The following is a 56,629-nucleotide window of genomic DNA, read 5'->3' on the forward strand; positions in this document are numbered from 1 at the left end:
TCCAGAAGTTGTTGAAGTGTTGCAAAGTCACCGTGCTTCAAAGCCACTCTTTCATCGCCCAATAGCTCAAGAAGAGAATTCGCGTTTGTGTCAGCCATCCAGCCGCACCTTCATCGCCTCGAACAGCGCTTCGGCCAATCCAATACCGCCCGCTTTCGCCATCTCCTCCGCCTGCGCTTCACGGAGGAAAGATGCGAACTGATCTTCACCGACTCCGCCGCCGAACGCATTGCGCGCCTCACCAAGGCCAGCCGATTTCAGCATCTCGGCCAGAAAGGTCGCCTCGAGCTTTTGGGCGGCGTCGCGAAGTTTTAGGTCGTTTTCTGCATAATCAGGCAGGCCGACCAATGGTCTTGGCGCTGGCAGGGCGGGGAGTGTATTCATCGGTTTCTCCGTCGATATGATTTTCACGTTTGGCATATCAGCCGTAAAGATTGAGTAATTTTTTGGTGGCATTGAAAGACGAATAGATTCTTTTGAGGCCACCGATGACACTGCCCATATTGCCCGATCAGATCATCTTACCGGCCGTTGCAGCTTTGGAGATTGCGGTTGCGGAACCGCAGAGCGACTTTCAGACGGCATTCACGCTGGACGCTGCCGAAACCACAGCAGACCCTTTGTTACCTGAACTGGCTATCCCAACCGACGTGGCCGAGCCCTCGGAAGTCACGGTTGATGAAGAAAGTACACTTGGCTCTGATGCGTCGATCGCCAAAGTCGATACTGTTGATGCTGAGGCAGCGATCGGAAAGATCCTGAACCAAGAGCCCACGCTGCCGACTGTCACCGTCGTGAAACCAAGCACATCGGTCGATCCTGATACAATCGTAGTGGCCCCGGTGACGATGCCACATATCAATGAGACATTTCCAAAGCGGATAAAAGTTGAACAGGATGACCGATCCGCGAACGACGCTTTGCCGCGACATCATCAACGCACTGATGCGCCCAGTCTAATGGCAAAGCCAAATCCGCAAACAGAGATGATCGTTGGCACACCGGCCCCGCGCGGAAAAGCCGAGCTTGAGGTTGAGCATACTGAAAGGCGATTTGAGCCCGGCCCAACGGGCGCTTTCGCGCTGCCCAAAACCGCTCATGTTGCCAACGCGGTCGGCGAACCGTTGAAACCGACGAAAAGCGGATTGATAATTCGCGCGGTTTCAGCGCTCGAGTGGTCCTCATTGACCAAAGGCGAGGCTACATCTAGCGCTGATTCCGCACCGATCACCGGCGGCGTTGAGCGTTTTGCGACCACCGTATCGACAGCGGGCGCGTCCGGCACGACCACCGAGGCCGCGCGACCGGTAATGCAGCAGATTTCTGCCGCGGTAATCTCTGCCAGAGGCAACACCATAGAGGTTGCGTTGAACCCGGAAGAACTGGGTCGGGTCCGACTTCAGATATCGGGTGTAGATGGCGGATTGAGTCTGCAGCTTATGTCTGAACGCCCAGAAACGATGGAGCTTTTAAAGCGCCACATCGACCTGCTGGCGCAGGATCTGGAAAAGTTGGGTTATGAGACGCTGTCCTTTTCATTCGAACAGGAAGGCCAGACCGAGCGCGAGCACCATGACGGCCTGACAGATTTTCATGCTTTGACCGACGAGGACGTAACCGATCAAGCCAGCCGCACGGTCAGTCAACTTCAGGCGGTCGGACTCGATCTAAGACTTTAAGGAAAACCCATGGAGCCAATTACAGCACAAACAACCAGCACGCAGGTATCGATCCCCAATGCACAAACCGATGCCGACAGCAGCCCGATTGCTTCTGATTTCGAAACATTTCTGCGCATGCTCACGGTCCAGATGCAGAACCAGGACCCGTTGAACCCGGTCGATTCTTCCGATTATGCCGTCCAACTCGCGACGTTTTCGGGGGTCGAACAAGCCGTGTTGACCAATGACCTGCTCAAATCGCTGACGACCCAGATGAACACGAGCGGTCTGACGGAATTGTCGGCATGGGTCGGCAGAGATGTTCGGGCGGCGGCACCGACCTATTTCGACGGGAACCCGATCAGCCTACCGCTGAAACCAGCGTCGACCGCAGACCGCGCGGACCTGATCGTGCGTGATGAAAACGGTGTCGAAGTCCAACGAATGCAAGTTCCGCTCGCGCAGGAAGAATTGGAATGGGCGGGTGTCGATTTGGGGGGATACCCCCTTCCGGACGGACTGTATTCATTCGAATTGCATAGTCAGCTTGACGGCGAGGTTATCGCGCAAAGCCCTGTCGAAACATATGGCCGCGTCGTCGAAGTACGTCGGGACGGCAACGACTATGTTCTTTTCCTGAAGGGCGGCGCGACGGTAGGGAGAGATGTCGTGACGGGCGTCAGAGATGCGGCAACCTGACCCGTTGGCACCCTCGGGGCAGCCCGCTGATCCCAAGGTCAAATAATCTGGACGAGCCAAATCGCAAGAACCGTCACGACGCCCCCCAATGCCATCCACGCCAATCGTGCGATCCGCCGTTGCGGCTTGGGCGGCGGCGGCGGGTTGTTGAAGCGGATGAGTGTTTCTTCGACATAACGCGGAAGCTGCGGACCGAACCGCGACAGAATACGTGCCGTAACGGCAAGGTCGCGCAAGAGCGCTTTCGGTCCAATACTTTCCTTGATGTAGTCTTCGACGACCGGTTTCGCGACTTTCCAGATATTCATATGCGGATCAAGCGACCGCGCAACACCTTCCACAACGACCATGGTCCGCTGCAACAGGATCAGCTCCGTCCGGGTCTCCATCCCAAAGCGTTCGGTTACCTCGAAAAGATAATTCAGCAGGCGTGCCATGGAAATACGGCTGGCGTCCATGCCAAAAATCGGTTCACCCACGGCGCGCAAAGCACGGGCGAATTCGTCGACATCCCGATCGGCAGGCACATATCCAGCCTCGAAATGCACCTCTGCGACGCGCCTGTAGTCTTTGCGGATAAAACCGAACAGGATTTCGGCATAAACGCGGCGCGTATATTCGTCGATTCGGCCCATGATCCCGAAATCGTAGGCGATTATGTCACCATTTGCGGCGACTTTCAGATTACCCTGATGCATGTCGCCATGAAAATAACCATCGCGCAGCGCATGGTTAAGGAACAACTCCATCACCCGCGCCGCCAAGGCGCGCCGATCATGCCCCGCCTGGTCAAGTGCATCGTTGACCCCGATATTCGTGCCCTCGGCCCAATCAAGCGTCATTACCCGGCGGCTGGACAGGTGCCAGCGGACCAAAGGCACCTGAAATCCTTCGTCGCTTTCGGTATTGGCGGCGAACTCTGCCGCACCTGCGCTTTCCAGCCGCAAGTCCAGTTCGCCCATGACCACACCTTCGAAATGGGTGATCACATCCATGGGCCGCAAACGACGTGAAGCAGGGGAAAGCAATTCGATGGCGCGGGCAGCGAAATAAAAGGCATCGATGTCCTTACGAAAGGCCCGTTCGATGCCGGGGCGCAGAATTTTGACGGCAACTGCGTCACCGCCTTCGGCAAGATGCGCCTTGTGAACCTGCGCAAGCGAAGCAGCGGCCACCGGTTCGGAAAATGTCGAAAACAGTTGATCGAATGGGGCGCCGAGCTCGCGCTGAATTTCGGCCTTGGCTTCTTTCATCGAAAAGGGTGGAAGTTTGTCCTGCAGGACACGCAGTTGCACCGCCAATTCGTCGCCGACCACATCCGGCCGGGTCGAAAGCACCTGACCGAATTTGATATAGGCCGGGCCCAGCGCCGTCAGTGCGCGGGGCGCGGGCGGCATCGATAAATCACCCTGATACCCAAGCCATTTGAACGGCCAGACCAGCGTGCGAAAGGTAATGCGCAACAACGGCCCGGCATCGAAAGCATCCAGCACCACCTTCATCGCGCCGGTGCGTTCCAGCGTCGCACCGGTCCGGATCAGCCGGATGATGTTGTGCGGCCCACGCAACCTACAGCTTCCACCCCGAATGAAGTGCGGCGACACCCATGGTCAGGTTGCGATATTTGGCATTCTCGAATCCGGTGTCATGGATCATCGACAGGAAATTCTCTTGATCGGGGAATTTCCGAATAGATTCGACCAGGTATTGATAGCTGTCACGATCGCCCGCGATCATCTGACCCATCCGCGGAATGACGTTGAATGAATACGCATCATAGACCGATTGCATCATCGGGTTTGGCAGTTGTGAAAACTCCAGCACCATCAAACGCCCTCCGGGTTTGAGAACCCGATATGCCTCGGCCAATGCGTCTTGTGGTCGGGTCACATTCCGGATGCCGAAGCTGATCGTATAGACGTCAAAGCTGTGATCATCGAAGGGCAGGGCCATCGCATCGCCCACCACCCAATCCAGACTGTCGGAAAGACGGTCGGCCTCGGCGCGTTTCCGACCCTCGATCAGCATCGGCTCGGTGAGATCCAGAACGGTCGCATGACCACGCCCCGCGCGTTTCAGGAACCGAAACGCAATATCGCCCGTTCCTCCCGCCACGTCGAGCAGCCTCTGCCCGGGCCGCGGAGCCAGCCAGTCCATCATCGCATCTTTCCAAATGCGATGAACCCCACCTGACATCACGTCGTTCATGATGTCATACTTTGTTGCGACAGAGTTGAAGACGCCCCGGACTCGGCCCGCCTTTTCACCTTCGGGGACGGTTTCAAAACCAAAGTGGGTCGTTGTTTCCGACTTATCTGTCATAACCTGCTTTCTCAACATCCTCGCGAACGGTTATACGCTGTTGATCTGAGAGACAAACTGTCATTGTGCCACATTGGATCAGTGGGCCAAACGAGAGAGATCAACCCACATGCCGGAACTTCCCGAGGTCGAAACCGTAAGGGCCGGCCTGGCCCCATACATGGAGGGTCAGGTTCTGGCGCGTGTCGACGTCAACCGCCCTGACTTGCGCTGGCCATTTCCCGAACGGATGGCCAAGAGGCTGACGGGACGGCGGATCGTCCGGTTGAGGCGTCGATCAAAGTACATTCTGGCAGATCTTGATGATGACAACACGCTTCTGATCCATCTTGGCATGTCCGGACGGATGATCATTTCCGGTGATGTTCCAGGCGTTTTCCACCGACCAGAGCCAATTCCGGCCAAACACGATCATGTTGTCTTTCACATGAACAATGGCGCAAAAATCACTTTCAACGATGCGCGGCGATTTGGTGCCATGGATCTTCTTGCTACCGCGGCTGAGGCGGATCATTGGCTGATCCGCACCTTGGGGCCCGAACCCTTGGGCAATGATTTTCACGAAGACTACCTAGTTGCGCGTCTCAAGGATCGCAAATCTCCGATAAAAACCGCACTTCTCAATCAACGCATTGTCGCGGGACTGGGCAATATCTACGTGTGCGAGGTATTGTTTCGGGCCGGTATCCATCCGGCCAGAAAAGCCGACAAGATCAGCGCCGAACGGGTCGCCAAATTGGTCCCCATCATCCGTGACGTTCTGCACGAAGCGATCGCCGCAGGTGGGTCTTCTTTGCGTGATTACCGGCAGACAGATGGCGAACTAGGATACTTTCAACACAGGTTTCTTGTCTACGATCGTGCGGACCAGCACTGCCTAAATGGTGGATGTCAAAGTGAAATCCGGCGAATCGTTCAGTCAGGACGCTCATCCTTCTACTGTCCGCAATGCCAAAGATAGCTTGATCCGCATTGCACCTTTGATAACCAATGGTGCCTGATCAGTGGCAGCAAGGATACCAACATGGCCTTCGAGACGATTATCATGGATGTCGACGATGGTGTCGCGACCATCACGCTGAACAGACCCGACGCCATGAATGCTCTCAACGGCGTCCTTTTGGGCGAGCTGTGCACAGCCCTCGAAGATGCCGATACCCGTGAGAAGGTGCGTTGCATCATCATCACCGGATCAGAAAAGGCCTTTGCCGCCGGTGCAGACATCAGCGAGATGTCGGACAAGTCTTTCGTCGAGATGTACAAAAGCCGCTTCTTCGAAAATGAAACGGATCGCTTCAACCGGATCCGCAAACCCATTATCGCAGCCGTGGCGGGCTATGCGCTGGGTGGTGGATGCGAACTGGCCATGATGTGTGACTTCATCATCGCGGCCGATAACGCGAAATTCGGACAGCCCGAGATAAACCTGGGTGTGATCGCGGGCCTTGGTGGTACGCAGCGCTTGACCAGATTTGTTGGCAAGTCGAAATCGATGGATATGCATTTGACCGGCCGTTTCATGGATGCCGAAGAGGCAGAACGCAGCGGACTGGTCAGCCGGGTTGTTCCCGCGAAAAAACTGTTGTCGGAGGCTAAGAATGCGGCCGAAAAGATCGCCGAAAAGTCGCAACTGGCCACGATGGCCGCGAAAGACGCAGTTGATCGCGCCTACGAGACTACTCTTGCCGAGGGCGTGAACTACGAACGGCGTTTGTTCCAGTCATTGTTTTCGACTGATGACCAGTCGGAGGGCATGACGGCCTTCATCGAAAAACGCGAGGCGCAGTTTCGAGACAAATAGTGTGTCGGCTAACCTTGCCGAGTTTACTGCAGGCGCTAACTCCCGCCCGCTGGGTAAGGTGACTTTATACGCATGTGAACGAGGTGTATTTCATGAAGTTAGTCAGGTTGAAAACACTGTTTTTTCTGCCATTTGTTTTGTTTCCCAGCCTCAGCACGGCGGACGCCACACGTGATCGCGATGTTGTTGCGTTGTTGCCCGCCCAATTCGTGGAAGATACAGGTGCGGCCAATCGGATCGAGGCTGGCGACATCCTTCGGACGGTTTCACAAGAGGTCGCTGCAGCCGTTTGCCATTTTCATAACGGTGTCGCGCCGGACCTGAGTGAAAAGTTGCTGAACGAAGGTATCGGTAAGTTCGACGTCATGCTCGACGCGCTGCTTAACGGCAATGAAAACTTGGGCATCGTCGGCGGCGAGGAACGGCGCAAGACCATTGCTCTGCTAGAGCAAGTGGGCGCATCTTGGCAACCGACACGCGACGCAGCGCTGGGCGTCATCGCGGAACCGACCGACACATCGGCCGTCAATGTGGTCTATGGCAGTGCGACGACGCTGCTGGACCAAACCTACCTTCTACTCAGCGAGCTTGAGGGAGAATATGCCAATCCGGTCGAACTCCTGCAGGCCGATGTCATGCTGCTCGAGGTATCAGGCCGGCAAAGCATGTTGACCCAGCGCTTGTCTTATTTGGCCTGCCGCGCTTGGTCGGGGACGGCGGATGCCAATTACAAAGAGACTTTGGCTACAACCCTGAGTCAGTTCGACTTCGCCATGGGCGCGCTTCGGAACGGCATGCCGGAGATGGGTATCATGCCACCACCAACCGACGAGATCGCGGATCTTCTCGAACGGGCAGCGGCGGATTGGACCGTGATCGAAGGACATATCGCGACCATGAATGATGCGGACATCGCAGACACAGAAACGGCAGATGCGCTGTACCGCATGCTGGCCGACAAAATGTACACGATGGAAGAGGTTGCACATCAGTATGCGCTTTATTCCAAACGGGTTTATTAGTCGCTGTTGACTCGGCAAAGCAATGCAACTAATTGGCCCGTTGTACATGCGTGAGAGGTCCGCTTTGACCAGATGAGCCGGTAATGAACCCGGTCGGGCCTAGCGCTTAATTTATGAATTCGGCCCGACATGGCCATCTGAAACGGAACGAACATATGGCAAACTCTCCTCAGGCAAAAAAGCGTGCGCGCCAGAACGCGACCCGCTTTGCCGTCAACAAAATGCGCCGTTCGCGCATTCGCACCCATCTGCGTGCAGTCGAAGAGGCGATCGCCTCCGGCGATCAAAAGGCCGCGGCCGAAGCTCTCAAAAATGCACAGCCCGAACTTATGCGCGGCGTCACCAAGGGTGTCTTTCACAAGAACACCGCATCCCGGAAGATGTCCCGCCTGTCGTCCCGAGTAAAGGCGCTGGGCTGATCGGCGATTCTTGGCCGATCGTAGCTGATCGGCAATTTTGAAGAGCGCGCCCTCGTGGGGCGCGCTTTTTTTTGGGCTGTTGCCAGTCCACTCAGTTTTTACGGCATTTCAAAGGCATCGCAGATTCTTTCTGGCCAATCGCTGAGTCAAGCATGATGTTCTGTTGAAGCGTCCGCAGAGCCCTTGCTAGCTTAGCGTTGCGATTCACATCGTTCCGGGGGGACATGGAGGGGATCGGCAACACCAGGACGGTTCAGGGCAGTTTGCGGCGTTGAGCACAGATATTGTTGTCGGCTTTCATGCAATGCGGGTTTTGGGATCAATAGCTGCGCTTTGATACCCACTGCTTGTGTCTATTGGATCGCCAAGGTCTGCTCCTTGGCGGTGTTGTAGTCTATGTGCCTTTTTTGCTGCCCATTGGGGGATTACGGGCGTGTTCCGTAAACCCGCATCAGCGGTTTTGAGACTTGGTGAAAGGCAGTGCGATCGGGCAGGCAACCCGGACGGCGCCTTTGACTTTGTCCGGTGCTTTGTGCTGCGAGGGAAGGGGCGAAGACCCCCGGTATTGGTGAAATGGCATGTGTAAGTGGGACAAAGGGAAAAAATGACAAACGACATCTGGGCAAAGGTCTTGGCAGCATTGAAGGGCGCTTTGGGGGCAAATAACTTTTCGAACTGGATAGAACCACTAGAGTTTGCCCACTTGTCCGACGGCGTCGCGACATTCAACGTCCCCACCAGTTTTATCGGCAATTACGTGTCCCAGAACTTTGGTGAGCAGATTTTGTACCACCTGAACCAGAACGGGCAGCCCGTCCAGCGCTTGCAATTCTCAGTTGCATCCGGCGATGGACGTAAGGTCTTGCCGGTGGACGGTCAGCAGAAGATCACGCGGGTGCGCGAAATGGACGGGTCACCATTGGACAGCAGGTTCACCTTTGACACCTTCGTTGTTGGGAAACCGAACGAGCTTGCCCACGCTGCAGCCCGCCGCGTTGCCGAGGGTGGGCCGGTAACGTTCAATCCACTTTTTCTTTATGGCGGCGTTGGGCTTGGTAAGACGCACCTGATGCATGCGATCGCCCATGAGCTGAAAATGCGATCACCCGAGCTGAATGTGCTGTATCTGTCGGCCGAGCAGTTCATGTACCGATTCATCACGGCGTTACGCGATCGTAAGATGATGGATTTCAAACAGATTTTCCGGTCGGTCGATGTACTGATGGTCGACGACGTACAGTTCATCGCGGGTAAGGACAGCACGCAGGAAGAGTTTTTTCACACATTCAATGCGCTGGTCGATAGCCAGAAACAGATCATCATTTCCGCAGACCGTGCGCCAGGTGAGATCAAGGGATTGGAAGAGCGGATCAAGTCACGCCTGCAATGCGGCCTGGTCGTGGATTTGCATCCGACCGACTATGAATTGCGTCTTGGCGTTTTGCAGTCAAAGGTCGAATTCTACGCCGCGCAATATCCCGATCTTGCGATCGCAGACGGCGTGCTGGAATTTCTCGCCCATCGGATCACGACCAACGTTCGCGTCCTTGAAGGCGCGCTGACGCGCCTCTTCGCTTTCGCCTCACTGATCGGGCGCGAGATCACATTGGAAATGACCCAGGATTGTCTGTCGGACGTCCTGAAAGCCTCTGACCGGAAGGTCACCGTCGAGGAAATCCAGCGGAAGGTGTCCGAACACTACGCTATCCGCCTGTCTGATATGATCGGCCCCAAGCGCGTGCGCAACTATGCCCGCCCGCGCCAGATCGCGATGTATCTGGCCAAGCAGATGACCAACCGCTCCCTCCCGGAAATCGGACGCCGCTTTGGCGGCCGTGACCACACGACTGTCATGCATGGGGTGAAGCGAATAGAAGAGCTGAAAGTCCTCGACAGTCAGATCGCCGATGATCTGGAACTTTTGCGTCGCGCGCTCGAGGAATAGCCTCAGCGCTTGACGCAAGCGCACCCATCGTCAACAGTCCAACAAAACGCTTGAGCCACGCCGGGAATGCAGTACATTTTGCGTCCCGGTAACCTCAACAACCAAGATATGCGGAGCATGGGGACATGAAATTCAGTATTGAGCGCGGCGTACTTTTGAAAGCGGTCGCGCAGGCCCAATCCGTTGTCGAACGTCGGAATACAATTCCGATCCTCGCGAATGTGCTGATCGAAGCCGAAGGCGATGACGTTCAATTCCGCGCCACCGATTTGGATATCGAAGTGGTCGACAAAGCCCCCGCCAAAGTCGAACGCGCGGGGGCTACGACCGTCGCCGCGGTCACGCTGAACGAGATCGTGCGCAAGCTGCCTGACGGCGCCCTGGTCACGCTGACCGAAGACGGTGCATCGGGCCGTTTGACGATCGAGGCTGGCCGATCGAACTTCTCATTGGCAACACTGCCAAAGGAAGATTTCCCGATCATGGCGTCGTCGGAATATGCAGCCAATTTCTCGGCCCCCGCACCGACCCTGCGTCGCCTGTTCGACAAATCGAAATTCGCGATTTCGACCGAAGAGACGCGCTATTACCTGAACGGCGTTTATATGCATGTCGCGGACGGCGATAGCGGCAAGGTCATGCGTTGCGTTGCCACTGACGGCCATCGCCTTGCACGGATCGACGCCGACCTGCCCGACGGCGCGGCCGACATGGCGGGCATCATCGTGCCACGCAAAACCGTGGGCGAGTTGCGCAAGCTGTTGGACGATGACGACATGCAGATCGCTGTGTCCGTGTCGGAAACCAAGGTACGCTTTGCCACACCAGACATCACCCTGACCTCCAAGGTCATCGACGGAACATTCCCTGACTACACCCGTGTCATCCCGCAAGGCAACACACGCAAGCTGGAAGTGGATGCGACGGAATTTGCTCAAGCCGTTGATCGTGTCGCAACGGTATCCTCTGAACGCTCTCGCGCCGTGAAGCTGGCGCTTGACGAGGACCGGTTGGTCCTGTCCGTCAACGCCCCCGACAGCGGCGCGGCAGAGGAAGAGCTGGCTGTCGCCTACAGTGACGAGCGTCTTGAAATTGGATTTAACGCCAAATACTTGCTGGAAATCGCGAGCCAGGTGGATCGTGAGAATGCGGTGTTCATGTTCAACTCGTCCGGCGATCCGACATTGATGCGTGAAGGTAATGACACATCCGCCGTCTACGTCGTTATGCCAATGCGCGTGTAACGACCAGTGACTGGCGCTGCGGTCACGCAGATCACCCTTTCCCATTTTCGGTCTCACAAGCAGGCACGACTGACATGCGCGCCTGGGCTTGTGGCGTTTTATGGCCCCAACGGTGCAGGCAAGACCAACCTTCTCGAAGCTATTTCGCTTCTATCGCCCGGTCGGGGACTAAGGCGGGCTGTCATCAACGATCTGGCCAAGCGCCCTGAAGGCGTAGGGTGGAAAATCGTCGGACAAGTCCGGACCGATCAGACCTATGAGGTCGAAACCTGGGCCGAACCCGGCCAATCCCGGCAGACCCGCATTGACGGTAAGACCGCCCCGCAAGTCGCGCTGGGTCGCATCATGCGCATGCTGTGGCTGGTCCCCTCGATGGACCGGCTCTGGATCGAAGGGGCAGATGGCAGGCGGCGGTTCTTGGACCGCGCGACACTCAGTTTCGAACCCTCCCATGCCGAGGCCGTTCTGAGCTATGAAAAGGCAATGCGCGAACGAAACCGCTTGTTGAAGGATATGGTACGCGATCCGCATTGGTACGTAGCCGTAGAGCGCCAGATGGGCGAGACGGGCGCACTGATCCATCGCAACAGGGCGACGACCATTGCGCGGCTGAACGCAGCACAGGAGGCCGCTGAGACGGTCTTTCCAACCGCACTGCTACAACATGACATCGGTGAAGGCATCAGCGATCCTGCGACGCTGGGTGACGCACTCACGGAAAACCGTCCGCGCGACATGGCAGCCGGTCGCACCTTGCTGGGCCCTCACCGCGCGGACCTCAACGCAACCTTCACGGCTAAGGGGATGGCAGCCCGCGATTGCTCGACCGGCGAACAAAAGGCCCTACTGATCAGTCTGATCCTTGCCAATGCCCGCGCCTTGGCCGCCGATGGTCCACCGGTCCTGCTGTTGGATGAGGTGGCCGCGCATCTGGATGTCGGGCGGCGGCGCGCGCTTTATGAGGAACTCGCGACGCTTGGTGCGCAGACCTTCATGACAGGCACCGGGGCGGAATTGTTTGGGGAAATCGACGGCGATGCACAGCATTTCGAAGTGACTGAAACCGATGGAGTCTCCAGTCTCAGTCCAAAGTCGAAAACGGGTGACCTGCACAAATGACGGAACCAGTTTCAAAGTCGATGCACGCGACGATCTGCAGGCGGTTGGACGAAATCGCCGCGGAAGAAAATATCACCATCCTTCTTGCCATTGAATCCGGATCGCGCGCATGGGGTTTCCATTCGCCCGATAGCGACTATGACGTCCGCTTTATCTATACGCGCCCCATCGACTGGTTCCTGACACTGGGCAAGAAACGCGATGTCGTGGAACGGCCGATCGACGACCTTCTCGATATCAGCGGATGGCAACTGGATAAAGCGCTTGGGCTTGCCATAAAAGGAAACGCCGTACTGGCCGAATGGCTGCAATCACCTATCATCTACCGCGCGATACCGGAGGCGCATCAGGCGGTTCTTGATTTCTGTTGGGGCGCCATGCAGCCGCGACCGGTGATGTGGCACTATCTCTCGTTGGCGCAGCAACATCAGTCGCGGGCACAAACCGAAGACGGTCGCGTCCGATTGAAACGTTTGTTCTATACTTTGCGACCTGCCTTGTCGCTGCGATGGATGCATAAGAATGATTTTGACATTCCGCCAATGGACATGGATTCGCTCTGCGCCGGCGCCGCGCTGGCCGAAGGCGAGGCCGAGGCGATTGCGAAACTGATCGCGTTGAAGATCGCGCGCGCTGAAAAGGCGGTCGGCGCGGCGCCGGACGCATTGATCTTTTCCATCATAGATCGCGCCTTGGATCAGACCCGCGAGACGTTGAAGAGCCTGCCGGATCAACCCAATGGCAGCCTATCTGCGGCTGCTGATCGGTTGCACATCGCGCTGACGAAACAGCTGAGCTGAAACCACAAAATCTTGTGTCATTTGCGTGACAATCCCGCCCGAAATGCGTATATTTTGAGGGTAAAAAGACGGGACAACATGAATGGCCGATGACAACAATAGCGGGCAAGACTACGGTGCCGATTCCATTAAGGTTCTCAAAGGGTTAGAGGCCGTTAGAAAGCGTCCGGGCATGTATATCGGTGATACCGATGACGGGTCGGGCCTGCACCACATGGTTTATGAGGTTGTCGATAACGGGATTGACGAGGCGTTAGCCGGTCATGCCGACCATGTTTACGTAAAGATTAACGCCGATGGATCTGTCACTGTCGGCGATAATGGTCGCGGGATTCCTGTGGGTGTCCACGAGGAAGAAGGCGTATCCGCGGCCGAGGTCATCATGACTCAGCTGCATGCGGGCGGGAAGTTCGACAGCAACTCCTACAAGGTTTCGGGCGGTCTACACGGGGTTGGTGTATCGGTGGTTAACGCCCTGTCCGACTATCTTGAGCTGCGCATATGGCGGGACGGGAAAGCGCATTATGCGCGCTTCGAGGGTGGTTTCACGACCGAACATCTGCGCGTCGAGGGCGACGCTGGCGGGCGAAAAGGAACCGAGGTCACCTTTCTCGCGTCGACCGACACGTTCAGCGACCGCAATTACGATTTCCACACGCTGGAAAAACGTCTGCGCGAGCTGGCTTTTTTGAATTCCGGCGTGAGAATTATTCTTGAAGATATGCGGCCCGCTGAACCGCTCAAAGTCGACCTGTTCTATGAAGGCGGTGTGAAGGAATTTGTCAAATATCTGGACCGCTCCAAGACGCCGTTGATGGATGAACCGATCTACGTGACCGGCGAACGCGACGATATCGGCGTCGAGGTCGCGATGTGGTGGAACGACAGTTACAACGAAATGGTGCTGCCATTCACCAACAACATCCCGCAGCGGGATGGGGGCACGCATATGGCGGGCTTTCGCGGTGCGTTGACCAGAGCGATCAGCAAATATGCCACAGAAAGCGGGATTGCGAAAAAAGAGAAGGTCTCGTTGACTGGCGACGACGCGCGCGAGGGGCTGACCTGCGTCTTATCGGTCAAAGTGCCTGATCCAAAATTCTCGAGCCAGACCAAGGACAAGCTGGTCAGTTCAGAGGTTCGCCCGGCAGTTGAAAGCCTGATGAACGAAAAGCTGAACGAATGGTTCGAGGAAAACCCGAACGAGGCGAAGGCGATCATCACCAAGATTGTCGAGGCCGCCGCCGCGCGAGAGGCTGCGCGGAAGGCCCGTGAAATTCGCCGAAAATCGGCTATGGATGTCAATTTCAACGCCTCCAAGCTGAAAGATTGTTCGGAAAAAGATCCGTCGAAGACCGAAGTCTTTCTGGTCGAGGGTGACTCTGCCGGGGGTTCTGCCCAGACAGGGCGTGACCGTGGTACGCAGGCGATCCTGCCCCTGAAGGGTAAGATCCTTAATGTGGAACGCGCCCGGTTTGACCGGATGCTGTCATCGCAGGAAATCGGCAACCTTGTGATGGCGCTGGGCACCGGTATCGGTCGCGATGAGTTCAATATCGGCAAGCTGCGTTACCATAAGGTTATCATCATGACCGATGCCGACGTGGACGGGGCGCATATCCGGACTCTGCTGTTGACCTTTTTCTTCCGCCAGATGCCGGAATTGATCGAGGGCGGTTACCTCTACATCGCGCAACCACCGCTTTACAAAGTGGCGCGGGGTAAGTCAGAGGTGTACCTGAAAGACCAGGCCGCGATGGACGATTACCTGATCGAACAGGGGATCGAGGGCGCGTTGCTGCGGCAAGGAAACGGCGAGGAAATCTCGGGTGCTGACCTGCGCCGCGTCGTGGACGAAGCACGACAGCTCAAGCGGGTTTTGGAAGCGTTTCCAACGCATTACCCACGCCATATCCTTGAACAGGCGGCGATTTCGGGGGCGTTTGTCCCCGGCGCGGTAGATGCCGATTTGCAAGGCGTGGCGGACCGCGTGGCCAAACGGTTGGACCTGATCGCGCTGGAATGGGAGCGCGGCTGGCAGGGCCGGATCACGCAGGACAAGGGTATTCGTCTGGCGCGGATTTTGCGTGGTGTTGAGGAAGTGCGCACGTTGGACGGGCCGATGCTGCGATCCGGTGAGGCGCGCAGGACGGGATCGTTCACACAGAGTCTGCAGGATGTCTACAACCTGCCCGCCACGCTGGTGCGCAAGGACCGGAGCCAGATCATCCATGGGCCGCTGGAATTACTGAAAGCGATCCTTGAAGAGGGCGAAAAAGGCCTGTCTTTGCAACGATATAAGGGTCTGGGCGAGATGAATCCGGATCAGTTGTGGGAAACTACGCTGGATCCGGATGCGCGGACGCTGCTGCAGGTGAAGGTCGAGGATGTGGCCGAGGCGGATGACCTGTTCACCAAGCTCATGGGTGATGTGGTCGAGCCGCGGCGGGAGTTTATCCAGAACAACGCGCTGAACGTGGAGAATTTGGATTTCTGAGCGGTTTGCGCAACGGTCGGTGCCCGGTTTTTCGGCGATCCTCCCAAAGCGATAGTTAATGCCCTTGTTTTGTTGGGTTCGGCGGATGCACCGCGCGTGCAGCAGGCGTACACACAGCGTACACACACTTGTGCAGCAGGGGCGTGGTTAACGCGGCGTGCGGTCGAAAGAGTTGCTGATTGGTTAACGCAGTCCCGCATCAAGTGCGGGACTGCATTGTGCTCAGACCGATCCGACCGCCTTCAAGGCAAACGCATAGGATCGCCCTGCGTCCTCAAGCGCCGCAAACCGCCCTGATTTACCGAAATGGCCGGAGGTCATGTTGGTGCGCAGCATCAGGATGTTGTCGTCCGTCTTTGTCACACGCAGTTTGGCCACCCATTTTGCGGGCTCCCAGTAGGTCACGCGCGGGTCGGAGACCCCGGCAGCGACCAGCATCGCGGGGTAGTCCTGCGCGGTGACATTGTCATAGGGTGAATAGCCTTGGATATCGTCGAATGCCTCTTTGCTTTCGATCGGATTGCCCCATTGGGACCACTCACCCGGCGTCAGGGGCAATGTGTCATCGAGGATGGTGTTGAGCACGTCCACAAATGGAACATCGGCGATGGCCCCAGCGAGCAGATCGGGCCGCATGTTCAGGACCGCGCCGACCAAAAGGCCGCCAGCAGAGCCGCCCTGAATGACGATCTTTTGCTTGGCCGTATAGCCATCCGCGATCAGCTTTTCACCTGCCGCGATGAAGTCGTGGAAGGTGTTTACCTTTTTCCCGAACTTGGCGTCCTCGTACCAGGCGCGCCCCTTTTCCTCGCCCCCGCGGATATGGGCGATGCAATAAACGAAACCTCGATCGACCAGCGACAATCGGTTGGACGAGAATGAGGCGGGCATGCTGGCGCCATAGGAGCCGTAGCCGTAGAGCAGGCAGGACGCAGTGCCGTCGATCGGCGTGTCCTTGTGATGCAGGATCGTCAACGGCACCTCGGCCCCATCATGGGAGGGTGCTGTGATCCGCTGTGTGACGTAATCCGCAGGGTCGTGACCGGACGGTATTTCGACCTGTTTCATCAGGACCCGTTCGTCGGTCTTCAGGTCGTAGTCAAATACCTGCGCGGGCGTCGTGGGTGAGGAGTACGTGAAGCGGAAGGTGTTGGTGTCGTATTCATCGCTCGGGTCGCTGCCCAGCGCGTAGGCCTCTTCATCGAAGGCAATCGTTTGCGCCTGCGTCTGCGGGTCCTCGCCCGCGCGGACAAAGCGGATACGGGGGAGGGCGTTTTCACGCTCCATCCAGATCATCCAATCCTTGTAGGCGGACATACCGATGATCATGCGGCCCTGCTGATGCGGCACGATATCGACCCAGTTTTCGTGACCGGATGCCGCGACCGGCGCGTGCACGATCTTGAAGTCGAGGGCGTTGTCGTTGGTCATGATCAGGAAGTCATCGCCCTGATGTTCGACATAATACTCGATCCCCTGGCGGCGGGGCTGCACGACCTGCGGGTCGGCGTCGGGTGTCGTGGTCGGGATAACGAGGGTTTCGTTTTCGTCGTTCATACCGGTGCCGATTTCGATGAACGCGCCCGAACGGGATCGATCGACGCCGACATAGTAGCGCAGGTCGTCTTCTTCATAGACCAGCACATCGTCGGATTGCGGTGTGCCGATCGTGTGCCTGTAGACCTTGTTTGGCCGGTGATTCTTATCAACCTTGACGTAGAACAGGATCGTGTCGGTGGCCCATGCGACGGAGCCCACATCTTCGAGGATATGTTCGCCGTCTTCGCCGCTGCTTAGGTCACGTAACCGCAGTCGGTAGAATTCCGACCCGTTGGTATCGGCCTTCCACGCCAGCGTCTTGTGATCCGGGGATACGTTCAGCGCGCCAAGCTGAAAATAGTCATGCTCTGCCGCTTCCTTGTTCACGTCCAGCAGTACATCGGCATCGCCCCCGTCGCGCGGCGTGCGGACATAGGTCGGGTATTCGTCGCCTTCGGCGTAGCGCATGTTGTAGGCGAATGGGCCATCCTTGCGCGGGACGCTGCTGTCGTCCTCTTTAATCCGCCCGCGCATTTCAGCGATCAGCTTTTCCTGCAGGTCCGCCGTGTCGGCCATCGCGGCCTCGTAATAGGTGTTTTCGGCGTTCAGATAGGCCTTGATATCATCGGGCAGCTTGTCAGGTTCCCGCATCGCCTCTTGCCAGTTGTCGGCGCGCAGCCAGTGATAATCATCCGTCAACGTGACGCCGTGATGGGTGGCGGTCACCGGCTGTTTGTCGGCAATGGGCGCGTCGGGAAGGGCAGGGAAAATAGCGGACATGGCGGCTCTTTCAGGTTGGGGACAGACCGAGTGTAGTCCGTTCCCCGACAGCCGCAATCACAACCCGCCGATGTGGTGGGTCCCACGTTTCTTTGCCAAGGCGATCTGTTTTTGTCGTTCGCGGAAACGGGCCTTGTCGTCGTCGGATGTCTCATCCACGCATTGGTGGCACGACACGCCCTCCTCATAAGCCGGATGATTCCGATCCTCTGGCCGCAAGGGCCTGCGGCAGGCATGGCACAGAATATGTGGCCCCTCTTTCATGCCGTGTCCGACGCTGACGCGGGCGTCGAAGACAAAGCAATCGCCGTTCCACGTGCTGTTTTCCTGCGGCACCTCTTCGAGGTATTTCAGGATGCCACCTTTGAGATGATAGACGTCCTCGACCCCTTGCCCCAGCAGATAGTTCGTCGATTTCTCGCAACGGATGCCGCCCGTGCAAAACATCGCGATTTTCTTGTTGTGAAAGCGATGCTTGTTGTCTTCCCACCACGCAGGAAACTCCCCGAAGGATTTTGTTTCCGGGTCGATAGCGCCGTCGAATGTGCCGATGGCGACCTCATAATCATTGCGCGTGTCGATGACGGCGACGTCGGGGGCGCTGATCAGGGCGTTCCATTCCGTCGGGTTTACGTAGTGACCCACGCGCGCCTTGGGGTCGACATCCGGTTGGCCCATTGTCACGATCTCGCGCTTCAATCGCACTTTCATCCGGTTGAAAGGCGGCACGGTCGCTGTGCTTTCCTTCCATTCCAGATCGGCGCAGCCGGGCATGCCTTTGATATGCGCGATCACGGCGTCGATGCCTGCGCGGTCGCCTGCGATCGTCCCGTTGATCCCTTCATGCGCCAAGAGCAGCGTGCCGCTGATCCCGTTTGTCTTGCACAGGTTCAGAAGCGGGCCGCGCAGTGCGTCGGGCGCGTCGAAACGGGTAAAGTGGTAAAGGGCGGCGACGGTGTACATGGCGGTCAGATAGGCGCTGGCGTTTTCAAGGGCAAGTCGCGTGATGCCGCGATGGCAAGGCCATCGGCGACGGCGGTGAAGGCCTCGGCCCGTTCCAGCCGCGCGTCGGGAAAGAGGTCGGTCATTGCGGCCTCGACCGCCTGCAGAAGGCTAGAGCCGCCGACGAAAACGACCGTCGTGATCCTGTCAGGTGGGAGATCGGCCATGGCGAGCGTCTCGGCCGCGGCATCCTTGATCTGCCCTGCGAACGGATCGAGGATCGTGCTGACCTGACGTTTTGTAATTGGGACGGCCAGATCGGGCTCAACCACATGCAGATTGATATGCGCCTGGCCAGTATCGGGTTCGTTGATGGCGATTTTGCCGGCCTCTGCCGCGAAGGCGATGTCGTGACCCAATTCCATCTCAAGCACGGTTTTGAGGCGCTGGAACAGGATCGGGTTAACGCCAAGTCGGGCATAGTCGGACGCCATACGCAGATTGTCGGGTGTGTAGACGAAGGGGATCTTTTGCCAGGTAGCAAGGTCATTGTAGATCGCGTTGGGGGCGACATGCCGACCGTTGCCAAGCATGTTCTTGATCTCTGCGCTTCGACCCAAAAGCGGCATGACCTCGGCAATACTGATCGCGCGGTCAAAATCTGTACCGCCCAGCCGCACACCATGGCTGGCGATGATCTGCGTCCCTTCATCTTCTCGGGTGAAGATCGAAAAATCGGACGTACCACCGCCGATATCGACGACAATGCCCATATCGCCCTTACCCAGCGGGCCACTGGCCAGCGCCGCCGCCTCGGGTTCAAACATGAAGGTCACGTCAGTGAAACCCGCCAACAGATAAGCATCGCGCAGGTCGATTTCGGCCTGTGCGTTTCTGTCGTGGTCGCTGGAGTGAAAGCGGACAGGGCGACCGGACACGGCACGGTCGTAGGTCTCTCCCGTCTCGGCCTCGGCCCGTTCGCGGATCATTCGCAGGAAACGGGCGACGACGTCGATCAGCGTCAGACGCTCATGCGCGATCCGCCGCTTTTCGCGCATCAGCGGGGTGCCAAGGACGGATTTCAGCGCACGCATGAACCGCCCTTCACGTCCGTCGATCAGCGCGGCATTGGCGGCAGAGCCGTAGGAGGTGCTCCGTTGATCGTAGTCGAAGAAAACGGAGGTGGGCAGTGTTTTACGACCCGGTTCGACGTCAATGAGGTATGGGCGACCGTCGCGCACAATGCCTGCGGCGGAATTGGAGGTGCCAAAGTCGATACCGAGAACTGCCATGACGGCCCACGTTTGCTGATGCGAAAGACGCGCGGTTTAGGGGGATCATTTGAGTTTGGCAACCCCGTGCCCGGCTTGACCCGGTACCTTAAAGTGATGGCCGTCAGAGGCCCCGAATCGGGTCCAGGGCGGGTTCACTTTTTGGCGTCCCGGCGCTATCCCCTGCGCATGCAACGTGTGATGATCTGTGGTGGCTCGGGGTCGGGCAAAAGCACGCTTGCCCGGATCATGGGCGCGCGGCTGGGCCTGTCCGTGCATCACATGGATCACATTCACTGGAAAGCGGGCTGGGTTGAGCGCGATCAGGATGAACGCAAGGCGATGGTGCGGGATATCGTCGTGAATGAGACATGGATCATCGAAGGCAATCATTCGCGCACCCATCAAGAGCGATTGGCGCACGCCGATACGCTTATCTGGCTGGATTTTCCCATTCTGTTACGGCAATGGCGTGTCTTTGCACGCACGATCAAGTCATATGGCAAGGTTCGCCCGGATTTACCCGATGGCTGCCCCGAGCGTTTTGACCGGGGCACGCTGGAGTTCTGGGGCTTTATCTGGCGGACGCGGCGGGCCGCCCGTGCAAAGCTGGCGGCTATCGCGGCTGATCCAGGGCATTTGCGTATCTACCATCTACAAACCCGCTCGCAGGTGGCGGCGTTCGTTGCTAGCTTGCCTACAAAGAAGGAGAGCCCGACATGACCCATGCCTTGCTTGTCATCGACGTGCAAAATGATTTTTGTCCAGGCGGCGCCCTCGCGGTTGCGGGCGGGGATGAGGTCGTACCCGGCATCAATGCCGCGATGGCTGATTTCGAGGCCGTGATCCTGACGCAGGACTGGCACCCGGCGGGTCATTCATCTTTTGCCTCGACCCACGATGCAGAACCGATGTCGATGACAGAGATGCCCTACGGCCCGCAAGTGCTGTGGCCCGATCATTGTATTCAAGGGTCTGACGGTGCCAGTTTCCACCCGGATCTGCATGTGGACCGGGCCGACCTGATCATCCGCAAGGGATACAATCCGGTCATCGATAGCTATTCCGCCTTTTTCGAAAATGATAAAAAGACGCCGACGGGGCTGGAAGGGTATCTGCGTACCCGTGGGATCGCCTCGTTGACGCTTGTGGGTCTCGCTACGGACTTTTGCGTGAATTATTCGGCGGTCGACGCAGCGAAGCTGGGTTTTGCCGTGACCGTACAACAGGAGCTGTGCAGAGCCATCGATCTGAACGATTCGTTGAAGGCTGCAAAAGACGGAATGCATGCCGCGGGCGTGAGTCTGACCTGACGACAGCCGGAACTATCCCTTGGCAACACCGGCAAAGCATCGCCGATGACGATGGTGCAGGATCGGCTTAATCGGCGGAACTTGGCACAAGTCGCGCTCTGGTATCCTTGTTCGTATGCACAGCGGTGATGGATCTTTAGCTGTCGGTTGCAACACCAATGCAACGGATCGTCAGGGACAGTGATGACTCAGGATTACACAAGCACGTCGGGAAACACGACAAGCGGCGCAATCGTGCGCGGCTTTGACAATCATGCGGTCGGAAACAGCTATACGCGGGACCTGCAGGAACAAGACTGGGATTACCGCGACGGTGCCGGTGACACAAGCGAGGTCGCGACGATCAGCGATGAACACGCCGTGTCGGGCGGACAATCGCTGCGCGTCGATTACAGCAGTGACGAACGGGTCAAGACGGCATCGAAATGGGAATTGCCACCTGAAGACGAGTATTTCTTGTCCTACTGGGTGCGGTTCGACGACGATTTTTCGTTCAACGGGGTCGAGAAAAGCGGGGGCAAACTGCCTGGCCTGGGCGCCGATGAGGTGCCCACGGGTGGTGACGACGTCACCGGTGAAAACGGATTTTCCGCACGTTACATGTGGCGTTATGACGGCCAGGCCGAGCTGTATCTATATCACATGGACAAGGCCGGCACGTTCGGCGACAGCGTGAAGTTCCGCTATGACAACGGTGATTACGCCTTTTTCGAAACGGGCAAATGGCACAACATCGTTCAGCGTGTAAAAACCAATACCGATGACAATCCAGATGGCGAGATCGACGTCTGGCTGGACGGCGAACAGGTCGTCGATATCGATGGCGTGCGATTGTCGGATAACGGTCAGATGATCGACGTCTTCTATCTGAGCACGTTTTACGGTGGTGGTGGCACGAACTGGCTACCCCCCGAGGACACCAGCGCGCACTTCGACGAGGTGGTCATCAGTACCAATGCCTCTGATGTTGGGATCGACCCCGCCGCGATCCGTTCGCCGGGTGAAAATCCCGATGACCGCCCGATCGGCGATGGTGTCGTCAAAGGCATTCAGCCTTTTGAGCCGGAAGAAACGACATATGAATTGCAGGATGGCACGGCCGCGATCAACCACGACAAGCAATGGGGTGACGGTTATACCGCAACGCTGACCTACACGCCCGACGAGGACGTTTCGGACTGGATGATCCGGGTCAAAACACCGGGTCCGTTGAACGATATCTGGAACGCCGAGATCGTTTCCTATGACAACGGGGTCTACACGCTGCGCGCGACGACCAAGCCGGAATTGGATGCTGGCGAAAGCGCGAATATTCGCATCAAGGGCGCGGGGCACGGATCGCTGGTCGAATTCGTCGATGGTGACGAAAGCGGCAACGATAATCCGCAGCCACCGGAGCCGGACCCTGTGGAGCCCGATCCAATCGCGCCAGAACCGCCATCACCCGTCGTTCCGCAACCTGAACCCATCGATCCAACGCCGATCGCCGGCAAGGTCTTGATCGATCGCGAGTGGGACGGTGGTTTTACGGCCAACGTCATCTTTGCACCCGATGCCGGCACACAGGACTGGTCCCTGATGTTGAAGGGTGATGTCGATATCAAGGATATCTGGAATGCGGAAGTCATCGGCAGGGATGACGGGGTCTATACCCTGCGCGGGACGGCCTATAATCGCGACCTGGACGCAGGCGAGGCTGTCAGCATCAGGATCAAAGGGAGTGGAGATGCCGGATCTTTGAAGGTTCTGGGTGCCGACGCGCCTGCCGCCCCCGATCCGCAAACGGAACCGCCGCGCGAGATAAGTGATGCACCTGTTGAAGGTGAAGACGCACCAGATGCGGGCGGGATCACGACCGATTTCGAGGTCACAGGTCAATGGAACGGCGGGTTCAAGGCCGAGGTTTTGCTGAACAACGACACGGATCAGGTGATTTCGGATTGGTCGATGACCTTTGCGACCGACGGCTATGCGATCCGCCGCGCCTGGGGCGGCGAAATGGACGAAGTGGACGACAACGTGATGTTCGAAGCGTCACCATGGTTCAACGGTCTTTTGCCGGGTGAAGCATTACGGATCGGTTTTGTCGCGGACGGCGAACCGCCATCGGCGCTTTCAGATATGTCGATCCAAGCGACTACGGGGGAAGACGGCAGCCTGAGCGCCATGATGAGCGGTACGAGCGGGCCCGAGCATACCGATGACGATATCGCGCACGCCTTGTTCGCCGTATCTGAGGATGAAAAGCCGGAGCATACCGGAACGATGACTTGCAGTGTCGGCGTCGACGATCCCGGGCCTTGCACCCTTTTCGATCCGGCGACCGATGGCGGTTGGTTCTGATCGACGACCAGAGCAAGATGCCCCGTTTTCAGGCGATCTTGCTGACAGAGGCGTATTTGCGGTAGGCGACGGGTATGACTGCGATCGCCCCGCCCAAGAAACGGATCATCTCGATCAGCCGGATGATGATACTTGCGGTTGCCGCAATCATCACAGCGCTGTGTCTGCTGCCTTATCTCGGCGTCGTCGCCGCCGCAATGACGGGATCCGTCGGGACGCTGGTCCACCTGGCCGATACGGTGCTGCTGCGCTATGTCACGACCACGTTTTGGTTGGTGATTATCGTTATGCTGGCGAGCGCAATGATCGGGACCGGGACCGCTTGGCTGGTGACGATGACAGAGTTTCGCGGGCGGCGCTGGCTGGAGATCGCTTTGGCCCTGCCGCTGGCCTTTCCTGCATATGTTTTGGCCTATGGCTATACCCATATCCTTGACCATCCGGGTATTGTTCAGTCGACGTTGAGGGACGTGATGAACTGGGGCCCCAGGGATTATTGGTTCCCCGAAATTCGGTCGCTTGGTGGCGCGGCGGCGATGCTGACCTTGGTTCTTTATCCTTACGTCTATCTTTTGGCCCGAGCGGCGTTTGCGTCACAAAGCGGCTCTGCTTTTTTGGCGGCGCGGGTCCTGGGTAAATCACCGATGCGTGCCTTTCTGTCGGTGTCGATTCCCATGGCCCGTCCGGCAATCGCCGCCGGTGTCCTTTTGGTCGCGATGGAAACGATCGCGGATTTCGGTACGGTCGCCTATTTCGGGGTGCAGACATTTTCGGTCGGCATCTACACAAGCTGGTTTACCATGGCCGACCGCGCAGCCGCCGCCCAGCTTTCGCTAGGCTTGCTGGCCTTTGCGCTGCTTTTGGCCTTTTTGGAACGCTATAGCCGCGGGAACGCAGCCTATGTCGACAGTCGCCGCAAACCGCATCTGGATCGGATCACGCTTTCCGCCCGGAGCCAGATCGCCGCTTTCTGTCTATGTTTCTTGCCGGTGCTGTTGGGGGTCATTGTCCCAGTCGTTACGCTGACGACGATGGCCGTCGGGTCAGAGCAGAACCTGTTGAGCCCACGCTATCTGGGATTCGTGAAAAATTCGCTGATTTTGGCGTCTGTCGCAGCTTTGGTGACGGTCTTTGCCGCGATGGTTCTTGGAACGCTCAACCGTGTGACGCGAAGCTGGGCGACGGCGAGTGCGCTCTATCTTGGCAAAATCGGGTACGCCGTGCCTGGTGGGGTCATCGCTGTGGGGCTGCTGGTGCCATTCGCGGCTTTCGACAACGTTCTGGACGGATGGATGCGCACGAACTTTGGCGTTTCCACCGGGCTGCTTGTCACCGGGTCGATCTGGCTTTTGATCGCCGCCTACATGATCCGGTTCCTTGCCGCGGCGATTGGTGCGTATGAAGGTGGAATCGAATCTGTCGGGCCGAATATCGACGCTGCAGCCCGGACTCTGGGTGCCAATATGCGCGGTTTGGTCCGGCGCGTTCACGTGCCGATGTTACGGACGAGCCTGCTGACCGCTGGGCTGATCGTGTTTGTCGATGTGATGAAGGAATTGCCTGCCACGCTGATCATGCGCCCATTCAATTTTGACACTTTGGCTGTGCAGGCCTATCGCCTCGCGTCGGACGAGCGATTGAGTGGTGCGGCAGTACCCAGCCTTGTCATTGCGGCAATCGGGTTGATCCCGGTGATCCTGCTGTGCCGCAGGATCAAACGGGGCGCCGCGTAAGCGCCCCGTTTGGTCGGGGGTTATTCCCAGCCGACTTCGTTGAAGATGGTCTGCGCCTCGGGCACGTTCTTGGCGACCTGGCTGAGGTCCACGGCATCGGGGCGGAAGAGCCCGAGAGCGGCTACGGATTCCGACAGACCCACGCCCGGCACAGCCGGATATTCGTCGTTGCCCGCGCTGAAATATTGCTGCGCCTGGTCCGAGGCGAGGTATTCCATGAACGCGATCGCATTGTCCCGGTTCGGCGCATTGGCGGCCACGCCGCCACCAGACAGGTTCATATGCGCGCCTTCGGCGTTCTGTGCCGGAAAGACCCAGCCGATATTGGCCAGCGCGTCGGCGCTGAGGCCGTCGACATCCTTCCGCAAAGCGCGGGCAAAGTAATAGGTGTTCGAAATCGCGATATCGCATTCGCCCGAGACCAGACCGCGCAACTGGTCGGTATCGCCGCCCTGCGGATCACGTGCAAAGTTGTTGACCACGCCTTCGGCCCACCCCTTGGCCGCTTCGGCCCCGTGGTTTTCGATCACCGCAGATAGCAGCGTCTGCGAATAGACGTTGGTCGAAGAGCGGTGACAGACCTGCCCTTCATAGGCCGGGTCGGCCAGCGACACGTAATCCATCGGCGGGTTGGTCACGTCGTTTTTGTCATAAAAGATGATCCGCGCGCGCTGCGAAAAGCCAAACCACTGGTTGTCGGCGTCCTGCAGGCTTTCTGGGATCCGCGCCTCAAGCACGTCGCTGTCGATCGATTGCAGCACACCCGCATCTTTGGCGCGTTCGAGGCGCGATGTATCGACTGTCAGCAGCACATCAGCGGGCGAATTCGCGCCTTCGGCCTCCATGCGGGCGATCAGCTCATCAGCTTTTCCTTCGATGCGGTTGATGATGATGCCGGTCAGGTCGGTAAAATCGGAATATAGCCGTTCATCGGTGTCATAATGGCGCGAGGAATAGAGGTTCAGCTCACCCTCGGCCACGGCCGTCGTTGCGATCACGGATGCTGTCGCGGCCAGGATGAATCGGCTGGCGGTTTTGATTTTCATGGTCGAATCCCTTATTTGAGTTTTTTACTCAGATACCGGTTTTACGCACCTTGCCGTAGAAGTCCATATTTCCTGATCAATTTTGTCGGATTGACATATCTTATTAAATCACTCAGGATTTGGATCAGCTATCTACCCGCGTATGGAAAGCCAGATCGTCACGGAACACTTCAGACAAAAGGTGTCTCGAAATGGACAAAACACATCGAAAGCCGGATCAGATCACCGTTCCGAGCAAGAAAGAACTGGTCGCAATCTTCGAAGACGGGGATGAGCAGCGATGGTTGCAACTTGAATGGATGCTTGATCGTCACCAAAAGGAGGGCAGGCAGTGACCCATTACATGGCGCCCCCGCAAAACACCCAATCGCATATCGATCTGCCGACATATAGCGCGACCGACCTGACCAAAGAGGGTCATCTGGCACAGATCATATTGGGCGATCAGACCTATACGCTTCGGATCACGCGGGCTGGCAAATTGATCCTGACGAAATGAACCCGCGTTGCAGTCAGCGGGGCGGTACAGCCATAGGCTATCTGGCCGAGCTTGACAGTGTCGAAGCCGCATCGGTCATCTATCTTCGGCTTTGGTCCAATGGCCCGAATAGTCGATGTGATATCTGGCAGGACATTGCGACAAGTCTTGGTGCTGAAAGGGCCGACCGGGCGTTGGATGCGTTCGGGCAGCTTTGCGGATTGTGCGGGCGTTTCGGACGACGACCGTTGATGCGTCACGCTGTGGAATGTCGGTGCCTGGGCGCAGATGAAGCCTGTTTTGCAACGTTTATCGCGGCGGCTGCTGACGGGGACAGGGACGATGCAATGCTGATGGCGACCCTTTTGGTGCGTCCTGACATAGCGCCATTGATCACATCACTTGCCGCTGATTTCGGCCTGGCACTGAAACAAATGAATCTCACTGCACCAAGCAAAGTGACAACCACGTTGCATTGATGAGAGTGACGGAAAGGCGCACTTTCAATCGTCGACCGAGCCTATAAATATAGTCGCAGTTAGACGCCGACGGAGCCACAATGCCCAAGATCGCCAATCCCTGCATCGACGTTTGCAAATACAAGCGTGAAGGGCATTGCATCGGCTGTTCGATGACCAAGGCGCAAAAGTCGCTGTATAAACAGCTGAAGAAAGACGCGCATCGCGAAGGCTTTGTCAAAATGCTGATGGCGCAGCAGGACCAGATGGGCAAATTCGATGGCTGGCGAATTGCCTATCGCAAGAAATGCAAGAAAAAAGGCGCGATGGTGCCCGATCGGTTGGAGCAACGTGCCGGGAAATCCAGTTCAGCCGCCTAGGCCTGTCGCCTGCTGTCTTTGGGTTTCCAAAGTGCCACGAACAGACCCAACGCCGCAAGCCAGTCGGCCACCACAATCCCGATGAATATCCACGTCGGCACCGTTGTGTCGGCCCAAACGTAGGACAATGCCACGCTGCCGCCGATCCCCACCAGAAAGAAGGTTATCCAGGCCAGCCACCGCATGTTCCGGGTCAGCCCAGCGACGATGATCAGATAAACAACACCCGCGACACCCAAGCCGATTGCGTCGGTCGAAAATCCACCAAAGACCAAAGCCGCAAGATGAAGCAATGCGCTGATCAGCACAAAGAATGCGCCGACGCCGTATTGGCCAGATAGACTAGGCATGATCGATCCTCTTCTTATTCGTCATTTTCACAGGGGAAGCCCGCGACACCCCAGACCAGGATGTCATCCACATGTTCCTGCAGGCTGTAAGGCGCGGGTTCGCGTCCGCCGCCCGGTGTCCAGGCCCAATGCAGGATCAGGTCGTGGTCGAGGTGTTCGGCGATTTCGATCATTGTCCTTCCACCGTTACGTTCCGGGTCACGCAACTGATTGCATATCTCGGTCGAGGATTTGCCGAACCAGGCCGCCTCGACCGGGGCAAGCTGCCAGTTCATCGCGACCTGTGGCGCGGCATGGGGCATGTCGTTCACGCCCTTACGGTACGCATGGCAAGTGCTGCAAAGCAGCGTTTCCGCCCCGATCCGGCTTTCACCGGCATTCACGTTCATCCCGTGCGGACGTGTCTTGCCGTATGTCGGTCCCGACCACATGGGCCGGTTGGACGGGCCCACGTGGCAGTTGGCGCAGCGCGGATGCGATGCGACCTCGTAGATGCGCCCCCATGCCGTCAGGCCCTCGTCCCGCGTGACTGACCCCTCAGCGGGTGGGTCGATGATCGTGTTTTCACCTTCGGCCATGGCCAAACTGGCCAGGCTGATCAGCGCCATCGCGATCACATTTCGCATGCGCATCCGCCCGCCTCACGCAAAGTCGATGAACTTGTTGAATGGCATCTCGCGCAGGCGTTGGCCGGTCGCGGCAAAGATCGCGTTGGCGAGTGCGGGCGCAGCTGGTGGCACACCGGGTTCACCGGCGCCCTTGATCTCGGCACCGTTCTCGAGTGCGCGCACCTCCACCGCCGGACATTGATGAATACGCATCGCTTCGTGGGCGTGGTAATTCGTTTGCTCAACCATGCCGTCCGTATATGTGATCTCGGCATTCATCGCGTGACCCAACGCCCAGATCGCGCCACCGGACAGCTGGCTTTCCAGATTTACAGGGTCGACAATCTGCCCGACATCGGCGGCGACATAGACATTATCCAGCTTGATGCCACGATCGGTCATCGTGACTTCGACAACCTCGGCCGTGGGCACGCCGAAGGATTCGACGATCGCCACGCCGCGCCCCCGGTTGGGGCCAAGATCACTGCCCCAACTGGACATTTCGGCGACGGCTTCGAGCACTTCGCGGTGGATGTCATTATTGCAGAGCCGCAGGCGTTCCTCCATCGGGTCGACACCGGCGGCATGGATCAATTCGTCCAGGAACCCTTCGGCGAAGAAACCGGCGGACGACGCCCCAACTGACCGCCATGAACTGATCGGGGCCAGCTCTGGCACCCGGTAGGCTCGAACCCGCAGGTTGGGGATGTCGTAGGGCATGTTCCACGCACCCGCGACGATCTGCATGTCGGGCCCCGGTGCGGCCTGGCCGATACGGCTGAGTTGCGAGGCCATGACCGAAGGCATCGCGATATCCAGCGACCAGCTATCAACCTTGCCGCCCTTTACCCGGCCCTGCGACCGCGACATGCCGATCTGACGCGGGTAATCGTGGGCGAAGTCTTCCTCGCGCGTGTAGGTCAGTTTTACCGGCGTGCCGGGCATCTGTGCGGCGATTTCGGTGGCCAGCTTGATGTTGTCGAACTCTAACCGGTGGCCAAAGCTGCCGCCGATCATCTGGTTGTGAAAGACCACCGCGTCGGTGTCGCAACCGGCGATCTTGGCGACCTCCATCAACAGGAAACCGGGCATCTGATGACCTGCCCAGACCTCGGCGCCGTTTTCGTCGACACGGACGATGGCATTCAGCGGTTCGAGAGGTGCGTGGGCGACATAAGGGGCGCGGTATTCCGCCTTGATCAGATCAGCATCCTGCAGGGCCGTCGCGACATCGCCGTCGCTGCGCCATTCGCTGTCGAGCCGTTCATCAGTAAAGCTGTTGGCGACTTCTTCCCAATGGGCCGCCTGTTCGGCGGGGTACGGCGCAGGGCCCCATTCGATTTCAAGCGCATTGGCTGCATTCATGGCCCGCCACGTATTGTCGGCGATCACCGCGACGCCGTTGGTTACCGGCAGGACATCCTGCACGCCGCGCATTTGCTTGACCTGCAAGTCACGGTAGCTGTCGATGCCGCCGCCTTGCCGTGGATTGGTACGCACGGCAGCATGGACCATGCCCTCGACTTCAAGGTCGATACCGTAGGTTTGCGTGCCCGTGGATTTGGCCATCACATCGGTGCGCCTCATCTTTTTCCCGATCAGGCGCCATTCGCCCGGGTCGCGCAGGGTGACCTCTTCAACAGGCGGGATGTTCACGGCAGCGGCGGCCAGATCGGTATATGGGATTTCGGTTCCGTCAGGCAGTTGAACGGCGCCTCTGGCGGTCTTCAACTCGGCCACCGGCACGCCCGATTCCTGCGCTGCAGCTAATTTCAGCGTTTCACGCGCTACCGCCCCGGCGGTCCGCAATTTGACGAATTGATCCGGCATGGAGGTTGACCCGCCGGTCCCTTGGACCGCCATCAACTTAAGCGCCCCACCGGCAATGTCGCGCATCGTTTCCGCCGCGAAACTTTTGTCGAAGGACATGAACGGCACCGCCTCTGCCGCAAACCCCGTGTTGTAGTAGGCAGGTGCCGGGTGGCCGAAGCTAAGATTGACCTGGTCCAGATCCACATCCAGTTCCTCGGCGATCAGCATCGCCTGAGAAGACTGCACGCCCTGCCCCTTATCCGCATGGTTCACGATCAGCGTGATCTGATCACCGGTGATTTTGACGTATGGGTTGAACGCGGCTTCACCCTCTTTCAGGTCGGAAAGCAGCGGATTGTCATACGGGCGCTGCACCATATAGGTGCCAAAGGCGACGCCACCCATGACCGCGGCAGAGCCGATCAGGAATGTCCGGCGGGCGATTGTTTTGACGGCTCCCATCGCTCAGACCTCCTGCATCTTGGTGGCGGCGGTTTTGATCGCCGCGCGGATGCGGGGATATGTGCCGCAACGACAAAGGTTACCGCTCATGACCGCATCGATATCTTCGTCCGTCGGATCGGGCGTGCTGACCAACAAATCGGCGGCCTGCATGATCTGACCGGACTGGCAATACCCGCATTGGGCCACTTGATGTTCGACCCAAGCCTCTTGCAATGCATGCATCGCATCGGGTGATCCAAGACCGTTGATCGTAGTGATATCAGCACCATCGGCTGAGGCTGCGGTGACCTGACAAGAGCGGACTGCAGAGCCGTCCATATGCACCGTGCACGCCCCGCATTGGGCGATGCCGCAGCCATATTTGACCTCTTTCATGCCCAGTTCATCCCGCAGGACCCAAAGCAGCGGCATGTCGTCTTCGACGTCAACGCTGTGTTGCTGACCATTGATCGTAAGCTGCATTGCGACCTCCTTGTACCGATGGACATTTTGCGTATGATTGTCCAAAGCTGACCATTCGTCAATGATTCTAGGCCGGATATGAGTGATCGGGACGCAAAAATAATCGACGCTGCTTTGCGCAGTTTCACGCGGTACGGTGTCGCGAAGACGACGATGCATGATATCGCACAAGAGGCCGGTGTCGCGCGGCAGACGCTTTATAACGCCTATCCCGGGAAAGAGCAGGTCTTGCGCGCGACCGTGAAATCCGTCGCGACACGGAACTATCATGACGTGATGCACGACTGGGCGATTGCCGGTTCACTACAGGAAAAGCTGGATATCTTTATCCGGCGCGTCCCGCTGCATTGGTACGACCAGACGCAGCAAGCCCCCGATGCGGCAGAGTTGATCAACGGGTTGCATCAGGTTGCGGCGGAAGAACTGCGGCAGATGGATGCGATCTGGATCGATGCGTTTGCCGATCTGATTGCGGGCCACATAAAGGGCACCCCGGGCCTGCGGGACCTTGCGGATTTCATTTATACATCCGGAATCAATGCCAAATATGGTGTCGAAAACCGGGCGGCGTTGGAAGCGCGCCTGCAGGTTTGGAAGACCGCCGCGCTTGGCCTGATTGGCGAAACCTAGGCGTCGGACAGCGCCTCTGGGTCCAGAATCTCGATCCTTTGACGCGAAGATTTGATGGCACCGCGTTTGGCGTATTTGCTGATCGAGCGGCTGACCATCTCGCGATTGGCACCGATACTGCCCGCGATTTCCGAATGCGTCGGCGCGTTTTCGATCACCGCACCGGGGGACAGTTTGCCATGCTCGGCAGCAAGGCGGAGCAGATACGTACCGACCCTTTGTTCCACCGAAAGGGTGGTCATTTCCATGCTACGTTCCGTCAAAGACCGGATGCGGGCGACCAGCGTGTGCGTGATCCGTTCGCAAACCAACGGAACGGATTTGAAAAGTTGCAGGAACGTATCGCGCTTCATCGACAGAACGCGCGCCTCGGTCTTGGCGAAAACGGCCAGCGATCGAGGCACACCATCAAGCGCCGCCAATTCACCGAAATAGGCTCCTTCCGGGAAGCGTGAAAAGACGATTTCGCGCCCCTCTTCGGTCCAGAAAACAGCGAGGATGGACCCGGAAAGCAGAAAATACAGATCGTAGGATGCATCTTCCTGATCGAAAACGGTTTGCCAGGCATCAAGCCGATGCTCGGCGACCTGCAGGCCAATACCTGCCAGATCGTCAGGTGTCAGACCTTCGAACAGCGGCAGATTATATGACAGAAGCTTTTCCGCGTTCATTCCGCATCTCAAAATTTGACTGCATCATGGGACACAGTTGATCCGGACGGGGGATCAATTCAGCAATCGCGGATGGTTTCCTTAATGTCAACGTCGAACGTGCAGGACAAAAGTTTAATGGCTTGGCAGCCCTAGCGGGAAGCCAATTCAGGCGACTATACTTTTTGGTCCGTCGATGCCGTGCGGCTATTCGACGAACAGGCAACTCCACGGTGCAGCGACGCTGATCGACATCAGCGGAGCCGCGCCCTTACGGGCCATTAGCTCCACACGTCCGTGATGCATCGCCTGCGGAACGGATGGAGGTAAACTGTCAATCAGCGCGGTGTATCCTGTCAGAAAGAAACCGCCCGATGATTTGAAACGATCCGTAGCCACCCGATCGGTGCCAAAGAGTGTTTTGGCATCAAAAGACAACGACAGTATCGGAGCCGTGGCGCCGGGCGTGATCGTATAGGTAAAGCCTGTTGGCTTAATCGATCCACGTGCTTTCTTTGAAAGTTGATCGATTGCTATCGCCAGAACGTCAGGTGATACCTGCGCCAGCGCCGCCAGTTCGCCCAAATGGTCCGGGCTATTGTCCGGCAGTGAAAAATGGATCGTCATCGCGTCGCTGGACCCATCGACCGTCAACATTTCTGCCGTAGCTTCATCCGGAATACCGTCTAGCAACGCATCACACCGCTTTGCGTTGATCAGCCTGGCGATGTCGGTGCAGCCGTCGGGCAGTTCCGCGACCAATGCGGTCTGCAAGCCCTTTTTGCCGTGACGCAGGCCCAGGCGCGCACCATAGTTCAGACGTCCTGCACCTTGGGCTGCGCTGATCACGTCTCGCAGCGCGCGGTCGGGCGATTTGCCGCCATATCCGCGTATGATGCGGCACACCTGATCAACCCGGTCCGCGCGATCCTCCAAAGGATCCGCGACCTCGGTCACTAAAGCAAGATCGGCTTCACCAGCCGAGAAAACCATTTCCACCGGGGATCCGGTTTGGGTCAGCCCACTACGGCCCCAGGCAGCCCAACCGCCGGGATCCATCACCCCGACATCATGCAGAATGCGTTCCAGCGCTTCGCCGGATTTACCATGCCGACGCAGATACCAGCACCAGTCCAGATCACTGCGGGCGGGAATGATGGGGGCGAAGTTCAACATGACAACAGGTCTTTCCTTCAACTCGTTTCAGATAACTGGCGCGCCGGGGACGACGACGCGCCGATACTCATTACCCTTCATGCAGCCACAGTTCGGGAGCCAAACCGTGCCACTTTCCTTGTTTTCCGTAACCGGGCGACCCAACACCACGGGCCGATACTCTTTACACACCAAAACATGACGAACTGTCTTATTGGCAGGTTCGATATTGCCAGCACGCATGTCATTGGTATGTGTCGAGGCGCACATTGAAGCCGTGGTGGTGCAGAAATCTGTTATCGCATTATTAATTAATGAAAATTTCTTGTGGGTTGTACGACAAGGGGCGGCGATCTGATGTGTCGAAGGCACGTTCGACCAGCGCGCAAACACGCTGGTTTACCGGGGTCAGCACGCCATGCACGGCGCCCCGGGCAACGATATGGCCATTCAACCACGCGACTTCGGGCGCGCGACCGGCGGCGTAATCGTCGGCCATCGAGGATCTTGCTGTGGGGTCGACCCGTAACATCGCATTCGCAAAACGCTGAAAGATGAAATCCGGCAGGCGCAGCACTATGGGCAGAATGCGTGGATGAACCTTTCCGATCCGTTCCAGCGCGATGCCCTCGGCGCGCGCGACGGCCAGACCTTCTTTGATGCATGCGGCCAGCACCTGCCGCCAGGCGCGGGTTTGCAGTTGATCCCGCAGGCCAAGACCCGAAAGCGCATTCAGTGCGTTATTGAGGTTCATCAGCAGTTTCGACCACTGCACACCTTCCATGTTGTCATGGCACAAGGCAGTGATCGGTGTGTCCGAGAGATGGTCGCGGAGGGTTGCACCATTTTTGGCCAGAATGACCTCACCCTCGGTCGTTTGCGCAAAGTGATCCTGCGCGCGGCGGATCACGTTGAAGCCGACCATCCCCGGAACGACACGATCGGGGCCAAGACGATCGCCCAGCAACTTTGGGTTGGTTATTCCGTTCTGAAGGCTGACGACAAGTGCGCCGGGCGGTGAATAGGTTTTGATCAAAGTGCCTGAATCACGAGTGTCAGCAGACTTGACGCAAAGCAGGATCAGCGTGGCATCGGCCAAGGCGCTGGGATCGTCAGTGACGATGGGTTGGCTGCGATGCGCAACGCCATCCATCGCGCTGGTCGTGAGACCGCCGCCCAGCGCCTCAACCAGCGCAGGCCGACCGATCAGCGTGACAGGGTGGCCAGCCGCCGCCAGCATCCCGCCCACATAGCAACCGATCGACCCGGCGCCGAGGACGGTGATCATCCGGCAGCCCGACCCGCGCGCCGCCCAGAGTGAATGCAACCGCCAAGGAACGTGCCCTCAAGCGCGTTGTTACCGTGATAACCGCCACCGCCAAAGCCTGCCGCCTCGCCCGCGGCGTAAAGCCCATCGATGATCTTGCCACTGGGGGCAAAGACCTTTGAATCCAGATCCGTGTGAATGCCGCCCAGCGTCTTGCGGGTGACGACATGCAGTTTGACCGCGATCAGAGGCCCGTTCGCCTTATCGAGGATTTTGTGCGGTTTCGCCGTGCGGATCAGCTTGTCCCCCAGATAGTTGCGGGCCGTTCGGATCGCCGAAATCTGTGCATCCTTGGTGAACGGATTGTTGATCTGGGCATCACGTGCCTCGATCTGCGCCCACAGGCGGGCGGGGTCGATCAGGTTGCCGCCCAGCTGGTTCATACCGTTGACCATCGTGTCAAAGTCTTTGGCGACGACGAAATCCTCGCCCTTTTCCTTGAACGCCTCGACCGCCCCGGTGGCCCCTTTGCCCAACCGTTCCTTCAGCACACCGCGCCAGGTGCCGCCGGTCAGGTCCGGGTTTTGTTCCGAACCTGAGAGCGCGAATTCCTTTTCGATGATCTTCTGAGTCAGCACGAACCAGGTGTGATCATACCCGCGACGGCAGATTTCGTGCAGCGTGGACATCGTATCAAAGCCCGGCAGGCACGGGGCAGGCAGCCGTTCGCCTGTCGCGTCGAACCACATGGATGACGGGCCAGGCAGAATGCGAATACCATGTTTGGGCCAGATCGGATCCCAGTTATGCACCCCTTCGGTATAGTGCCACATGCGATCCGTGTTGATCAGTTCGGCCCCGGCATCCTTGACGATACCCAACAGCAGACCATCCACATGTTCGGGGACGCCTGACACCATCTTTTCGGGCAAAGGCCCGGATTTCGATGCATCCCAGTTGCGCCGGACAAGGTCGAAGTTGCCGCCGATGCCGCCAGAGGTGACGATCACCTGATCGCAGCGAATGTCGAAATCTCCTGTCACGTCCCGATTGGTTGCCGCCCCACGCACGGCGTCATCGGGGGCAAGGACATCGCCCGCGACACCCGTGACCTTACCATCGGTGATGTCCAACCGCGTGACCCGATGGCGGAAGCCGAATTTCAACTTACCCGCCTTTTCAGCCTCCAGCGCCCGGTCGGTGAAGGGTTTCAGAACGCCGGGGCCGGTGCCCCATGTGATGTGGAAGCGCGGGATCGAGTTGCCGTGTCCATCTGCGAAGGACCCACCCCGTTCGGCCCAGCCCACAATCGGAAACCAGCGCATCCCAAGACTATAAAGCCACGAACGCATCTCACCAGCGGCGAAATCCAGATAGGCCTTGGCCCATTCGCGGGGCCAGTGATCTTCGGGCCGGTCAAACTGTGCCGAGCCCATCCAGTCGTTCAGGGCGAGCGCGTGGCTATCCTTGACCCGCATGCGGCGTTGTTCGGGCGTGTCGATCATGCATAGGCCACCCAGCGACCAGAAGGCCTGCCCGCCCAGGTTCTGCCGCCCTTCCTGATCAAGGATCGTGACGGACTTGCCGCGGTCGATCAGCTCATGCGCGGCGACGAGCCCGGCAAGACCGCCGCCGATGATCACGACATCGCTTTGCATCAATTCGCCCCCTTGGTTGCCCGTCGCATCAGATAGCCACCAGGTAGCGCGCCCAGATACATGAGAACACCATACATGGCCGCGGGCAGCGCGATAACGGGTAATGCTTCCGGCCCGGCATGGATGAGTCCGGCGACGGTGATACCCAATGTCGAGTTCTGGATGCCCGTTTCCATCGCGACGGCCGCCCGGTCATTGACCGGCAGACCAGCCAACCGCGCCACACCCCAACCAAGGGCGAGCAGCACGACCACCATGGAAAAGGTCAGCGGCGCGAGCGTGGCGAGGTTTGCGGTGAACACATCCCACGATGCCGCCAAGGCGCCGATCACGATGACAATGAAAAGAATGGCCGCAAGCGTCGATATCGTCTTTTCGATCCGGTCGACGAAGCCGGTTGCAAGCGCCCGCAAGGTCATCCCCAGGATGACGGGCACCGCGGTGATCGCGAACATCGCCAGTGCGATGCCCGTGATGTCGATATCCAGACTACCGGCATCCATGAACAAACCGGCCCAGAACACGATAAGGACAGGAACGGTGACGACCGACAACAGGCTGATCAGGCCCGTAAGCGAGATCGACAAAGCCAGCGTACCACCCACCAGCTTGGTCAGGATGTTCGACGTCACGCCGCCAGGGCAGACAGATAGGATCATCACGCCGAAGGCCAGTTCACCACTTAGCCCGAAGGCCGCGACAAAAGCGTAGGCGACAAGGGGGATCAGAAGGACCTGAGCGAACAGACCGGCAATCAGCGCGCGAGGTTGGCGGATGATACGGACGAAGTCATCAACCGTCAGGCCAAGGCCCAAGGACAGCATGATAACGCCCAGCGACACCGGTAAAAATATGGATAGGATGGCGTCCACGATGATCCCTCCCCGATCATGTTTTATTAACCGTCCATAGTTCCTCTGCGCAGGCTGTTGTCAAATTGTCGATTTTATTCCGTGGCGTCACGCGCCCTTCCAGACCGGCGCGCGCTTTTCCACGAAAGCCCGCGCGCCTTCGATGGCGTCGGCGGATTTACCCAATTCCTTGATCATGTGATCATTCTGCGGCCACAGGCGCGCCTCGTCCTCGGCAGTGACCAGATTGGTCAGCGCCATTGTCGCGCGCGTCGCGAGCGGCGCGTTGCGTGCGATCTGCGCCGCCAAGGACTGCGCCGCGGTTAACGCCTGCCCGTCCGGTACGCTTTTGTTCAACAGCCCCCAGTCGACAGCCTCGGCTGTGCCGAAAGGTGCACCGGTCAGCAAGATTTCATTGGCGCGTAGCCTTGGGATATAGCGCGAGAGGCGAATGGCACCACCTGCCCCGGCGACCAATCCAATGGTCGGCTCCGGCAGGGCGAATTGCGCGGACTCACCAGCGATCGCCAGATCACAGGTCAGCACCATCTCGAACCCCCCAGCGAAAGCAGCCCCTTCGACGGCTGCTATTACGGGCTTGGTCCGCGGTCTGTTCACGAAACCGCCAAATCCGTATTGGCCGAACAGGATCTTGTCACCCTGACCGCCCGCAAAGGCCTTTAGGTCCATGCCCGCACAAAACATGGCACCGGCGCCGGCGAGGATGACGACATGAATGTCATCATCCGCCTCGGCCCGGTCGAACGCAGTACGCATGGCGTCACAAACCTCTGGATTGATCGCATTCCGCTGATCCGGTCGGTTCAGGGTCACGGTCGCGATTCCGTTTTCGGCTTGGTAGACGATGACATCATCGGTCATTTTCAGCATCCTTTTCGGCACGGCGCCGTAGATCGGCGCGGATAATCTTGCCAGTGGTGGTCATGGGCATGTCGTCGATAAAACGGACGACGCGGGGGTATTCATAGGCGGCAAGGCGGGATTTGACGTGGTTTGCGATGTCATCCGCCAAATGGTCTGTCGGGGTGTGACCGGAGGCGAGTTGTACGTAGGCAGCCACGACAGCGCCCCGAACCGGATCGGGCTGACCCACGACTCCCGCCATCTGAACGGCAGGATGGGTCAGCAGGCAATCTTCGATCTCGGCCGGGCCGATGCGGTAGCCGCCAGATGAAATGATATCATCATTTCGCCCGACAAAGCGGATGCGGCCCGTTTCAGTTTTACAGCCCCGGTCGCCGGTCAATAACCACTTTTCGTTGTCGACGGTGATATATTTGTCCGCCGTCGCCTTTGGATTGTTCCAGTATTCCAGAAACATCACAGGATCGGGGGTGCGAACCGCGATGTTGCCTTCTTGGTCGATGTCGCGGATTTTCCCATCATCATCAATAACTTCTACGTCATGGCCGGGCACTGCAAAGCCCATCACGCCCGGTTCGGCTGGTGCAACTGCATCGCAGGAGGACACGATCATGTTGCATTCGGTCTGGCCGTAGAATTCGTTGATCGTGGTCCCGAATACGCTTTGACCCCACGAGATCAGTTCCTTTCCCAGAGTCTCACCCCCGCTCGCGATGGACCGCATTGGCAGGGGGCCGTCGGGCGCGTCCCGCCGCATCATTTTCAGCGCCGTGGGCGGCAGAAAAGCGTTGCGAATGCCGTATTTGCGGATCAGGTCAACAGCCGCTTGGGCGGTGAACTTATCAAAACGGCAGGCGACGACAGGCACGCCGTGATGCAGCGCCGGCATCAGGACATCGAGCAATCCACCGATCCATGCCCAGTCCGCCGGGGTCCAGATCGCGTCGTCCGGCTGGGGGAAAAAATCATGGCTCATCTCGACCCCGGGCAGATGGCCAAGCAGGACCCGATGGGCGTGAAGCGCGCCTTTGGGCGGACCGGTCGTACCCGACGTGTAGATCAGAATGGCGGGGTCATCTGCACGTGTTTCGACGGCAGAGAAGCTGTCGGCTTTCTGTCGGCAAAGTGTCGGCAAATCTTCGATTTCATCAGTGACCAAGACATATTTCAGGTCCGGCAGTTTATCTTGCAAACCAAATACGGTTTTTCGGCCGAGCCTGTTCGTGATGACGATCCTGGTGCCCGAGTCCCGCAACCTATGCAGCAGCGCATCAGGCCCGAATTGCGTGAATAACGGCACGGCGATGCACCCGGTCTTGGCGATGGCGATGTGAGACAGCGCCGTGTCTATGGATTGCGGCAGCAGCACGGCGATACGGTCACCCCTTTGGGCCCGTTCCGCGAGAACATGCGCCAGCCGGTTGGACAGTGTTTGAAGATCGCCGAAAGAATAGCGGCGATCTGTGCCATTGGCCGCCACATCGATGATAGCCAGATCATCTGGCCTGATCGCAGCCACCCGATCGCAGATGTCCACACCGATATTGTAGTATTCTGGGATATCCCACGCGAAGGAAGTACGCATGTCCGCAACCGTGGGCCTGGGTGTCAGCATCTTAACCTCCTGTTGGCCGACAGTATTCTTCGTCCGCTGTCAGGAGGTCAATTTGTTCCGCCTTTGATCACCCGATTCGATGATATCAGATATCCCCAAAACACGTCTGGATTGATAAGGCGGAAATTCGCCACTCTTTAACGATTGTTCTGACCTAACGTCATGAGATTTAGGTTACCTGAGATCAAATTACCAATTATGTAATCGTAAGTATCTGAAAGAATTAATTTTTCTAATCTTCGCCAGCAGATGCGGGAAAGCCAGATCAACGTGACGCCCAAGAAATGCCCAAATATTAACCACAGATGAACAATCCATTGCTTTGCCATTCATGGACGCATTTTCATATTGCGATACGTGTATGTTTCGGCTGTTGGGGATTGCCGGTAAATTGGGACGACGGAGTGACGAGTATGAATGTCAGAGATTTCCCCTCGGAAAGTGATCTGTTGGTCGAACAAGGTCGGGACGCGACCAAAATTTCCGTGTATCGCCGTTACTTGGCGGGACCGCAGCGGGACAATCGACAGGTAAAGCAACCCGATGCCGCCAATATCGATCGCTTTCCGTGCGTCGACGATATTATTGATCGCCTGACCAATGATGTCGAAAGCGAGCGGAAACGCATCGGCGCCTTTTCCTGAACCCTGCCTCAAATCGGCCGAGTTATGCGCCCTTCGCCCAACTTGAACAAAAACTTGCCCAAGAATTGACATCAGGCCCGACTACCCCAAGCGCATGCGTATTCTTGTCGCCGAAGACGAGCTGGTGCTCGCCCAACAAATCAAGAGCGTCCTTTCATCCGAAGGCCGCGTCGTCGATCTGACGCATGACGGCAGCGAGGCACAGTTTCTAGGTGAAACAGAGCCCTATGATGTCATCATCCTGGATATCGGCCTGCCACAACGCGATGGCATCACGATCCTGAAAAGTCTGCGCGCCAAGAAGGTCACGACGCCGGTTCTGATTCTTTCGGCCCGCGATGGATGGTCGGATCGAGTCGATGGTCTGGATGCCGGCGCCGATGACTACCTGACCAAACCATTCCACATGCCCGAATTATCGGCCCGTGTCCGTGCGATGATCCGCCGTAAGTCAGGCCAGACCGACCCGGTATTTCGCAAAGAAAGTATCGTTTTCGACACGCGCAGCAATCAAGTGACAGTGGACGGCATTCCGACCAGTCTGACGGCACAGGAAGTCGCCGTCCTGTCCTATCTGTTCCACAATGCGGGGCGTTTGGTATCACGCACGGAATTGTCCGAACATATCTATGAATACGATGGCGATCGCGATTCCAACACGATCGCCGTTTTCGTCAACAGGCTGCGCAAGAAGCTGGGCAATGAACTGATCGAAACGGTCAGGGGCCGCGGCTACGTCATCAAAACGGCAGCATGATCTCTCTGCGCACACGCGCGGTCGTCGCGGGGATCATCTGGGCGAGCTTTGCCATTCTGATTGGCGTGTTCGGTTTGGCCCGTTATCTGGAAAACCAGACCCAAAGCCAATTCAACGAACAGTTGCTGGACCGCCATCTGTTGGTGGCGATCGAGGTCGCGAACTATGCCGACACGCCGGATCGTATCGCTCAGGCGATCGCCAATCCTGTCTATTTGCGCCCGATGTCTGGACAGTATTGGCAGGTCACGCGACCAGATGGAATGGTCTATGTCTCACCGTCGCTGGGTGACGCGCGCCTGCCGGATGCGGACCCGGGCAATCAAGGTATTCAGATCGTCAACTTCGTCGGACCGCGTGGCGATATGGTCCGTGGCGTAGAAGAGCGGATCACCCTTGAGGATGGATCGGTCTGGACCGTTCAGGTCGCATCCTCGCTTCTGGCATTGACGGAGGATCGGGCGCGGTTGCGTAATAACCTGGCGGTGGCCTTTGGTTTGATCGCGGTGATCGGGATCATCAGTGCGTTTCTGCAAGTCACGGCGACCCTGCGCCCGCTGAATGCCTTGCGGCGCGATGTGCTGACGCGCTGGAACACGGAAGGCAACCTCGAACCCGACGGGTATCCGCTCGAGGTCGCGCCGCTGGTCAATGACATCAACACCTTGATCGAACGAAACCGTGGAATCGTCAGCCGGTCACGCAGGCAAGCCGCGGACCTCGCCCATGCGATCAAAACCCCCGCCGCCATCGTCCGGAACGAGCTGGAGAGCCTGCGCAGCGGGGGCCAGCCAGTTCAGCGTGCGATCGATGCGCTGGATCGTTTGGACGCGCAACTGAAACGATCATTCGCCCGGATGCGCGCCGACGGAGGCAATGCGGCGGTGCAGACCTTTACCGATCTGGACACGTCACTGGGGCGATTGTTGCGTGCATTCCGATCGATGGCCCAAAACGAAAACAAGCGGCTTGAGATCGACCTGCCCAAGGGACTGCGCGTTCGTATGGATCAGGCGGACTTTGAAGAGGTGATGGGCAACCTGATCGACAATGCGATGAAATGGTCCCAAAGCCAAATCAGCATCACAGTGAAAAAACGCGACAGCGCGGTTGAGATCAAAATCCAGGATGATGGGCCCGGTATTCCCGAGGATGCCTATGAAATGGCGACCCTCAGTGGACAGCGGCTTGATACGTCCAAGCCGGGCACCGGTCTTGGCCTGGCCATTGCGGCCGATCTGGCCCATGCCTATGGCGGCAAGGTTTCGCTAAGCGTATCGGACAGACTGGGCGGATTGGCGGCGACGGTTCACCTGAAAACCTCGGGTTTGTAACGGGGCTGGCGACGACCAGGCACAACCGCTAGACCATCAGCAACGAAAGGGTGCGCGATGCGGCGGTTGACGATTCTGGTGGCGGTTCTGGCAGCGATTTACAGCGGCTATTGGTTCGTGGGTTCACGGACCCTGGCCAACGGGATCGCTTCGGCACAGGCAGAGATCCGTACAAGCGGATGGGACATCGCCTATGCCGACCTGAGCACGATCGGTTTTCCGTCCCGTTTCGATACGACCGTAACCGCGCCAACCGTTGCTCCACCGGACGGAATGTGGATGTGGCAGGCCCCGTTCTTGCAGATATTCGCCCTGTCCTATGCGCCAAATGAGGTGATCGCGGTGTTCCCCGATGAACAGACGTTCCGCATGGGGCGGCAGACGATCGCGATCCAATCTCAGGACTTGCGGGCCAGTGCCGCCGTGAAAGCCAGCACCGCGCTGGCCTTTCGCGATGCCACGGTCGAGATGGATGCCGCCACCGCGACGTCGGATGCGGGCTGGGCGATCGCGCTGAACAGCGCCCTGATCGCAATGCGGGGGCAGGAGGACACCGAAAACGCCTATGACGTTTATGCCGATATTGATGAGCTGCGCTTACCCCAGGATGCGATCGCCCGGATTGACCCCGACGGTGTTCTGACCTCAACGATCGACAACCTGACCATCCACGGCGCGGTGCAATTCGATCAACCGCTTGACCGAAACACCGCAGAGCCACGGATCACCGGAATAGCGCTGAGCTCGCTTAACCTGCAATGGGGCGGTTTGACCATAAATGGCGATGGCGCGATCACGGTGGATGAGGCCGGTGTTCCCGAAGGCCGCGTGACCCTGAAAACAAGGCAGTGGCGCGAGATGATCGAGCTGTTGGTCAACGCCGGGTTGATCCGGCCCGGCATGGCAGGAATGGTCACCAACACGGCGCAATCGCTTGCAGCATCCGACGGAACTTTGGATTTACCGGTCAGTTTTCAGAGCGGTTTCATGTCGGTCGGCCCAATCCCCTTGGGGCCAGCACCCCGGCTTCCTTAGTCGAAACCGAAAAGCCCGGTCAGCGCGCGTCGGACAAGGCCGGACACTGTCGGTCGTTTTTCGTTGCGGAAGGCCAGGGGGCGGCAAACCTCGATCGCGGCGATGCCGACGCGCGCGGTCAGCGCGCCATTCACGATACCTTCACCGAAGCGGCGGGAAACTTTCGACAGAACCCCACCCCCGGCGACGGAGCCAATCAGATCATCACCGACGGCAACCGCGCCGGTTGCAACCAGATGGGTGAAGACCGTCCGGGTCAGCCGCCAGTTGCCCAGGGCACCGGTCCGCCCGCCGTAAACCTCGGCGATGCGGCGGATCATGCGCAGATTGGCGGTGAGCGCCGCAAACACGTCCGCCAGCGCCAAGGGCACAATGGCGGTTACTGTGGCGACTTGGCGCGCCGCGGCCTCGACCTCACGCGAAGCGCGGGCGTCGAGCGGGGCGAGAAGGGTGGTTTCGGCAAAGCCAAGCAGGCCGTCGGCATCAAGAATCTCCGCCTTCTTTTCCTGCAGCCGTGACAGACCCCAAGCGATATCTTCACGGGTGCGGTAGAGGGTTTCGAGCTGTGTCGTCACGGCCTGCGCGGTCTTTAGATTTTTGTTTTCCAGCGCATCCGCTGCCTGATGCTGGATCAGATCCAGGCGCCGGAGACGCGCAAATGAGGCGAGCTCGCGCATGGCCACGATCACCAGGATCAGCAACAGTGCGCCCAATAGCAGGGTTGCGATGGTGCCAAAAATGACTGATCGCGCCATCAGGCCGGTGACATAGTCCCACGCGGCGAGAGAGATTATGAACCCGAGAAGGGATAGAAGCACTGTCCAGAACCAGCGTGCCAGAGGCGAGGTGCGCCGGGTCGCCAGCGCGGCGACTTTTTGCATTGCCGCGCCGTCTGGGTGTTCGACGGTGTCGGGGACTGCGGGCACCTTTTCAGGACTGGCCGGTTTCTGGTCTTCGAGGTCGATCAGGACGGGCCCACTGGTCATGGTGCTGACCTCCAGACATAGTGGACATCGGGAACCTGTTCTTCATTGTGCGATCCGTCCGAGAATGCTTTGGCCACAAATCCGTGCCTTTCGTAAAAGCGCCGTGCGCCGGTATTCTCCTGAAAGCAAAACAGGCTCAGCCGGTCGGCGCGGGCCTTCATCTTGTCCAGCAGGGCCGCACCGATCCCACGACCCCGCGCATCCGGGGCAAGGTAGAGTTGACCGATCTCTTCACCATTGCGCACGATGAATCCCCTCACACCGGCATCATCGGCGACGATGACATCCGACTTTTCAACGGCTTGCCTGATGAACCAGCGATCCTCGTCGACCGTGTGAAGGCGTGGCACAAAATTCGTTACGTTGAACCAATGGCCCAGGATATCGGCCATGTCATCGACATCAGACGGTGTCGCAGCGCGCAGGATCATAGCCGATCCCCGATCAGAAACTGCGCCGCCTTGTCCAGCCTGATATGCGGCGGCCCTTCGCCGGGGCGGAGCGTCAGCGGTGCGGGGGCAAAGTTCATGACGCTGTAGTCGGCGTCCAACCATTTTTCGTCCCCCGCACGGGCCGGGGCCAAAAGGTGCGACGGATCATCAGGCAGTTTCCCGGGATAGAACGCCGCCTGCTTGCCACTGTCCAATAACCGCCCACGCACGACATCAAGCGGCCCTTCGCGGTGATCCATCGTTTCCTCGACCGTGGTACGCAAGGCGGCAATCGACATCGCCATGGTCTTGGCCCCAGCGAAATCGGCACGGTCTTTCGCCTCGCGCAGGAGCGCCTCGGTGATCGCGGTCAGTTGTGGATGTTGGCTATGGTGCAGATGGTCGGCCTTGGTCGCGGCGAACAGGATGCGTTCGACTTGTCGCCCCTGAAATAGCCGGGTCAGGAAGGCGTTTTTGCCGGGGCGAAATGCGCCCAGTATCCGCGCCATCGCGCCGCGCAGATCATCAAGTGCAGCAGGACCGGCATGGATGGCCCCTAATACATCGACCAAAACGACCTGTCGGTCGATCTTGGCAAAATGGTCGTAAAAGAACGGGCGAACGACATTGCGTTTATAGCTTTCGAAACGCCGTTCGAATTCGCGACCAAGCGCACCGCGTGGAAATGTTGGGCCAAGAAGCGGGGCGAATGTCAGGACGGGCGAACCGGCAAGATCACCCGGCAGGAGGAACCGACCGGGCGAACAGTCCGAGAAACCAGCCTCGCGTGCGGCGCGCAGATGGGCAGTGTAGCTTTCGGCCAGTGCCTGCGCCTTGGGTTCGTCCAGTTTCGCACTGGCGTCGATGTCGCTGATCCGTGCCAGATAAGCATCGCCACCCGGTCGACCAGCGGCACGCTCCAGCGCGCCTGCGGCCCAATCCTGATAGGTTTGATCAAGCAGACCAAGGTCGAGAAGCCACTCACCCGGGTAATCCACGATGTCGATATGTACCGTGCGCGGCCCTGACATCCCAGCCAGCAACCCGGTCGGCTGCACCCGTAGTGACAGACGTAATTCGCTGATCGTGCTGGTCCCTTCGGGCCAACGGGGCGTTTGGGCCGTCAGACGATCCAGATGTGCCTCGAACGCGAAACGCGGCACCGTATCATCCGGTTGAGGTTGCAGATACGCGGTGCGGATGGCGCCGTTCGCAGCCGCCTTCAGTTGCGGCATGCGACCCCGGTCCATCAGATTTGCCACAAGCGATGTGATGAAAACGGTCTTGCCCGCACGCGATAGCCCCGTCACCCCCAGCCGGATCACTGGATCGGCGAAGGGTGCAGACAACGTATCCGCCACCCGATCGACCCCGCGCGTAATCCGATCAGCGATCAACGAGATAACCAAGGACTGCTCCTACTTGCCTGCGGTTCAAGATAGGGGCGGTCATCCGGGATGTGTAGGGATTGATTTCGGGCATGCGCGGCCCTATCCGGCACGGATGCCACGTTACGCCCTTCTTGTTGAATATCACGGTGCATCCTTCGCGGGGTGGCAGCGGCAAAAGGGCGTACCATCGGTTCAGGGCGCCATCGAAGCCGCCCTTGCCAAGCTCGAACCGGGTGAACACACGATCGCGGCCGCGGGTCGCACCGATGCGGGCGTGCATGCGCTGGGCCAGGTGGCCCATTGCGATTTGACCAAGGATTGGGACCCGTTTCGGCTATCGGAGGCGTTGAATTATCATCTAAAGCCCGATCCCGTCGCGATACTGCGGTGCGCGCACGTCGATAATGCGTGGCATGCCCGATTTGACGCGGTCGAGCGGCGCTATCTGTTTCGCCTGATTTCGCGACGGGCGCCTCTTACGTCAGAGGCCGGACAGTTGTGGCGCGTTAACCACCCGCTTGATACCAGCGCGATGCAGGCAGCGGCGGATGGGTTGGTTGGCCATCATGATTTCACCACGTTCCGCTCGACCATTTGTCAGGCCAAAAGCCCGGTCAAGACGCTGGATGAGTTTCGGGTCGAGGAGGTGCCGCGCGATGTCGGCACCGAATACAGGTTTCATGTCCGCGCACGGTCGTTCCTGCACAATCAGGTGCGCAGTTTCGTTGGTACGCTGGAACGTGTCGGGGCGGGCGCGTGGACGCCGGAAGATGTCAAAGCCGCACTAGCCGCCCGAGATCGGGCCGCTTGCGGACCGGTTAGCCCACCAATGGGACTTTATCTGGCTGGAGTCCGGTATCCGACCGATCCATTTACTTAAGCAACCCGTTCCAAACCATCCACGACTGATTGGGTAGTGTCCTTGGAGATGATTGACCGTCGAAAACACTGCCTGTTCACGCACGTCAGCGGTTGTAAGTTGCAGTTCGCGATGCAGCCCGGTCGGCGTCCATTCACGCCTTAGTTCTCTGTCAGGCTGCAAGGCGGATATCTTTGGAAGCCGGATAAGAAAACCTTCTGCCTTGCGTTCGGAAATGGTTTGGAGTGGCCGGAGCGTCGAGATGATCACAAATTTTCCGCTCGAGCATTTCATTGTCGCGCGAAAGATGAAAGGTGAACCATTGGGGCCATGGGCATGCAAAATCACCAGATCGCGCACCAAAATGGCTTGATCTGTTAATCTTGGGTAAAAATATCTCTATTTCAAATGCTTACCGGCATGCCGCTATCATCAAATACCCTTAACTTTTCCTATGTTGGCCGCAAAGCAAACATATTTAAGCTGCATCACCGACTCGTTTGATTATATATCTTGAGCGGCGTCGTTAATGGCGCAAGGTTTGGTGGCACATGACAGCGACTCAGAGCGCAGGCATGGAAGAGGAGAAAAACGAGGCGCTCCCTGACGGGACGTTGCTTCTTGGCGACCAATTCACAATTCTTCGTCAGCTGGGCAAAGGTGGCTTTGGCATCACTTATCTGGCGCAGGACAACTACCTCGATCGCGATGTCGTCATCAAAGAATGCTTTCCCGAGGTGTTTTGCCATCGGTCGGGTAAATCCGTTCTCGTCCGCTCGACCGCGAATTCGGATAAGTACCGTTCGCTCGTCGACATGTTCATGCGCGAGGCCCGTAGCATCGCCAAGCTACGGCACCCCAATATCATCGGCGTGCACCGGGTTTTCGAAGACAACGATACCGCCTACATGGCGCTGGACATGATCAACGGGCGTGACCTGCAAGAAATTGTCAAGAACGATCCAAATGCACTCTCCCCAAAAGATGTCAAAGAGATTCTGCTGAAACTTCTGGATGCAGTGAGTGTTGTCCATCAGCAGGATCTGCTGCATCGTGATATCTCGCCCGACAACATCCTGCTGGATAAATGGGGTACGCCGGTGCTGATCGATTTCGGTGCCGCACGCGAAGAAGCCAGCCGTGAAACACGCGCACTTTCAGCAGTGCTGGTGGTGAAAGACGGTTATTCACCGCAAGAGTTCTATTTCTCTGGTGGCAAGCAAACCCCGTCGAGCGATCTTTATGCACTGGCGGCCACGTTCTATCACGTCGTTTCGGGCAACATCCCTCCCAATAGCCAGACCCGCATGGCCGAGGTGGCCAGCGGCAACCCTGATCCGTGCGAGCCACTTCAGGGTCGATTCGACGCCTACGACGACCGGTTCCTTGCTGCGATCGACAAGGGGATGCGCGTCCTACCGAAAGAACGCCTGCAATCCGCTCAGGAATGGCTGGACATGCTGGATCCATCAAAGGCCGCCGCAAAACCGCTTGAGCTGTCGCCCAAAAAGGATCTGAGCAAGGCGCTGACACGTTTGATTTCGGAAACCAACGAATATGTGCGGAAATCCGAACCGAAAGAGGAAAAGCCCAGACCGGTTCCGCAGCAAAAGCCGCGCGTGGAGGTTCCGGATTGGGTCCGCGAGTTCAATGAAGAGACCGAGACGCTGGACAAAAAACCAGCGCAAAAGCCGCGCGCTGAACCGCTTGTTCTTGAAAACACGCTAAAACTGGAAAATCCGGTTCGTAAAACCCCTGCCATACGCGAAGCCGTTGCCGCGGTGGTGGAAAACACGCAGACATCTGATCAGCCCGTCAGCGATATGCCAAAAGGTCTGCGTGACAAGCTGCGACGCAGGCTGGGGCGTATCCGGTCAAGTTGGTTGTGATCTGCCATCTGGTTAGATCAGAAGAACCTGCGTTCCGACCGTAGCATAGCCATACAATTCCGCGATCTGCTCATTATAGAGCCCGATACATCCATTCGACGACCGCCGACCTATCTTGCGCGTGTCGTGTGTGCCGTGAATCCGGTAGTATTGCCACGACAGATGAAGTGCGTGCGTCCCAAGCGGGTTGTCCGGCCCCGGTCCGATAAAGTCGGGCCATTCGGGGTTGCGTAACTTCATCGCCGGGGTGGGCGCCCAGCTGGGTCCTTCGACCTTGCGGGTGATGGATGTTCGACCTTTGCGGGTAAGATCTTCGGTCAATGGCACGCTGGTGGGGTAAAGTTTGTAGATCGATTGATCCTCGGACCAATAGTGCAGCGCGCGTGACTGGATATCGACCAGGATCGCCCCGTTTTGCAGATTGCTGAAGTAAGGCTGCCAGTCGAGCGAGCGGAAGCTGGAGATGTTCCGTTTCACACCAGCGCTGATGTCGCTTTCAATTTCAGTTGTTCCGGCAGTTTGCGCGACGGCACCGGTGCCCAGCGCGGCTGCACTGGTTGCCAGAAAACCGCGTCGAGAGAATTTTCCGATATCGTTAGCCATCTGACCCTCTGTGTGATCCTGCGTTTCACGTTCCTTAGCGTGTCGTCTAAATTATCACAATTCAAACAATCGTCAGCGATCATCGTTCCCGCAATGCGCATTTGAAGTGTAACGCCAATCCCGATAATGAATGTTGAACGCGATAAAAGAGTAAGCAATAGATGTATCGACGCGAAATGATGATGGGTGCTGCCACCCTCGCCTTGACGGCTTGCGGTGGAACGACAAGCCGTCAACTGGGCCCAGACGGTCTGCCGTTGCCCACAGTTTATCGAATCCAACCCGGCCAAGAGGCCGAAATTCAGTTTCGTATGCTGGATAGTGTGAACGCCTTGCGCAGCGCACAGGGCCGCCAGCCGGTCGAACTGAACGCACAGTTGAACGCCGCCGCCGCAACCCATGCCCGCGACATGTCAGTGCAGAACCGGCCGTGGTTATTCGGCTCTGACGGGTCCAGCCCGCTGGACCGCGCGCGGCGTGTGGGTTTTGCTGGCCGATTGCTGGGTGAAAACATCTCGGAATCCTTCGAGAATGAGGTTCAGACCCTGGGCGCGTGGATGGAGCAGGAGAATACACGCACCGTGATTTTGGATCCGGATGCACGCGAGATGGGCTTTGCATGGTTTCAGGAACCTGCGGGCAAGTTGTGGTGGGTGCTGAATATGGGCAGTGATCCCGCAGTCAGGCAACCTATTCCAAGCGCGGCTTTCTGAGAATTTCCGGATCAAGTTCAGGACTATGCCAGCTTAGGCGTAAATATTGATTTGCGTGCCGTTTTTGACCATCGCGTAGATTTCATCCATCTGATCGTTCGTCACCGCTATGCATCCCCATGTCCAATCCGGGATACCGATATGGCGGCTAGGTGTGCCGTGGATGAAGATATCGCCGCCCGGGTGGACGCCCTTGGACCGGGCATAGGCGATGTCTGCCGCATTGGGGTAAGAGATACCGAGCGACAGGTGAAACCGGCTATATGGGTTGCGTCTATCGATGATGTAGGCGCCTTCTGGCGTGCGCCCGTCACCTTCCTGTACCTTGTGTCCGGTGGGCGCGAAGCCCAGTTCGAAATCATAGGCTTTCAACAGCTTGTTGTGGTGCAACAGCTGCATGTGTCGATGCCCCTTGAAAACCTGGATACGGGTCACTTCCGGCCCGCGGTAACCGGTTGCGCAACCTGATACGCCCAGCGCAGCCCCAACCATCATGGATCGTCTTGAAATCATTACTCTGCCCTTCGTCACGGTCTTTGCCGCTTGTACTGTCAGCGTACCGCAAAATTGCGGTTAAAAATAGGCAAAGATAGCTGATCAGGTCATTTTCGTGTGAAAGGTGCCACGAGTTCCACATGAGGTGACCAGCGGAATTGGTCGACCGGTTGGACCCACGGCATGATGAAGCCGGCTTCGGTCAATGTCTTGGCATCGCGGGCAAAGGTGACCGGGTTGCAGGACACCATGGCGATGGTTTCGATGTCGGATCGCGCGAGCGTTGCGATTTGTGCCGCAGCCCCGGCGCGAGGCGGGTCGATAACCGCCGCGTCATAGCCGTGCAACTCATCAGGCTCCAGCGGGCGGCGAAAGAGGTCGCGCGTTTCAGTCGTCACCCTTTTGAGGTTCTGCCCGTTGCGCCACCCATGGTCGAGCGCGTAGAGCATTGCCGCTTCGCCCTCGACAGCGTGTATTTCCGCGCGTCTGGCAAGGGGTAGGCTGAAGGTGCCGCATCCGGCGAAAAGATCGATGATCCGGCTTGCGTCTTGGGTGATGCTGTTGACCGCTTTGAGCAGGGTCTCTTCACCGTGGTTCGTCGCCTGCAGGAAGGCCCCCGGCGGTGGCGTGACCACAGTTCCACCGAAATCCTGCGTTGGTGGGTTGAGCATGACGACAGGTTCATCGTTCCAGACCAGCCGTGACAGATGGTTGTTCTGGGCGAAGGCTGCAAGTTCGATGCGGAGTTGTGGCGTAAGGTCTTTGTCCGTGGTGACGTGGATGTCGGGGCCGTTTGCCGTGTCGGTGACCGTCAGGGCGATCTCGCCTTTTCGGGAGCAGGCCATGATGGTGAGTTCTTCCAGCGCGGGCAGGCAACCCGTCAGTGCTGGGGTGACAAGGATGCAATCGGGAACAGCAATTACGGTATCTGATCCCTTTGCGTGAAAACCGACCATCGCGCCTTTCTTGGTGCGTCTTCCCGAAAACTTGGCACGGCGACGGGAGTGGGTTGGGGACGTAACGATAGCTTTGATTGGTGCGTCCAAGCCCTGTGCGCGAAGGGATTTGGTCACGATTGACGTTTTCCAGTCCACGACAAAGTCATCACGAGCGTGCTGCATAGCGCAGCCGCCACAGGATTTGAAATGCTTGCATGGTGGTGACACCCGGTCGGGTGATGGCGTGATGATACGCGGGCCCGTGTCTGTCAGCGCGACCTCCTCCCCAGGTAGGACACGCGGGATCAGATCATCCCCGGTCCGGCCAAGACCATGATGTGTCAGATCTTCGATCCGCATTTATTCCGCAGCGTCCCGCACGTTGATGAAGCCACCTGATTGCCGATTCCAGTAGCGGGCATAGAGGCCGCCCTTGGCCAGTAGGTCGTCGTGGGTGCCTTGTTCGACGATCTGCCCTTCGTCCAGCACGACGATCCGATCCATGCGCGCCAGCGTGGACAGCCGGTGCGCGATGGCGATGACGGTTTTGCCGTCCATGATCCGTTCGAGGGCATGTTGAATGGAGGCTTCGACTTCGCTGTCGAGCGCACTGGTCGCCTCATCCAGCACAAGGATCGGCGCATCTTTCAGGATCGCGCGGGCGATGGCGATCCGTTGACGCTGTCCGCCGGAGAGCTTCACACCGCGTTCGCCCAGATGCGCGTCATATCCCGCGCGGCCTTTGTGATCTTTCAGTTGGATGATGAAATCGTGCGCCTCAGCCTGTTTTGCAGCGGCTTCGATTTCGGCATCGCTTGCGTCGGGGTTGCCGTAGCGGATGTTGTCGCTGGCGGAGCGGTTGAACATGGCCGTTTCCTGCGTGACCATTGCGATCTGACCGCGGAGACTTTCCTGAGTGACGTCACGGATATCCTGGTCGTCGATCAGTATCACGCCTTGTTCGGTATCGTAGAGCCGTAGGAGGAGGGCGACCAACGTGGATTTACCCGCGCCAGACGCACCGACGAGGCCGAGTTTTTCACCTGGTGCGACGGTAAGCGACACATCGTCCAGTCCACCCGGTCCGCCACCATAGCTGAAGCTGACATTTTTCAGGGCGATGGCACCGTTATCAGCACGTAACGTCGTCGCGTCATCCGCATCGGTCAGCGTGTGCGGCGGGCTGAGCGTGTTCATCCCGTCCTCGATCTCACCCACGTTGGCGTACATGCCCATCAGCGTGAAACTGACCCAGCCGGTCATTTGGGACAGGCGAAGAGAGATGGCCCCGGCAGCAGCGATATCGCCTGCGCTTGCCGTGCCTTGCGACCAGAAATAAAGGATCGATCCGACGAGGATGACGGGTAGCAATCCACCCAGCGCCATCAGCCAGAACCGGAATGAGGCGGAGGTCCAGCCGAAGGCCACAGACCGATCCATCAGTTCCGACATGGCATCGATGGCGACCCTGTCTTCGTGGTCATCATGGGCGAAAAGTTTCACTGTTTTGATGTTGGTAACCGTGTCTACGATCTGGCCGGTGACCATTGCGCGCCCCGCCGCCCGCGCCTTGGACCGCGCGCGGATGCGCGGCATGAAATGGCGAATCATCCAGATATAGGCGACGACCCAAAGCGCCAGCAAAGCGGCAGATCGCGCGTCGATCGTGAACAGCAGGATCACCGAGCCGACCAGCGAGGCGAGCGCGAAGGCAACCGTGTGGATCATATCGACCATCACATCGGTGACGGCGCGCGCCACCTGCCCTTGTTTCTGTGCGATCCGCCCGGCGAAATCGTCATCGAAGAAGCTGACGGAATGGCCCAATGAGTGCCGAAACACACGGGTGAGCGTGAGGTTGATCAAAGACGGGCCGACAACGACGGCCTGCATCATACCAGAAACACCAAGGATCACAGGGCGCAAGACGAGGAAGAACAAAAGTACCCCACCAAGAAGCAACAGGTTGCTGGAAAAGAAACCTTCGGGCGATCCGGCCAAGGCGGCGTCGATGACGAGGCCCAGCATGAGGGCGGTGAGGGCCTCGAGAAGACCAGCCATGGCAGATATGATGCCGGCCAAACCAGTGATCTTATAGCTGCCCTTGAGGCACCAATGCATGTAGGCCATCAGGGTACGCGGCGGTGGGCCGTCTGCCTCTTGCAGCGGGTCGATCCAGGTTTCCGGCTTCATTCCGCGACCTGAAGGTCTTGTCCCAGAAACCCGCCCGATTGCCGCGCCCAGAATTTCGCGTATTGCCCGTTGGCAGCCAGCAGTTCGTCATGCGTGCCGTCTTCGATGATCCGTCCCTGATCCATGACGATGATGCGGTCCATCTGCGCGATCGTCGACAGGCGGTGGGCGATGGCGATAACAGTCTTACCCTCCATCATGCCATAAAGCGTGCTTTGGATGGCGGCCTCGACCTCGGAGTCGAGCGCGCTTGTCGCCTCATCCAATAGAAGGATCGGCGCATCTTTGAGGATCACGCGGGCCAGTGCGATCCGTTGCCGCTGCCCGCCGGACAGCTTCACGCCGCGTTCACCAACTTTGGCATCGTAGCCCTTGTCTTTGTCATTATCTTCGAGCGTCAAGATGAAGTCGTGCGCCTCGGCCTTGTGGGCGGCAGCGATCATGTCCTCCTCGGTAGCATCGGGGTTGCCGTAGAGGATATTGTCGCGGACCGACCGGTGCAGCAGCGCACTGTCCTGTTGCACCATACCAATGGTGCGCCGCAGGCTATCTTGGGTGACCTGCATGATGTCCTGCCCGTCGATACGGATCACACCACTTTCGGCGTCGTAGAACCGCAAGAGCAGCTTGACGAGCGTCGATTTCCCTGCGCCGGACTGCCCGACAAGGCCGACCTTTTCGCCGGGCTTGATCGTCAGGTTGATCCGGTCGAGCCCGCCCTTTTCCTTGCCATAATGGTGGGACAGGTTTTCGATCTCGATCTTGCCGGGGCCGATTTCAAGCGGTTTTTTCGTCTGGTCGACCAGTGTGACGGGCTGTGCAATCGTCTCCATCCCCTCAGACACGACACCAAGTTCGCGAAAGAAATTGCTGGTCGCCCACATGATCCAGCCGGACATGGAGTTCAGGCGCAGCGCGAGCGTCGTCGCAACAGCCACGACACCCACGGTCGCTGTCCCCATGCCCCACAGCCACATGGCCCAGCCCACGACACCGACAATCAGCAGACCGTTCAGGATCATCAGGCCGACATCCATGATCGTATACAGCCGCATCTCCGCATGGAAGGTGCGCCGCCCTTCATCCATTGCCTCTTTTACATAGGCGATTTCGCGGTCGTGATGGGCGAACATCTTGACCGAATGGATATTGGTATAACTGTCCACGATCCGGCCGGTCACCTTGCTGCGCGCGTTGGACGCGGCCTCTGACGCGGGGCCGATCCGTTTGACGACCCAGCGCAGCAGCAGAAGGTAGGGGATCAGCCAGAACAGCAGCGGGATGATGAGGCGGGGGTCGGCCTGACCGAGCAGAATTGCCGCTGCCACGACGTAAGCCGCCGCGAAGGTGAGCGCGTCGAACAGTTGGAACATGACCTCACCCGCCGCAGACGGCGTTTGCATGATCCGGTTGGCGATGCGTCCGGCGAAGTCATCCTCGAACCACCCCACTGATTGCCGCAGCACGTGCCGGTGGGCGCGCCAACGCACCAGCGTGGCAAAGTTCGGCAGGATCGTCTGATGCAGCAGCAATACCTGCAGAACATGCATCGCGGGCCGCAGGGTCAGGATGAAGATGGCGACGAGGATGAATTCAAACCCATGGCTCGCCCACACCTCGGTCGGTGCGCCGCCAGATAGCGTGTCAACCAGCCGCCCGACATAACCCAGAAGCCAGATTTCAATCGCCGCAATGACGATCGACCCCAAGGCCGTGACGATCAATACCCTTTTGAACGGTTCCGCGTAGATCCGCAGAAACGGGTAGAGCCGCTTGGGCGGCGTGTCGGTCTCCTCATACGCGGTATAGGGATCGACCAGTTCTTCGAAAAACCGAAACATTGGTCAGCCTTAATGGGGTTACCCAAGGACACATAACAAGGTTTACGTCAGAGGAAAACCAGAAGGGAAAACAATCCAAGAGCGAGCGCCATGATCCGCATGAAGACACGCCAAGCCGTTGGGTTGGCGAGTAAATATGACAGGAGCGATCCTGCCGCCGTCCAGAACAGGCAGACGCCAAGATTGATGCCCGAGAAGGTCCCGGCGAGTGCCGTGGCTTGCTGAGTCGGGGTGAGGGTGGCGACATAGGCCGTAGCGCTGAGGGCGACGGCCCAGACCTTGGGGTTGACCCACTGGAAC

Annotated in this window: 55 protein-coding genes (2 of these 55 running past the window's edge); 27 read left to right on the forward strand and 28 right to left on the reverse strand. The window is 58.2% G+C overall.

Translation table 11 applies throughout. The features are described from left to right. Positions 1-98: the 5' portion of a hypothetical protein gene (locus V8J85_RS10090; RefSeq protein ID WP_339953607.1), read on the reverse strand. It extends 244 nt beyond the left edge of the window; 98 of the gene's 342 nt are visible here — the first part of the coding sequence; it begins with the start codon at positions 96-98; the stop codon falls past the left edge of the window. Beyond that, on the reverse strand, positions 91-384 hold the full coding sequence (locus V8J85_RS10095) for a rod-binding protein (protein WP_339953608.1): 294 nt from the start codon (positions 382-384) through the stop codon (positions 91-93). Before V8J85_RS10095 ends, V8J85_RS10090 begins: the two co-directional genes overlap by 8 nt. Positions 385-503: 119 nt before the next feature. Here V8J85_RS10095 and fliK point away from each other — a divergent pair, with 119 nt between their 5' ends. Then, entirely contained in the window at positions 504-1,679 is a 1,176-nt protein-coding gene (gene fliK / locus V8J85_RS10100; protein WP_339953609.1) for a flagellar hook-length control protein FliK, read from the forward strand. Between the two features lie 9 nt (positions 1,680-1,688). Continuing rightward, positions 1,689-2,360: a flagellar hook capping FlgD N-terminal domain-containing protein gene (locus V8J85_RS10105; protein ID WP_339953610.1), complete on the forward strand. Its 672-nt coding sequence runs from the start codon at positions 1,689-1,691 to the stop codon at positions 2,358-2,360. 38 nt (positions 2,361-2,398) lie between these two features. Here the strand turns inward: V8J85_RS10105 and ubiB are convergent, their stop codons facing one another. Both ubiB and ubiE read right to left on the reverse strand, forming a co-directional pair. Next, on the reverse strand, positions 2,399-3,928 hold the full coding sequence (gene ubiB / locus V8J85_RS10110; RefSeq protein WP_339953611.1) for a 2-polyprenylphenol 6-hydroxylase: 1,530 nt from the start codon (positions 3,926-3,928) through the stop codon (positions 2,399-2,401). Position 3,929: 1 nt separating this feature from the next. Next, positions 3,930-4,682, reverse strand: a complete 753-nt coding sequence (ubiE, locus tag V8J85_RS10115; RefSeq protein ID WP_339953612.1) for a bifunctional demethylmenaquinone methyltransferase/2-methoxy-6-polyprenyl-1,4-benzoquinol methylase UbiE — start codon at positions 4,680-4,682, stop codon at positions 3,930-3,932. Positions 4,683-4,791: 109 nt separating this feature from the next. Between ubiE and mutM the strand changes: the two genes are divergently transcribed. The 9 genes from mutM (at position 4,792) to gyrB (ending at position 15,529) form a co-directional block, all read left to right on the forward strand. After that, positions 4,792-5,643 carry a bifunctional DNA-formamidopyrimidine glycosylase/DNA-(apurinic or apyrimidinic site) lyase gene (mutM, locus tag V8J85_RS10120; protein ID WP_339953613.1) on the forward strand — a complete coding sequence of 284 codons (852 nt, stop codon included), beginning with the start codon at positions 4,792-4,794 and terminating at the stop codon, positions 5,641-5,643. Positions 5,644-5,706: 63 nt separating this feature from the next. Then, on the forward strand, positions 5,707-6,483 hold the full coding sequence (locus tag V8J85_RS10125; RefSeq protein ID WP_339953614.1) for an enoyl-CoA hydratase: 777 nt from the start codon (positions 5,707-5,709) through the stop codon (positions 6,481-6,483). Positions 6,484-6,575: 92 nt separating this feature from the next. Continuing rightward, positions 6,576-7,505, forward strand: coding sequence for a type IV pili methyl-accepting chemotaxis transducer N-terminal domain-containing protein (locus V8J85_RS10130; protein WP_339953615.1), 930 nt, complete (start codon positions 6,576-6,578; stop codon positions 7,503-7,505). Between the two features lie 155 nt (positions 7,506-7,660). Beyond that, positions 7,661-7,924, forward strand: coding sequence for a 30S ribosomal protein S20 (gene rpsT, locus V8J85_RS10135; RefSeq protein ID WP_339953616.1), 264 nt, complete (start codon positions 7,661-7,663; stop codon positions 7,922-7,924). Between the two features lie 604 nt (positions 7,925-8,528). Next, on the forward strand, positions 8,529-9,869 hold the full coding sequence (gene dnaA, locus V8J85_RS10140) for a chromosomal replication initiator protein DnaA (RefSeq protein WP_339953617.1): 1,341 nt from the start codon (positions 8,529-8,531) through the stop codon (positions 9,867-9,869). A gap of 125 nt (positions 9,870-9,994) precedes the next feature. Beyond that, entirely contained in the window at positions 9,995-11,113 is a 1,119-nt protein-coding gene (dnaN, locus tag V8J85_RS10145) for a DNA polymerase III subunit beta (protein WP_339953618.1), read from the forward strand. A gap of 6 nt (positions 11,114-11,119) precedes the next feature. Continuing rightward, complete coding sequence (recF, locus tag V8J85_RS10150; protein ID WP_339953619.1) at positions 11,120-12,232, forward strand: DNA replication/repair protein RecF; 1,113 nt, start codon at positions 11,120-11,122, stop codon at positions 12,230-12,232. Further along, the gene (locus V8J85_RS10155) at positions 12,229-13,032 is read left to right on the forward strand and encodes a nucleotidyltransferase domain-containing protein (protein ID WP_339953620.1); all 804 of its coding nucleotides are present in this window, start codon (positions 12,229-12,231) and stop codon (positions 13,030-13,032) included. The genes recF and V8J85_RS10155 overlap by 4 nt, the downstream gene beginning before the upstream one ends. A gap of 82 nt (positions 13,033-13,114) precedes the next feature. Next, positions 13,115-15,529 carry a DNA topoisomerase (ATP-hydrolyzing) subunit B gene (gene gyrB / locus V8J85_RS10160; RefSeq protein WP_339953621.1) on the forward strand — a complete coding sequence of 805 codons (2,415 nt, stop codon included), beginning with the start codon at positions 13,115-13,117 and terminating at the stop codon, positions 15,527-15,529. A 222-nt stretch (positions 15,530-15,751) separates the two neighbouring features. On the opposite strand, the gene V8J85_RS10165 is transcribed toward gyrB, so the two are convergent. From V8J85_RS10165 to V8J85_RS10175, 3 genes are read right to left on the reverse strand one after another with little or no spacing between them, the layout of a single operon-like run. Beyond that, a complete protein-coding gene (locus tag V8J85_RS10165; RefSeq protein ID WP_339953622.1) occupies positions 15,752-17,848 on the reverse strand; it encodes a S9 family peptidase in 2,097 nt (698 codons plus the stop codon). Positions 17,849-17,905: 57 nt separating this feature from the next. After that, positions 17,906-18,811, reverse strand: a complete 906-nt coding sequence (gene trhO, locus V8J85_RS10170) for an oxygen-dependent tRNA uridine(34) hydroxylase TrhO (protein ID WP_339953623.1) — start codon at positions 18,809-18,811, stop codon at positions 17,906-17,908. Positions 18,812-18,816: 5 nt separating this feature from the next. After that, on the reverse strand, positions 18,817-20,082 hold the full coding sequence (locus V8J85_RS10175; RefSeq protein ID WP_339953624.1) for an Hsp70 family protein: 1,266 nt from the start codon (positions 20,080-20,082) through the stop codon (positions 18,817-18,819). Positions 20,083-20,250: 168 nt separating this feature from the next. On the opposite strand from V8J85_RS10175, the gene V8J85_RS10180 reads away from it, so the two are divergent. From V8J85_RS10180 to V8J85_RS10195, 4 genes are all read left to right on the forward strand, one after another. Then, entirely contained in the window at positions 20,251-20,784 is a 534-nt protein-coding gene (locus tag V8J85_RS10180) for an AAA family ATPase (RefSeq protein ID WP_339953625.1), read from the forward strand. Continuing rightward, positions 20,781-21,374 (forward strand): bifunctional nicotinamidase/pyrazinamidase, encoded by a 594-nt coding sequence (pncA, locus tag V8J85_RS10185; protein ID WP_339953626.1) that lies wholly within the window; start codon positions 20,781-20,783, stop codon positions 21,372-21,374. The genes V8J85_RS10180 and pncA overlap by 4 nt, the downstream gene beginning before the upstream one ends. 183 nt (positions 21,375-21,557) lie before the next feature. Then, positions 21,558-23,717, forward strand: coding sequence for a polysaccharide lyase (locus V8J85_RS10190; protein ID WP_339953627.1), 2,160 nt, complete (start codon positions 21,558-21,560; stop codon positions 23,715-23,717). Positions 23,718-23,791: 74 nt separating this feature from the next. After that, positions 23,792-25,450 (forward strand): ABC transporter permease, encoded by a 1,659-nt coding sequence (locus V8J85_RS10195; RefSeq protein ID WP_445285892.1) that lies wholly within the window; start codon positions 23,792-23,794, stop codon positions 25,448-25,450. A 20-nt stretch (positions 25,451-25,470) separates the two neighbouring features. On the opposite strand, the gene V8J85_RS10200 is transcribed toward V8J85_RS10195, so the two are convergent. After that, entirely contained in the window at positions 25,471-26,496 is a 1,026-nt protein-coding gene (locus V8J85_RS10200) for an extracellular solute-binding protein (RefSeq protein WP_339953628.1), read from the reverse strand. A gap of 191 nt (positions 26,497-26,687) precedes the next feature. Between V8J85_RS10200 and V8J85_RS10205 the strand changes: the two genes are divergently transcribed. The 4 genes from V8J85_RS10205 (at position 26,688) to V8J85_RS10220 (ending at position 27,812) form a co-directional block, all read left to right on the forward strand. Continuing rightward, positions 26,688-26,831, forward strand: a complete 144-nt coding sequence (locus V8J85_RS10205) for a hypothetical protein (protein WP_339953629.1) — start codon at positions 26,688-26,690, stop codon at positions 26,829-26,831. An 8-nt stretch (positions 26,832-26,839) separates the two neighbouring features. Beyond that, a complete protein-coding gene (gene hemP / locus V8J85_RS10210; protein ID WP_339953843.1) occupies positions 26,840-26,995 on the forward strand; it encodes a hemin uptake protein HemP in 156 nt (51 codons plus the stop codon). After that, entirely contained in the window at positions 26,992-27,453 is a 462-nt protein-coding gene (locus V8J85_RS10215; RefSeq protein ID WP_339953630.1) for a hypothetical protein, read from the forward strand. The genes hemP and V8J85_RS10215 overlap by 4 nt, the downstream gene beginning before the upstream one ends. A gap of 80 nt (positions 27,454-27,533) precedes the next feature. After that, positions 27,534-27,812: a DUF1289 domain-containing protein gene (locus V8J85_RS10220; RefSeq protein WP_339953631.1), complete on the forward strand. Its 279-nt coding sequence runs from the start codon at positions 27,534-27,536 to the stop codon at positions 27,810-27,812. Here V8J85_RS10220 and V8J85_RS10225 read toward each other — a convergent pair. From V8J85_RS10225 to V8J85_RS10240, 4 genes are read right to left on the reverse strand one after another with little or no spacing between them, the layout of a single operon-like run. Continuing rightward, positions 27,809-28,162 carry a hypothetical protein gene (locus V8J85_RS10225; protein WP_339953632.1) on the reverse strand — a complete coding sequence of 118 codons (354 nt, stop codon included), beginning with the start codon at positions 28,160-28,162 and terminating at the stop codon, positions 27,809-27,811. The two genes, V8J85_RS10220 and V8J85_RS10225, sit on opposite strands and share 4 nt — an antisense overlap. A 14-nt stretch (positions 28,163-28,176) precedes the next feature. After that, the gene (locus V8J85_RS10230) at positions 28,177-28,788 is read right to left on the reverse strand and encodes a hypothetical protein (protein WP_339953633.1); all 612 of its coding nucleotides are present in this window, start codon (positions 28,786-28,788) and stop codon (positions 28,177-28,179) included. 15 nt (positions 28,789-28,803) lie between these two features. Then, positions 28,804-31,044, reverse strand: a complete 2,241-nt coding sequence (locus V8J85_RS10235; RefSeq protein ID WP_339953634.1) for a xanthine dehydrogenase family protein molybdopterin-binding subunit — start codon at positions 31,042-31,044, stop codon at positions 28,804-28,806. 3 nt (positions 31,045-31,047) lie between these two features. Next, complete coding sequence (locus V8J85_RS10240; protein WP_339953635.1) at positions 31,048-31,509, reverse strand: (2Fe-2S)-binding protein; 462 nt, start codon at positions 31,507-31,509, stop codon at positions 31,048-31,050. A gap of 78 nt (positions 31,510-31,587) precedes the next feature. Between V8J85_RS10240 and V8J85_RS10245 the strand changes: the two genes are divergently transcribed. Beyond that, the gene (locus V8J85_RS10245) at positions 31,588-32,139 is read left to right on the forward strand and encodes a TetR/AcrR family transcriptional regulator (protein WP_339953636.1); all 552 of its coding nucleotides are present in this window, start codon (positions 31,588-31,590) and stop codon (positions 32,137-32,139) included. On the opposite strand, the gene V8J85_RS10250 is transcribed toward V8J85_RS10245, so the two are convergent. The 7 genes from V8J85_RS10250 to V8J85_RS10280 form a co-directional block, all read right to left on the reverse strand. Continuing rightward, the gene (locus V8J85_RS10250; RefSeq protein ID WP_339953637.1) at positions 32,136-32,810 is read right to left on the reverse strand and encodes a Crp/Fnr family transcriptional regulator; all 675 of its coding nucleotides are present in this window, start codon (positions 32,808-32,810) and stop codon (positions 32,136-32,138) included. The two genes, V8J85_RS10245 and V8J85_RS10250, sit on opposite strands and share 4 nt — an antisense overlap. Positions 32,811-32,996: 186 nt before the next feature. After that, positions 32,997-33,965 (reverse strand): hypothetical protein, encoded by a 969-nt coding sequence (locus V8J85_RS10255; protein WP_339953638.1) that lies wholly within the window; start codon positions 33,963-33,965, stop codon positions 32,997-32,999. Between the two features lie 286 nt (positions 33,966-34,251). Then, positions 34,252-35,232 carry a 2-dehydropantoate 2-reductase gene (locus tag V8J85_RS10260; protein WP_339953639.1) on the reverse strand — a complete coding sequence of 327 codons (981 nt, stop codon included), beginning with the start codon at positions 35,230-35,232 and terminating at the stop codon, positions 34,252-34,254. Continuing rightward, positions 35,229-36,869 (reverse strand): FAD-binding dehydrogenase, encoded by a 1,641-nt coding sequence (locus tag V8J85_RS10265; protein ID WP_339953640.1) that lies wholly within the window; start codon positions 36,867-36,869, stop codon positions 35,229-35,231. The genes V8J85_RS10260 and V8J85_RS10265 overlap by 4 nt, the downstream gene beginning before the upstream one ends. Continuing rightward, complete coding sequence (locus tag V8J85_RS10270) at positions 36,869-37,741, reverse strand: bile acid:sodium symporter family protein (protein WP_339953641.1); 873 nt, start codon at positions 37,739-37,741, stop codon at positions 36,869-36,871. The genes V8J85_RS10265 and V8J85_RS10270 overlap by 1 nt, the downstream gene beginning before the upstream one ends. 87 nt (positions 37,742-37,828) lie before the next feature. Further along, positions 37,829-38,602, reverse strand: a complete 774-nt coding sequence (locus V8J85_RS10275) for an enoyl-CoA hydratase-related protein (protein ID WP_339953642.1) — start codon at positions 38,600-38,602, stop codon at positions 37,829-37,831. Then, positions 38,592-40,220: an AMP-binding protein gene (locus V8J85_RS10280; protein WP_339953643.1), complete on the reverse strand. Its 1,629-nt coding sequence runs from the start codon at positions 40,218-40,220 to the stop codon at positions 38,592-38,594. The genes V8J85_RS10275 and V8J85_RS10280 overlap by 11 nt, the downstream gene beginning before the upstream one ends. Positions 40,221-40,525: 305 nt before the next feature. Here V8J85_RS10280 and V8J85_RS10285 point away from each other — a divergent pair, with 305 nt between their 5' ends. The 4 genes from V8J85_RS10285 to V8J85_RS10300 all read left to right on the forward strand — a co-directional run bounded on the left by V8J85_RS10285 (position 40,526) and on the right by V8J85_RS10300 (position 43,990). Continuing rightward, on the forward strand, positions 40,526-40,864 hold the full coding sequence (locus V8J85_RS10285; protein WP_339953644.1) for a hypothetical protein: 339 nt from the start codon (positions 40,526-40,528) through the stop codon (positions 40,862-40,864). Between the two features lie 94 nt (positions 40,865-40,958). Continuing rightward, positions 40,959-41,621, forward strand: coding sequence for a response regulator transcription factor (locus V8J85_RS10290; protein WP_339953645.1), 663 nt, complete (start codon positions 40,959-40,961; stop codon positions 41,619-41,621). Continuing rightward, entirely contained in the window at positions 41,618-42,955 is a 1,338-nt protein-coding gene (locus V8J85_RS10295) for a HAMP domain-containing sensor histidine kinase (RefSeq protein WP_339953646.1), read from the forward strand. The genes V8J85_RS10290 and V8J85_RS10295 overlap by 4 nt, the downstream gene beginning before the upstream one ends. Positions 42,956-43,012: 57 nt before the next feature. Further along, positions 43,013-43,990, forward strand: coding sequence for a DUF2125 domain-containing protein (locus V8J85_RS10300; RefSeq protein WP_339953647.1), 978 nt, complete (start codon positions 43,013-43,015; stop codon positions 43,988-43,990). Here the strand turns inward: V8J85_RS10300 and V8J85_RS10305 are convergent. The 3 genes from V8J85_RS10305 to V8J85_RS10315 are packed head-to-tail and all read right to left on the reverse strand — an operon-like array spanning position 43,987 to position 46,816. After that, positions 43,987-44,976 carry a YcjF family protein gene (locus tag V8J85_RS10305; protein ID WP_339953648.1) on the reverse strand — a complete coding sequence of 330 codons (990 nt, stop codon included), beginning with the start codon at positions 44,974-44,976 and terminating at the stop codon, positions 43,987-43,989. The two genes, V8J85_RS10300 and V8J85_RS10305, sit on opposite strands and share 4 nt — an antisense overlap. Continuing rightward, the gene (locus tag V8J85_RS10310; RefSeq protein WP_339953649.1) at positions 44,973-45,407 is read right to left on the reverse strand and encodes a GNAT family N-acetyltransferase; all 435 of its coding nucleotides are present in this window, start codon (positions 45,405-45,407) and stop codon (positions 44,973-44,975) included. Before V8J85_RS10310 ends, V8J85_RS10305 begins: the two co-directional genes overlap by 4 nt. Further along, entirely contained in the window at positions 45,404-46,816 is a 1,413-nt protein-coding gene (locus V8J85_RS10315) for a YcjX family protein (RefSeq protein WP_339953650.1), read from the reverse strand. The genes V8J85_RS10310 and V8J85_RS10315 overlap by 4 nt, the downstream gene beginning before the upstream one ends. A gap of 94 nt (positions 46,817-46,910) precedes the next feature. Between V8J85_RS10315 and truA the strand changes: the two genes are divergently transcribed. Continuing rightward, positions 46,911-47,678, forward strand: coding sequence for a tRNA pseudouridine(38-40) synthase TruA (truA, locus tag V8J85_RS10320; protein ID WP_339953651.1), 768 nt, complete (start codon positions 46,911-46,913; stop codon positions 47,676-47,678). A gap of 530 nt (positions 47,679-48,208) precedes the next feature. After that, positions 48,209-49,546, forward strand: a complete 1,338-nt coding sequence (locus tag V8J85_RS10325) for a serine/threonine-protein kinase (RefSeq protein WP_339953652.1) — start codon at positions 48,209-48,211, stop codon at positions 49,544-49,546. A 12-nt stretch (positions 49,547-49,558) separates the two neighbouring features. Here the strand turns inward: V8J85_RS10325 and V8J85_RS10330 are convergent, their stop codons facing one another. Next, entirely contained in the window at positions 49,559-50,149 is a 591-nt protein-coding gene (locus V8J85_RS10330; protein ID WP_339953653.1) for a L,D-transpeptidase, read from the reverse strand. Positions 50,150-50,310: 161 nt separating this feature from the next. Here V8J85_RS10330 and V8J85_RS10335 point away from each other — a divergent pair, with 161 nt between their 5' ends. Then, complete coding sequence (locus tag V8J85_RS10335) at positions 50,311-50,862, forward strand: CAP domain-containing protein (protein WP_339953654.1); 552 nt, start codon at positions 50,311-50,313, stop codon at positions 50,860-50,862. Positions 50,863-50,895: 33 nt separating this feature from the next. On the opposite strand, the gene V8J85_RS10340 is transcribed toward V8J85_RS10335, so the two are convergent. The 5 genes from V8J85_RS10340 to V8J85_RS10360 all read right to left on the reverse strand — a co-directional run. Further along, positions 50,896-51,357 carry a L,D-transpeptidase family protein gene (locus V8J85_RS10340; protein ID WP_339953844.1) on the reverse strand — a complete coding sequence of 154 codons (462 nt, stop codon included), beginning with the start codon at positions 51,355-51,357 and terminating at the stop codon, positions 50,896-50,898. Positions 51,358-51,464: 107 nt separating this feature from the next. Beyond that, complete coding sequence (locus V8J85_RS10345; protein WP_339953655.1) at positions 51,465-52,655, reverse strand: class I SAM-dependent RNA methyltransferase; 1,191 nt, start codon at positions 52,653-52,655, stop codon at positions 51,465-51,467. Next, positions 52,656-54,488, reverse strand: a complete 1,833-nt coding sequence (locus tag V8J85_RS10350) for an ABC transporter ATP-binding protein (RefSeq protein ID WP_339953656.1) — start codon at positions 54,486-54,488, stop codon at positions 52,656-52,658. Beyond that, positions 54,485-56,329: an ABC transporter ATP-binding protein gene (locus V8J85_RS10355; protein ID WP_339953657.1), complete on the reverse strand. Its 1,845-nt coding sequence runs from the start codon at positions 56,327-56,329 to the stop codon at positions 54,485-54,487. Before V8J85_RS10355 ends, V8J85_RS10350 begins: the two co-directional genes overlap by 4 nt. Before the next feature lie 47 nt (positions 56,330-56,376). Next, positions 56,377-56,629, reverse strand: the 3' end of a protein-coding gene (locus tag V8J85_RS10360; protein WP_339953658.1) for a LysE family translocator. 329 nt of this gene lie beyond the right edge of the window; 253 of the gene's 582 nt are visible here — the last part of the coding sequence; the start codon falls outside the window, past its right edge; the stop codon is at positions 56,377-56,379.

This window comes from Yoonia sp. 2307UL14-13, assembly GCF_037572755.1.
Lineage (GTDB): Bacteria > Pseudomonadota > Alphaproteobacteria > Rhodobacterales > Rhodobacteraceae > Yoonia.

What these genes read in the sequence shown, in the direction of transcription:
- V8J85_RS10225 (WP_339953632.1), bottom strand. Translation starts at nt 28,162, where the DNA reads ATGCCTAGTCTATCTGGCCAATACGGCGTCGGCGCATTCTTTGTGCTG.
- V8J85_RS10235 (WP_339953634.1), bottom strand. Translation starts at nt 31,044, where the DNA reads ATGGGAGCCGTCAAAACAATCGCCCGCCGGACATTCCTGATCGGCTCT.
- truA (WP_339953651.1), top strand. Translation starts at nt 46,911, where the DNA reads ATGCCACGTTACGCCCTTCTTGTTGAATATCACGGTGCATCCTTCGCG.
- gyrB (WP_339953621.1), top strand. Translation starts at nt 13,115, where the DNA reads ATGGCCGATGACAACAATAGCGGGCAAGACTACGGTGCCGATTCCATT.
- V8J85_RS10335 (WP_339953654.1), top strand. Translation starts at nt 50,311, where the DNA reads ATGTATCGACGCGAAATGATGATGGGTGCTGCCACCCTCGCCTTGACG.
- V8J85_RS10330 (WP_339953653.1), bottom strand. Translation starts at nt 50,149, where the DNA reads ATGGCTAACGATATCGGAAAATTCTCTCGACGCGGTTTTCTGGCAACC.
- V8J85_RS10095 (WP_339953608.1), bottom strand. Translation starts at nt 384, where the DNA reads ATGAATACACTCCCCGCCCTGCCAGCGCCAAGACCATTGGTCGGCCTG.
- V8J85_RS10280 (WP_339953643.1), bottom strand. Translation starts at nt 40,220, where the DNA reads ATGCTGACACCCAGGCCCACGGTTGCGGACATGCGTACTTCCTTCGCG.
- V8J85_RS10230 (WP_339953633.1), bottom strand. Translation starts at nt 28,788, where the DNA reads ATGCGAAATGTGATCGCGATGGCGCTGATCAGCCTGGCCAGTTTGGCC.
- V8J85_RS10105 (WP_339953610.1), top strand. Translation starts at nt 1,689, where the DNA reads ATGGAGCCAATTACAGCACAAACAACCAGCACGCAGGTATCGATCCCC.
- V8J85_RS10220 (WP_339953631.1), top strand. Translation starts at nt 27,534, where the DNA reads ATGCCCAAGATCGCCAATCCCTGCATCGACGTTTGCAAATACAAGCGT.
- V8J85_RS10125 (WP_339953614.1), top strand. Translation starts at nt 5,707, where the DNA reads ATGGCCTTCGAGACGATTATCATGGATGTCGACGATGGTGTCGCGACC.
- V8J85_RS10285 (WP_339953644.1), top strand. Translation starts at nt 40,526, where the DNA reads ATGAACAATCCATTGCTTTGCCATTCATGGACGCATTTTCATATTGCG.
- V8J85_RS10130 (WP_339953615.1), top strand. Translation starts at nt 6,576, where the DNA reads ATGAAGTTAGTCAGGTTGAAAACACTGTTTTTTCTGCCATTTGTTTTG.
- ubiE (WP_339953612.1), bottom strand. Translation starts at nt 4,682, where the DNA reads ATGACAGATAAGTCGGAAACAACGACCCACTTTGGTTTTGAAACCGTC.
- V8J85_RS10275 (WP_339953642.1), bottom strand. Translation starts at nt 38,602, where the DNA reads ATGACCGATGATGTCATCGTCTACCAAGCCGAAAACGGAATCGCGACC.
- V8J85_RS10350 (WP_339953656.1), bottom strand. Translation starts at nt 54,488, where the DNA reads ATGAAGCCGGAAACCTGGATCGACCCGCTGCAAGAGGCAGACGGCCCA.
- V8J85_RS10295 (WP_339953646.1), top strand. Translation starts at nt 41,618, where the DNA reads ATGATCTCTCTGCGCACACGCGCGGTCGTCGCGGGGATCATCTGGGCG.
- V8J85_RS10310 (WP_339953649.1), bottom strand. Translation starts at nt 45,407, where the DNA reads ATGATCCTGCGCGCTGCGACACCGTCTGATGTCGATGACATGGCCGAT.
- V8J85_RS10250 (WP_339953637.1), bottom strand. Translation starts at nt 32,810, where the DNA reads ATGAACGCGGAAAAGCTTCTGTCATATAATCTGCCGCTGTTCGAAGGT.
- V8J85_RS10205 (WP_339953629.1), top strand. Translation starts at nt 26,688, where the DNA reads ATGGACAAAACACATCGAAAGCCGGATCAGATCACCGTTCCGAGCAAG.
- V8J85_RS10190 (WP_339953627.1), top strand. Translation starts at nt 21,558, where the DNA reads ATGACTCAGGATTACACAAGCACGTCGGGAAACACGACAAGCGGCGCA.
- dnaA (WP_339953617.1), top strand. Translation starts at nt 8,529, where the DNA reads ATGACAAACGACATCTGGGCAAAGGTCTTGGCAGCATTGAAGGGCGCT.
- V8J85_RS10195 (WP_445285892.1), top strand. Translation starts at nt 23,792, where the DNA reads ATGACTGCGATCGCCCCGCCCAAGAAACGGATCATCTCGATCAGCCGG.
- V8J85_RS10265 (WP_339953640.1), bottom strand. Translation starts at nt 36,869, where the DNA reads ATGCAAAGCGATGTCGTGATCATCGGCGGCGGTCTTGCCGGGCTCGTC.
- V8J85_RS10345 (WP_339953655.1), bottom strand. Translation starts at nt 52,655, where the DNA reads ATGCGGATCGAAGATCTGACACATCATGGTCTTGGCCGGACCGGGGAT.
- V8J85_RS10255 (WP_339953638.1), bottom strand. Translation starts at nt 33,965, where the DNA reads ATGTTGAACTTCGCCCCCATCATTCCCGCCCGCAGTGATCTGGACTGG.
- mutM (WP_339953613.1), top strand. Translation starts at nt 4,792, where the DNA reads ATGCCGGAACTTCCCGAGGTCGAAACCGTAAGGGCCGGCCTGGCCCCA.
- V8J85_RS10155 (WP_339953620.1), top strand. Translation starts at nt 12,229, where the DNA reads ATGACGGAACCAGTTTCAAAGTCGATGCACGCGACGATCTGCAGGCGG.
- V8J85_RS10175 (WP_339953624.1), bottom strand. Translation starts at nt 20,082, where the DNA reads ATGGCAGTTCTCGGTATCGACTTTGGCACCTCCAATTCCGCCGCAGGC.
- V8J85_RS10300 (WP_339953647.1), top strand. Translation starts at nt 43,013, where the DNA reads ATGCGGCGGTTGACGATTCTGGTGGCGGTTCTGGCAGCGATTTACAGC.
- trhO (WP_339953623.1), bottom strand. Translation starts at nt 18,811, where the DNA reads ATGTACACCGTCGCCGCCCTTTACCACTTTACCCGTTTCGACGCGCCC.
- V8J85_RS10355 (WP_339953657.1), bottom strand. Translation starts at nt 56,329, where the DNA reads ATGTTTCGGTTTTTCGAAGAACTGGTCGATCCCTATACCGCGTATGAG.
- V8J85_RS10245 (WP_339953636.1), top strand. Translation starts at nt 31,588, where the DNA reads ATGAGTGATCGGGACGCAAAAATAATCGACGCTGCTTTGCGCAGTTTC.
- hemP (WP_339953843.1), top strand. Translation starts at nt 26,840, where the DNA reads ATGGCGCCCCCGCAAAACACCCAATCGCATATCGATCTGCCGACATAT.
- V8J85_RS10200 (WP_339953628.1), bottom strand. Translation starts at nt 26,496, where the DNA reads ATGAAAATCAAAACCGCCAGCCGATTCATCCTGGCCGCGACAGCATCC.
- V8J85_RS10325 (WP_339953652.1), top strand. Translation starts at nt 48,209, where the DNA reads ATGACAGCGACTCAGAGCGCAGGCATGGAAGAGGAGAAAAACGAGGCG.
- V8J85_RS10340 (WP_339953844.1), bottom strand. Translation starts at nt 51,357, where the DNA reads ATGATGGTTGGGGCTGCGCTGGGCGTATCAGGTTGCGCAACCGGTTAC.
- dnaN (WP_339953618.1), top strand. Translation starts at nt 9,995, where the DNA reads ATGAAATTCAGTATTGAGCGCGGCGTACTTTTGAAAGCGGTCGCGCAG.
- V8J85_RS10290 (WP_339953645.1), top strand. Translation starts at nt 40,959, where the DNA reads ATGCGTATTCTTGTCGCCGAAGACGAGCTGGTGCTCGCCCAACAAATC.
- V8J85_RS10165 (WP_339953622.1), bottom strand. Translation starts at nt 17,848, where the DNA reads ATGTCCGCTATTTTCCCTGCCCTTCCCGACGCGCCCATTGCCGACAAA.
- V8J85_RS10180 (WP_339953625.1), top strand. Translation starts at nt 20,251, where the DNA reads ATGCAACGTGTGATGATCTGTGGTGGCTCGGGGTCGGGCAAAAGCACG.
- rpsT (WP_339953616.1), top strand. Translation starts at nt 7,661, where the DNA reads ATGGCAAACTCTCCTCAGGCAAAAAAGCGTGCGCGCCAGAACGCGACC.
- V8J85_RS10240 (WP_339953635.1), bottom strand. Translation starts at nt 31,509, where the DNA reads ATGCAGCTTACGATCAATGGTCAGCAACACAGCGTTGACGTCGAAGAC.
- pncA (WP_339953626.1), top strand. Translation starts at nt 20,781, where the DNA reads ATGACCCATGCCTTGCTTGTCATCGACGTGCAAAATGATTTTTGTCCA.
- V8J85_RS10215 (WP_339953630.1), top strand. Translation starts at nt 26,992, where the DNA reads ATGAACCCGCGTTGCAGTCAGCGGGGCGGTACAGCCATAGGCTATCTG.
- V8J85_RS10305 (WP_339953648.1), bottom strand. Translation starts at nt 44,976, where the DNA reads ATGACCAGTGGGCCCGTCCTGATCGACCTCGAAGACCAGAAACCGGCC.
- V8J85_RS10260 (WP_339953639.1), bottom strand. Translation starts at nt 35,232, where the DNA reads ATGATCACCGTCCTCGGCGCCGGGTCGATCGGTTGCTATGTGGGCGGG.